We start from the raw sequence: 57,129 nt of genomic DNA, 5'->3' as shown, positions 1-57,129 counted from the left end.
CAGCGCCTGGGGCGGCTGGCCACCGTCGACCCGCAGGGGCAGCCGCAGGCCAACCCGGTCGGCTTCTTCCCCCAGGACGACGGCACCATCCTGATCGGCGGCTACGCCATGGGCCGCACCAAGAAGTGGCGCAACCTCCAGGAGAACCCGAAGGTCGCCCTGGTCGTCGACGACATCGTGAGCCTGCGCCCGTGGAAGGTACGAGGCGTCGACATCCGGGGCGAGGCCGAACTCCTCACCGGCCCCCACGAGTTGGGCCCGCATTTCAGCGAGGAGCTGATCCGGATCCACCCGCGACGGATCCACAGCTGGGGCCTGGAGGACTAGAGGGCTTGAGCCGGAGGGGCCGACGGAGGCCGGAGGACACCTTCCAGCGTCAACAGCTGCACCTTCCGTTCGAGGCCGCCCGCATACCCGGTCAGCGAACCGTCCGCTCCGATCACGCGGTGGCACGGCCGGACGATCAGCAGCGGATTGGCGCCGATCGCGCCGCCCACGGCCCGCACGGCGGCCCGTGAGGCGCCGATCCGCGCGGCGATCTCCCCGTAGGTGGTGGTCGCCCCGTAGGGAACGCTGTCGAGGGCCGCCCACACCCGCTCCCTGAACTCGCTCCCGGCGGTGCTGAACTCCAGCCGGAATTCCTTCAGTTCACCGGCGAAGTAGGCCGCCAACTGCTCCTCGGCAGCACGGAAGGGTGCGGCCTCGTGCCGCCAACCCGCCTGTACCTCAAGCCCGTTCTTCTGTCCGGGCACGGACACCGAGGTCAGAGCACCGGCCGGGTCGGCGGTGAGGAGAAGGGGCCCGACAGGACTGTCGAAGCGGCTCCAGAGAACACTCATCGTTGTCAGTCCAACTCTCCTGCGCGCAGGTGTTGCAGGGCGTACGAGCGCCAGGGGCGCCAGCTGTCGGGAACGTCCGGCCCGGGCGGGGCGACGTCGGGATCGCCGAGCGCCCGGGTGCGGATCACCGCGACCGTGCCGGCGTCCATGCCGGGCACGGCGAGCAGCGCGGCCTCGGCCTCGTCGCGGTCGGCGCCCGGATCCAGGCGTACGGCGCCGTCGGCGAGGGCTGCGGTGAGCGCGCCCAGGGTGCCGTCCGGTTCGGCCTCCGCAAGGACGCCGGGCTCGGGAAACAGTCGGGTGAGGCTGCCACACGGTGCGTCGAGCGCCTTCCCGTACCGCCGTACGAGCCGCTCGGCCTCTGCCCGCCCCACCAGCGCGCGCACGGCCAGTTCCTCGGGATCGGCGGCCCCCGGCGACCGCAGCCCCGGTCGGGCGGCGACCAGCGGCGCGAGCCGCTCGTCATCGGCGAGCCGCTCGTCCACGGCGTACGGATCGGCGTCGAGGTCGAAGAGCCGCCGCAGCCGCCCCACGGCGGTGGTCAGATCACGGGGGTCGGTGAGATGCAGCCGGGCGTCCAGCCAGCCACCGGGATGGGCACCGGACGCGGACCTGGCCACCCCCGGCCGCTCGCCGACGGAGACGATGCCGGTACCGTGCGGAAGCCGCAGGGTCCGCCGGTACGTCCGCCGCCCACGCTCCCCGCTGACCTCCTCGACACCGTCCACGGCCTCGTCCGCCAGCTGATCGAAGACGGCACCGGCCTGGTACGGCCCTCGATGGGCGAGCCGCAGCGGAATCCCCGCGGTCGGGGCGGCAGCACGCCGGCCGGCCCTCGGAGCGGCCTCGCGCAGCTCGCTCGGCGTCGACGCGTACACGTCCCGGATCGTGTCGTTGAACTGCCGGACACTGGCGAACCCCGACGCAAATGCGATCTCCGTGATCGGCAGCTCCGTCGTCTGCACCAGGACCCGCGCGGTGTGCGCCCGCTGCGCCCGGGCGAGGGCGACGGGCCCGGCACCGAGCTCACCGGTGAGCTGCCGCTGAACCTGCCGTGCGCTGTACCCGAGCCGCGCGGCCAGCCCGGTGACCCCCTCCCGGTCGACGACCCCGTCCCCGATGAGCCGCATGGCCCGCCCCACCACATCCGCCCGTACATTCCACTCGGCCGACCCCGGCACGGCATCCGGCCGACACCGCCGGCAGGCCCGGAACCCCGAGCCCTGCGCGGCGGCGGCCGTGGCAAAGAACCGAACGTTGCGCCGCTTCGGCGTCACCGCCGGGCAACTGGGCCGGCAATAGATCCCGGTAGTCTCGACAGCGAAGAAAAACTCCCCGTCGAACCGGCCATCCCGACTCCGCACAGCTTCGTACCTGCTGTCTTCGTCCATCACGCCCTCCAGTCTCCGCCGGACGAGACTGCCGGGCTAGCGGAAATCGGACGTGGAGCTGAACTACCGCCCAGCGCTGTCAGCACCGGCCGACACTCTCAGCCCGCCCGGCGAGCACACACAAGGCCACATCAGCCCATCTCAGCCCGTCCGGCGTTTGAGGACGAGGCCGTTCAGGCCGAAGCGGGGGCCTGGGGGCGGCAGCCCCCGGACGGCACCCCCACCCCCGGCACCTAGCGCCGCCCCCGCTTCAGCTCCATCGCCGCCCGCCCGGCGGAGCCCCTCCGCTTCCACTCCCGCCGAAGCTCCGCACGGACCCGCGCATCGGTCTTCGCCACGATCCACTGATTCTCCCGCATCAGCTTGCGATAGCTCTCCAGCCGCCGATGCGACAACTCACCGCTCTCGACAGCATCCCGCACCGCACACCCCGGCTCCGCATCATGCGCGCAGTCATGGAAGCGGCACCGCTCGGCCAGTTCCTCGATCTCGGAGAAGACCTGCCCGACCCCGCTCTCGGCGTCCCAGAGGCCGACGCCCCTGAGCCCTGGTGTGTCGATGAGGACACCCCCGCCGGGCAGTGCGAGCAGGTTGCGGGTGGTCGTCGTATGACGTCCCTTGCCATCGACGTCCCGAGCGGCCTGCACCTCCATCACCTCGTCGCCGAGCAGGGCGTTGGCGAGGGTCGACTTGCCCGCACCGGACTGCCCGAGCAGCACGGACGTACCGCCGGAGACAAGACCGACGAGAACGTCGAGCCCGTCCCCCTCCACGGCACTGACCGTCAGCACGGTCACGCCCGGCGCCGACAGTTCGACGTCCTGGACGAGATGCGCCCGCGTCACCGCGTCCGGCACCAGGTCGGCCTTGGTGAGCACGACCAGCGGCTGCGCGCCCGACTCCCAGGCCAGGGCCAGAAAGCGTTCGATGCGCCCGAGGTCGAGTTCGACTGCAAGGGACACGGCGACGATCGCGTGGTCGACGTTGGCGGCGAGGATCTGCCCCTCGGACCGCTTGGAGGAGGTGGAGCGCACGAAGGCGGTACGGCGCGGCAGATACGTCCGTACGTAGCGCGGGTTGCCGCCGGGTTCGACGGCGACCCAGTCGCCGGTGCACACGACCCGCATCGGGTCGTGCGGGGTGACGAACGCGGTGTCGGCCCGCAGGACGCCGTCGGCGGTGACCACGTCGCACTGGCCGCGGTCGACCCGGATCACACGTCCGGGCAGGAGCCCCTCGGGCTCGTAGGGGGCGAACTCGTCCGCCCAAGCGTCGTCCCAGCCGTAGGGAGCGAGCGCGGAGAAAGCAGGGGAAGCTGAGCTGGAAGTCAAGGGTGACCCTTCACAAGGGTGGCCCCGGCGAAAGGAGTTGAGGTCAGCCGACGGCCACGGAGGTGGACTTGATGATCTGGATGCGGGCAGCGCTCGTCGCAAAGACAGCCATCGGTCAACACCTCCCGGTTCCGCACTCGTTCGGCAGCGGCGGCCACCGGCCACCGCTCAATGCCCGCTCACCATAGAGCCATACGTCCGCCGGGCGCCACGGAATATTCCGGAAGCCTCTCGACAGCCCCCGACCCGACTCAAAGGCCCTGCCCCGCAAAGGGCCCGGGCACCTCCCCCGACCCCCGCCTGATCAGTTCCGTCGGCATGACGACGGTGCGGGGCGGTGAGGTGTCCCCGTGGATGCGGGCGAACAGCACGTGCGCGGCCGTGGTGGCGAGCGCGACGGGGTCCTGGGCGATGACGGTGACGGGCGGGGTCAGCCGCTCGGCCAGCGGGAAGTCGTCGAAGGCGACGAAGGCGATCCCGGGCGGCAGGACCGTCAGCGCGCCGAGGGCGAGGTTCTCGTTGTCGGCGAGCAGGGCGGTGGGCGGCTCGGCGGCGGCAAGGAGGGCCGTGACGGCCTCGGCGGCGGACGGCGCCGAGCGCAGACCGTGGCGGATGAGCCCGGGGTCGGAGGCGATACCCGCGGCCCGCAGTGCCGCCCGGTAGCCCCGGTGGCGCTCGCCGTTGGTCCAGATGTCCTGCCGGCCACCGAGGTAGCCGATGCGGCGGTGGCCGTGCGCGATCAGGTGCCGTACGGCCTCCTCGACCGCGGCGCGGTTGTCCACCACCACGGTGTCCGCCTCCAAGCCCGGTGCGGCCCGGTCCACGCACACGATCTTGGTGCCCTGCGCCTGGGCCGGGCGCAGGAAACGGTGGCTGCCCGCGGCCGGCGTGAGGATGAGGCCGTCGACGCGGCGGGCGGTGAAGGCGGCGACGACCTCGCGCTCCCGGCGCGGGTCGGCGCGGCTGGAGCCGATCAGCACGACGCTGCCGCGCCGGCGGGCGACGTCCTCGGCGGCGGAGGCGACGGCGGCCATGAACGGGTCGGCCACGTTGTCGACCAACAGGCCTATCGTCCGGCTCGGTTGGTCCGCTCGGCGCAGCTGACGCGCCAACTCGTCGCGCTGGTAGCCCAGTTTACGGACGGCGGCCTCGACTCTCGCGGCGGTCCGCGGTGCCACGCTCCCCTCTCCGTTGACCACCCGGGACACCGTCATCGCGCTGACGCCCGCCTCGGCGGCGACGTCCTTCATCGTGGGGCGGCCGGCCACGCCGCAGTCCTCCTCGGCAGTCGGGCGGGCGGCTTCGGGCTGCTGTGCAACCTCTTGAGAACGGGTCACACACGACCCTTGACGCCCACCCATGGGGCTCCCAGAATCGACGAACTGTTAACGACACCAACGCGAAGGCACAACATGGCCTCTGCAAGGGAACCACTTCTCGCGGCACACGGTGTGGTCAAGCGTTTCGGTCACGTCCAGGCGCTGCAGGGCGCCGACTTCACGGCGTACGCGGGCGAGGTCGTCGCCCTGATCGGCGACAACGGCGCAGGCAAGTCGACTCTGGTGAACGTCCTGTCGGGAGTGCTCGCACCCGACGAGGGCGAGGTGCGGGTGGCGGGGCAGGCGGTGCGGTTCGGCGGGCCGATGGACGCCCAACGGCACGGACTTGAGACCGTCTACCAGGATCTGTCGCTGGCACCGGATCTGGATGCGGCGGCCAATCTGTATCTGGGCAGGGAGGTTGTGCGCGGCGGACTGCTCGGCCGCCTGGGAGTGCTCGACCGGCCCGCGATGCGACGGGAGGCGGTCAAGGCGTTCGCCGAGCTGGGCGTCGAACTGAAAGATGTGACGGCTCCCGTGACAACGTTGTCCGGCGGTCAGCGACAGTCGGTGGCCGTGGCGCGTGCGGTCGCGTTCGCGAACAAGGTCATCTTCATGGACGAGCCGACGGCCGCGCTGGGTGTCGTGCAGCGCGCCCGGGTCCTGGAGACCGTGCGCAGGGTCGCCGACCGGGGCATCTGCGTCGTGCTGATCAGTCACAACATGCCCGAGGTGCTGTCGGTCTCGGACCGGGTGGAGGTGCTGCGGCTCGGGCGACGGGTCGCCTCGTTCACCGCGGCGGACACGACGATCGAGGAGCTCGTCGGGGCCATGACGGGGTCGCTGGACGAACCCGCCCAGCAGAACGGGTCCTTGAGGAAAGCGGAGGACGGGCGATGACCGCCGACAGCAAGGAAGTCCGGCCGACCGCGGCGCAGAAGCAGGACCCGCCCGCGTCGGAGGGTGCGCACCGGACCGTACCCGACTGGCTGCGGCGGGCGGCCGGCATCAGCGAACTGTGGACCTTCGTGATCCTGGTGGTGCTGGTCGCGTTCTTCACCATCGCCGCGCCGGGCAAGTTCTTCACCCAGTACGACCTCACGCAGATCGCCGTGAACGCGGCCATCTATCTGGTGCTGGGCGTCGGCATGACGTTCGTGATCATCACGGCGGGGATCGATCTGTCGATCGGTTCGGTGCTGGTGCTGGCCGCGGTGGCGGCGGGCGAGTACAACATCCACCACGGCGGGCCGGACGCCGGCTGGGGCACGGTCGCGGTCTGTGTGGTCATCGCCCTTGCGGTGGGCGCCGGTTGGGGTGTGCTGCAGGGCGCGGTGGTGGCGACCGGAAAGGTGCCCCCGCTGATCGTGACGCTCGGCGGTCTGGGGGCGGCACTGGGGATCGCCGAACTCGCCACCGGGGGCCAGGACCCGGCCGGTGCGGCGGCCACGCATCTGCAGAACAGCCTCGGCTTCGGCAAGGTGCTCGGCATTCCGTGGCTGGTGGTCCTGGCCGCCGTGGTCACGGCCGTGTTCGGCCTGGTGCTGGGCGCGACGAGGTTCGGCACGCACACCCTGGCGATCGGCTCCAATCCGACTGCCGTACGACGCGCGGGAGTCGGGGTGGGACGGCACCTGGTGAAGGTGTACGGCCTGATGGGGCTGCTGGCCGGGCTCGGGGCGGTGATGTGGCTGGCCTCGTACGGCACCACGTCGATCGCCGGGCACTCCACCGACAACCTGAAGGTGATCACCGCCGTGGTGCTCGGCGGCACCAGCCTCTTCGGCGGGCGGGGCTCGGTGCTGGGCACCGTGATCGGTGTGTTCATCCCCGCCGTGCTCACCACCGGACTGATCGTCATCGGCGTTCAGCAGTACTGGCAGGACGTCGCGGTGGGCGTCGTGCTCGTCGCGGCCGTCTACGTCGACCAGATGCGCAGGAAGACCCGAGAGCAAGCTTAAGGAGATGTCTCGATGTTGAGCATTCGCAGCAGGCGCAGCGCACTGGTCGCCGCGGGCACCGTACTGGCCCTCACCGGGGCCGCCGCGTGCAGTTCGTCCGACAGCGGGTCGGGGTCGTCGGGCGGGGCCGCGCACAAGAAGGTGCGGCTGATCACCGGCGTGAAGAGCGACCCCTTCTACATCACCATGACCTGCGCGGCCAAGACGGAGGCGAAGGCGAAGGGGATGGACTTCGGCGCGGACGGTTCCGCGCAGTGGGACGTGTCGGTGCAGCGCCCGCTCCTGGACTCGGTGGCGGCATCCCGGCCGGACGGGCTGTTGATCTCGCCGGTGGACACCAGCGCGCTCACGCCGTCGCTGAAGCAGATCCAGTCGGCCGGCACCAAGGTCGCGCTGGTCGACACCACGGTCACCGACGACTCGATCGGCATCACCCGTATCTCGTCCGACAACGAGAAGGGCGGCCGGGTCGCCGCCGACGCGCTCGCCAAGCTGATGGGCGAGAAGGGCTCGGCCATCGTGATCAGCGTCAAGCCGGGCGTCTCGACAACTGACGCCCGGATCAAGGGCTTCACGGAGGAGATGAAGAAGTACCCCAAGATCAAGATGCTGCCCACGCTCTACGACAACGACCTTCCGGCGACCGCCGCCTCCCAGATCCAGTCGACGCTGGCGGCCCACCCCGACCTGGGCGGTGTCTTCGCGGGCAACACCAACACCGGCCAGGGCATCGCCACCGGTCTCAAGCAGGCCGGCAAGGAGGGCGTGGTGAAGGTCGCCGCCTTCGACGCCGAACCCGACGAGGTCGCCTCGCTCAAGGCGGGCACGCTCCAGGTCCTCGTCGCCCAGGACCCGGCGGCGATCGGCAGGGAGGCCGTCGACCAGCTGGCGGCCGCCTTCGACGGCAAGAGCGTCCAGAAGTCGATCGGCACCAACATGGTCGCCATCACCAAGGCGAACATGAACGACCCTTCGGTCAGCAAGTACTTCTACAAGTCGGGCTGCTGACCGGGGGCGCCGAACGACCGGGTGACTCGGTCGAGTTCACCCGGTCGCGGCGCCTGTCACGGGCCGTACGAGGTCAGCTCTTCGCGCAGGCCAGTCCGTTGAGCGTGAAGTCGTACGGCGAGGAGTTCTTGCCCTGCCAGGATCCGAGGAAGCCGAAGGTGATCCTGCCGTCGGCGGGGACCGCCTTGTTGTAGTCGGCTGCGGTCGCCGTGACCCGGGAGCCGTTCTGGGCGACGCTCGCGTCCCACATCTGGCCGACCTTCTGGCCGTCGCGGTAGGACCAGGCGACGCGCCAGGTGTCGAGGGCGTCGACGGTGGTGACGGTGACGGTGGCCTGGAAGCCGTCCGTCCACTGGTTGTCGAGGTGGTAGGCCGCCTTGCAGGTGGCGGACGCGCTCTTGCCGGGATCCGGGGCGCTGCTCTGCGTGGTGGCGGAGGTGCCCTGGGGTTCCGGGTCGGAGTGCTTGCCCCCGCCGGGTTTCGTCGGGGTGGTGGCGGAGGGGGTCGGGGAGGCACTCTTCGGCGTCGGGGTGGCGGACGGGAGGGACGGGCGCGGGGCCGCCACCGGGCTGCTGTCGGTCGGTGAGTCGCCGCTCGCGGCTTCGTTCTCGCTGCCGCCGAACGGCATCATCGACGTGGCCAGCGCCAGCAGCGACACCATGACGGCGGCCACGAGCAGCCCGCCGCGGATGACGCGTGCGCGGTCGGTGACGGTCCTCGGTTCGCCGCTCTGCCCGTCTGCCGCCTCCGGTCGCCCGACACCGAGGCGCACCTCGGCGGCCCGGCGGCGGCGCTCCAGGTAGGCGAGGCCGCCCCAGCCGATCACACCGCCGGCCAGGGCCGCGGGCAGCCCGCCGCCCTGCGGACGCAGACAGGCGGCGGCCTCCGCGCAGTCCACGCACGTGGCGAGGTGCCGCGAGAGGTCCGGCGGGATGTCGGCGGCGGGCGACCTGGTGATCGCGTCGAGGAGGCGCGCATAGCTGCGGCACTGCGCGTCCATCGGCGTGTCGAGATGGTTGCGATGGCAGCGGTCCCTGAACAGGCCACGCACCTGGTCGAGTTCGTCGCCCACGAGGGCCGGGTCGAGGCCGAGCCGGCGGGCCACCACGGACCGCGGCAACGACTCCACCTCGGCCAGCCACAGCAGCGCCGCATCCGCCTCCTGCAGGTCGCGCAGACCGCGCAGGGCGATCGGGCGGCGCAACGGTGGACCGGTGTAGCGGGCGCCCTTGTCCGAGTTGAGCCACAGGCGCAGGTCGGGGTCGAGGTCGTCGCCCTGCCCGTCGGCCTCCCAGGCCGCCGCCGTGGTGCGTACGGCGGTCAGCAGCAGGGGGATCACGGGGAGCCGGGGCGAGCGGCGGCCGTTGCTCCGGGCGGCTCCGGTCTCGGTGGCACGGACCTCGCGCATACCGAGCGCGAACGCCTCCGTGGCCAGCTGCGTGGCCGCGGTGGCGCCGGCCGTGCACAGATCGGCGTAGGAAAGCACCGCGTCCCAGCACTCGGAGAACAGCGCGGCCTCGGCGGCGTCCTTCGGGGTCGGCAGGTCGGGCATGAGTCTCCTGCATCCACAAGCGAGGTCAACTCACCATTTTCGGCGGAGGAGTTGGGGGGAACCTCGCGGCAGGGCAGGAGCCTTTCACGTTTTCAACACAACTGACAAGCGCTCTGTTCAGTTGTCCTGGCAGAACCCTGACAGACCCCTGCGAACCGACCGGGAGGCACAACTCCAGTCTCTTGTACGGACGGGGACCGTGTTTGGCTCACTGCCCCCGGCCGTCACTCACACCTCTGCCGTGTCCTGCGCCGGAAGGCTGTCCATGAACGAGCTGACGGAGAAGACCGCGCGACCGGGTCCGGGCGGACCGTATCCGGGGGGCGAGGAAAGCCCGAAGTCGTCCATCGTCTGGCGATAGGCCTGCAGCAGCCGGATGTGGTACTCCAGCGGCGCGCCCTGCGGGTTGGCCTTGCCGAGCGGGGTGGTGGGCTCGGGGCACCAGGTGGTGAAGCGGGGCGTGATGCCGTGCGACATGAAGAAGCGCAGGCCCTCGGTGGTCGAGGCGATCGCCTCGTCGACCGTCTTGAACCCGAAGGGCTCCGCCATCTCCACGCCCGCAACGAAGTTGGGGATCACGTTGCGCGCACCGAAGACGTCCGCCGAGTCCAGGATCCGCTTGTGCCACTCGTCCCGGCCGACGTAACGCTCCTTGCCCGGGCAGTACATCTTGAACAGATACTCGTCCCACACCTCGTAGTTGGGGTGGTAGATCTGCACGCCGTAGTCCTTGAACCGCTGCACGTCGTCCTTGGGCAGCGCCTGGGCGACGACCTTGCCGATCCAGCGGCCCGGGAAGTGCTCCTCGATGGCCTTGGCGTACATGCCGTAGAAGTCGGCCTCGTCACGGCCCTGGAGCCTGGAGGTGATGGCGCCGCCGGTGAGGGTGTAGGCGGTGGACGCCTTCGCCGTGTCGTAACGGTTGATGATCTCCAGGGCTTCCAGGACCTCGTCGACGTCCTTGACTCCCGTGTACGGCCGCCCGGCCGCCTTGTGCTGGCGCCAGTTGTGGTTGATGTCGCAGTACTGGCACTCCTCCTTGGCGCCGAAGTACTGGCAGACCCGGAAGACGGTCAGGTAGATCAGATAGCCCCACTGGATGGTCGGGGCGACCTCCATGACCGATTTCCCGTTGGAGAGGGTGTGCCGGTAGTACTCCGGCATCGGCGGCACACCGACATCCGCGATGCGCTTGCCGTCGAGGTACAGCCCGAGCACCCCCTCGTCGTCGGCGGCGACGCGGTAGGGCGAGGTCGGGTTCACGCGTACGGAGACGACGGTGCGCCGCAGGTCGTACGGGCCGCCGGTGAGGATGATCTCCTCCGGGGGACGCCTGAGCGCGGCCTCGCCCAGCTCCGGCAGAGTGCCGTGGTCGAAGGAGAAGATGAAGTACGACTTCGGCTTGACCTCGCCGGACTCGTTGTCGCTGAGCGCGGACGGATCGAAGGCCACGCCTCCACGCAGCAGGTCCTCTTTGAAGACGGCTTCCCGCGGTACGTGCGGGAACCGCTCCATCAGATCCTCGACCAGTGCGGTACGGCTGCCCATCCCGACTCTCCTTCCGGCTCAGGCGTTCGGCTCCTCACGGTATGCCCCCGCGTGCGGATCAGCCGTGCCGGGTCCCCCCGCGGCGCGCGATGTGTCCTGGTACGGAGGTGCCCGGCGGCAGCAGCGGGTCGGGCACGGGGGTGCCCCAGGCCGAGGTCAGCGGCAGGGTTCCGGCCCACAGGCCCAGCTCGGCGTCGGGTCCGTCGCCGTCGTCGGGCGGGCCGGTGCGGATCTTGACCGAGGCCTCTTCGAGGGACAGGGCGAGCAGGGTGGTGGCGGCGAGTTCCTTGCGGTTCGGCAGACGGGCGTACGACCACTGGCCGGGCGCCGCGTGCTCGGTGAGCCGGCGCAGGCCCTCCAGCTTCTCCTCGGGGTCGGTGACCTTGCGGGCCTCGCCGTGGATCATCGCGCTGCGGTAGTTGACGCCGTGCTCGAAGACCGAGCGGGCCAGGACGAGGCCGTCGAAGTGCGTGACGGTGACGCAGACCGGGGTGCCGCCCGCCAGGCTGCGGCTGGCCACGGAACCGTGCAGATAGAGCTGCCGTTCGTCACGCCCGTAGACGGTCGGCACGACCAGCGGACGCCCCGCGACCACCACACCCAGGTGACAGACGAACCCGGCGTCGAGGATCGCGTCCAGGTCCGTACGGTCCAGGCTGCCCTGCTCGCGCAGGCGGCGGTGGCGGGTGAGGTCGGTCTCGGGGAGCGGTTCGAGCGTCACACGAATGGACGCTACCGATATCGCAGCTACTGCGCGACAGATTTACGGAAAGCCTCGCCCAATGCGCCGACTTCGACGAAATCCGCAGCTCACGCTTGTCTCTCCAGGGCCTCTGGATCAACCGGATGGGCCGGCTCTCCGCCCGCCACCAGACGTGCGGCCTCCTCGGCGACCGTCATGCCGAGGCGGGACAGCTCGTTGCCCTGGGAGCCCGCGAGGTGGGGGGTCACGAAGGCGCCCGGGAGGTCGTAGAGGGGAGAGTCGGCGGGGAGGGGCTCGGGGTCGGTGACGTCGAGGACGGCGTTCAGACGGCCGGTGCGCACCTCGTCGACCAGGGCCTCGTGGTCGACCAGGCCGCCGCGCGCGGTGTTGATCAGGGTCGCCCCGTCGGGCATGAGGGCGAGTTCCCGGTGACCGATCAGGTGGTGGGTCCGAGGGGTTTCGGGCGCGTGGATCGTGACGATGTCCGACGTACGCAGAAGGTCGTCCAACGGCAGTAGTCGTACGCCGAGTTCGGCTGCTCGCGGCTCGGCGACATATGGGTCGGCGAGGCTCACGCGCAGGTCGAAGGGTGACAGCAACTCGATGACGCGGCGGCCGATGCGGGAGGCGCCGATCACGCCGACACGGCGGCCATGGTTGCCGATGCCGGGGACGACGCCCCAGCCGGGGTGGGCCCGTGTCGTGCGCAGGCGTTCCCGAGCGCCGAGGAGGTCCTTCCCGGCGAGCAGGATCATCGCGAGCGTGTACTCCGCGACCGGCAGCGCGTTGGCCGCGGCGGCCGAGGAGACCGCGATGCCGCGCCGCCAGACCTCGGGCGTGGTGAAGCCCTTGACCGAGCCGGCCGAGTGCAGGATCGCGCGCAGTTTCGGAGCCGCGTCGAGGACGGCCGCGTCCAGGCGGGGGCAGCCCCAGCCGGTGACCAGGATCTCGGTGCGCGCGAGCACCTCACGGACGCGCGGTTCGGTGAAGTCCTCGGCGATCAGGTCCGGATCGATGTCCACCGCCTCGCGCAGTCGCGCGAGGACGCTCGGAGGGAAGACGAGCGGCAGGTTCTCGGCGGTCATGGCGAACAGAGCCTGGGGACGCTCGGGCAAGGGGGTGGCCCTCCGGCTTCGGCGAGGAAGTTGTAGAAAACGCTCTCCACGGTAGGTCGCGGCAGATGAGAGGGTCAATGCACACGCACTCGCCGGAGGGACGACAGGGAATGACGGAGACGGTCACCAACTGGGCAGGCAACATCACCTATGCGGCGAAGGAGTTGCACCGCCCCCACTCGCTCGACGCGCTCAGGACCCTCGTGGCCGACAGCTCGAAGGTCCGCGTCCTGGGCAGCGGCCACTCCTTCAACGAGATCGCCGAGCCGGGCCCCGAGGGCACCCTGCTCTCGATCGCCGGACTGCCGCCGGTGATCGACGTGGACACCACGGCCCGCACGGTACGGGTCTCGGGCGGCGTCCGGTACGCGGAACTCGCCCGCGTGGTGCACACGCACGGGCTCGCGCTGCCCAACATGGCGTCCCTGCCGCACATCTCCGTGGCCGGTTCGGTGGCGACCGGCACGCACGGCTCGGGGGTGGCCAACGGATCGCTGGCGGCACCGGTGCGCGAGGTGGAACTGGTCACGGCCGACGGGGACACGGTGCGGATCGGGCGGGGCGACGCGCGGTTCGACGGGGCCGTCACCTCCCTGGGCGCGCTCGGCGTCGTGGTCGCCCTCACCCTCGACCTGGAGCCGGCCTTCGAGGTCGAGCAGCACGTGTTCACCGAACTCCCCCTCGCGGGGCTGGACCTGGAGGCGTACGAGACGATCGCGGCGGCGGCGTACAGCGTGAGCCTGTTCACCGACTGGCGGGAGCCCGGGTTCCGGCAGGTGTGGCTCAAGCGGCGCACCGACCAGCCGCTCCCGGACTTCCCGTGGGCCGCGCCCGCGACCGAGAAGCTGCACCCCGTGCCAGGAATGCCGGCCGTGAACTGCACGGAACAGTTCGGGGTGCCGGGGCCGTGGCACGAGCGGCTGCCGCACTTCCGGGCTGAGTTCACGCCGAGCAGCGGGGCCGAGCTGCAGTCGGAGTATCTGCTGCCCCGAGAGCACGCCGTCGACGTCCTGCACGCCCTCGACGGGATCCGGGCGACAGTGGCCCCCGTGCTGCAGACCTGCGAGATACGCACGGTCGCCGCCGACCAGCAGTGGCTGAGCCCGGCGTACGGGCGGGACACCGTGGCGGTGCACTTCACCTGGGTCGAGGACACGCAGGCCGTGCTGCCGGTGGTGCGGCGGGTGGAGGAGGCGCTGGACCCGTTCGACGCCCGCCCGCACTGGGGCAAGGTCTTCACCACGCCCGCGCCGGTCCTGCGCGGCCGGTACCCCCGACTCGCAGACTTCCGGGTGCTTGCGCGGGCCCTGGACCCGGACGGAAAATTCGCCAACCCCTTCGTGCGGACTGTACTGGGCGACTGATATCCGGAGGGCTTTATAAACCCCCTTTCCTAACCCCTTGTCGAAAGTCCCCCGCAGGCCATAGCCTTGCGCCGCGCCGGTGCCGACGTGCCCGGTGCCCTTGGCCTGAAAGCACCGGGGGGCGACCGACCAGTGAAGCGCACATCACGTGACATCCGCACCGCGAACCGCTACGAGGTGCTGCGCCAGATCATCGCCGCGTCTCCCACCTCCCGGCAGGAGCTGGCGGCCGCCACCGGTCTGAGCCTCGCCACGGTCGCCACGCTCGTCGGCGAACTCCTCGATCTGCGGATGATCACCGAGGTCGGGTTCGAGGACTCGGCGGGCGGCCGCCCCCGGGGGCTCGTGGCGGTCAACGCGTCGGGGGGCGCGTTGATCGGCGTCGACATCGCGGAGACGTACGTCCATGTCGAGCTGTTCGACCTGGCGCTGAACGTGCTGGCCCGCGCCGAGGAGGACGTCCGCCCCGGCGAGAGCCTCCCCGCGCAGATGGTCGGCCATGTCGCGGCCGCCGTCGGCTCGGTGGTCGCGCAGGCCGGCATCGAGGGCGCGCGGGTGCTGGGCGTGGGCGTGAGCGTGCCGGGGCAGGTCGACCGCGCCACCGGCATCGCCGAGTACGCGCCCAACTGGGACTGGCACGACGTGCCGCTGCTCGACCTGCTCACCGAGCACATCGCCTACCCCCTCTACCTGGACAACCCGCTGCGCGCCGTCGCCGTCGCCGAGCTGTGGTTCGGGGCCGCCCGCGGGCGCGGGGACGCCGTCGTGGTCACCCTCGGGACCGGCGTGGGCGCCGGGCTCGTCCTGGGCGGCGGGCTGCACCGCGGGATCAGCAACAGCGCCGGCGAGTGGGGTCACAACACGATCGTCCTCGACGGCCGGCTGTGCCACTGCGGGAACCACGGCTGCGTGGAGACGTATGTCGGAGCGCCCGGAATCATGCTGAATCTGCGGGAGTTGAGCCCCCGCAGCCCGCTGCTGCACCCGGAGGACCAGACGGCCACCATCGCCGCGCTGGCCCAGGGGATGCGGGAGCAGGACCCGGTGGCGGTCAAGGTGGTCCGGGACACCGCCCGTTACCTCGGCGCCGGCATCGCCGACCTGGTCAACCTGTTCAACCCCGAGGTGGTCGTGCTCAGCAGCTGGGTCGCGGCCGCCCTCGGCGAGCCCCTGGTCGCGGAGGTGCGCGAGGCCGTCGCCCGGCACGCGCTGCCGCGGCCGATGGCCGCCACCGAGATCGTCCTCTCCCCGATCCCCACCGACCCGGCGTGCCTGGGTGCGGCGACGTTCGCGCTGGAAGGCGCGCTGCAGTCCGTCGGGCAGAGGAATGCGAAACGCACCACCCCCACAAGGAGCCGTACCGCACCACCTTCATGACGACCGAAGGGATGCACGTGTCTCACCCCCACCCCCGCAGATCCGCCTTGCTGACGGCCGCAGCCGCATTCGCCGTCGCGGGTCCCCTGATATCCGCCCCGCCCTCCTCGGCCGCCACCCCCACGGCGGCCGAGGTCTCCCCGCACGCCGCCCAGACCATCGACGACATCGGTGCGTCGGGCGCCTGGTGGGTCAACGACCTGCAGCACTTCAAGCCCGAGGTGCAGGCCCGGATCGCAGGCCTGCTCTTCTCCCAGCAGGGCCTGGGCCTCTCCTCGTACCGCTACAACATCGGCGGTGGCGGCGTCGCGGTCACCACGCCGGCCCGCGCCGCCGAGGACTTCCTCAACCCCGACGGCTCGTACAACTGGAGCAATGACAAGGGCGGCCGTACGTTCCTCAAGTACGCCGCGAAGTACGGCGTCAAGGACCTCATCGGCTTCGTCAACAGCGCGCCCGCGCAGTGGACGACCAACGGCCAGAGCTGCGGCGGCCAGTTGAAGGCGGGCAGCGAGTCGGACTTCGCCAAGTACGTGGCGGACGTGACCGACCACTTCGCCGAGCAGGGCGTGAAGCTCGACTACATCAGCCCGTTCAACGAGCCGGACAACGACTTCGGGGACTGCGGCCAGGAAGGCATGAAGGTCACGCCCGACCAACGCGACGACATCGTGCGGGCGTTGGGTGCCGAGCAGCGGGCCCGGAAGCAGCAGACGTCGGTCATCGCCGACGAGTCCAGCAAGACGACCCAGTTCGTCGACGAGCTGCCGCAGTGGATCTCACAGCCGGGCACCGCGCAGTACGTGTCCGCGCTCGCGCACCACACGTACAACAACCCCGACGACGGCCGGCTGGGCAATGTCTACGAGACGTCGAGGACGGTCGGCAAGAAGTCCTGGGCCACGGAGATCTGCTGCTTCGGCAAGGGCAGCACGGGCTGGAACCAGGAGTACGACCCGACCATCGACAACGCCCTGCTGATGTCACGGATCATCTACAAGGACTTCGCGAGCTCGCACGACTCGGCGTTCCAGTGGTGGGTGGCCCTGGCCAGCGGCTACGGCACCTCTCCCACCGAGAGGAACGACACGGGCTGGAACGACGGCCTGATCTACTACGACCCCGACTACGCGACGAACGGCAACCAGAAGCTGTACTTCACCAAGCGGTACTACGCGCTCGGCCAGTACAGCAGGTTCGTCCGGCCGGGCTCGGTCGCGCACAACGTGACCGGGGCGCCGGACGGTGTCGAGGTGTCGTCGTACGACCGGGACGGCAAGTGGGTGGTCGTGGTCAACAACCACAACTCCACCGACACGCCGCTGAGTTTGCACTTCAACAGCAAGACGCCGGTGGCGGCCGCGCAGGCCGTCCGGACCTCGGCCACCGAGGACTGGGCGAACGTCGCCAGGCCGACGGTGAGCGGCGGCACGGCGTCCACGACCCTCGCGGCCCGCTCCGTCACGACGTACGTCTTCGACCAGAAGGGCCGCGGCAGCTCGGCGGTCACGGGTGCGCTGCAGGGCAAGCAGTCCGGCAAGTGCCTGACCGCGGGCACCTCCGGGGCCGCCATCAGCACATGCACGGGCGGGAGCGAGCAGTCGTGGTCGTACGACGGCAAGGGCGCCCTGAAGGGCGTGAACGGCTATCTCACGGCCGGGAGTTCGGGCCTGACGACGACCGCCGACTACACCGGTGACGCAGGCCAGCGCTGGCTGCTGAACGCCAACGGCCAGATCCTCAGTGAGGCGTCCGGCAAGTGCCTGGACGTCAGCGGGCAGGCGACCACCGACGGCAGCAAAGCGATCCTGTACAGCTGCAACGGCGGCACCAACGAAGTCTGGAACAAGGCCTAGTCCCCTGCACCGAGGGCCGCCGGCCACACCCTGACCCGGCGGCCCTCACCCCCCGCACCACCCCACGTTCGGGATTCCGAACCGGATTTAACGCTTCGAACAGACTTCGTCCAACCCCTTGCCGAAGCCTTAGCCGAAGGTTAACGTCCCGCACCGCAACGCAATTTGAGCCACCTGGCGCTGAAGCCGTGGAGCCGCAGCCTCAGCCGCAGCCGGAATCGAGACAAGGACGTCAGCATGTCGGCAATGAGCAACAGCAACTTCTCCCGCCGGTCGATCTTCCGGGCCGCCGCGGGCATGGCCGCCGCCGGCACGCTGGCCGCGTGCGGCAGCAACAACGGGCGAGGCGGAAGCGGTGGGGGGTCGGGCACTCAGCTCACCCAGTACTTCCACGCCTACGGTGAGGCCGGCACGGAACAGGCCCTCAAGCGGTACGCGGCGGCCTACAAGAAGGCCAACGTCAACACCAACTGGATCACGGGCAACAACTTCGAGTCCGCGCTCTTTGCGGCGCTGCTCACCTCGAAGGCGCCCGACGTCTTCGAGTTCCACCCGCAGCTGCAGCTCGTCAAGAGCGGCCAGGTGGCGGACCTGAGCGACATCATCGACCCGGTCAAGAACGACTTCAACCAGAACGACATCAAGTCCCACACGGTCGACGGGAAGATCTACGGGATACGGATGATCGACGACCCGCAGTTCTTCTACTACCGCAAGTCGATGCTGGAGAAGGCGAAGGTCGACGTCCCGACCACGCTCGACGAGCTGATCGAGGCCGCCGCCAAGCTCACCACCAGCAAGGTCAAGGGTGTCTTCCTCGGCAACGACTTCACCCCGATCCAGAACGTGATCATCTGGTCGGCCGGCGCCGACACCATCAACGAGAAGAACGAGATCGCCTACCACACGGACGGCGTCGCCGAGGGCCTCAAGAAGCTTCGCACGCTGTTCACCAGCGGCAACGTGCTCCTCGACGCCCCGACCGACTTCTGGGACCCGTCCTCGCTCAACCAGGGCCTGTGCGCCATCCAGTGGGGTGGCATGTGGTCCATGCCGGCCATGCAGAAGGCGCTCGGCGACGACCTCGGCATCTTCCCGTTCCCGAAGATCGGCAGCGCAGGCAAGCAGTCCGTCTACAACGGCGGCTGGTCGATCTTCGTCAACGCCAAGGGCAAGAACGTCGACGCGGCCAAGGAATACGTCAAGTGGCTGTGGCTCGACCAGAAGCAGTACCAGGAGGACTGGGCCACCTCGTACGGCTTCCACATCCCGCCACGCACCTCGATCGCCAACACGGCCACCAAGCTCAAGTCGGGTCTGCCGGCCGAGGGCGTGAAGCTCTTCACCGACTACGGCCACTTCGACAACATCGCCTACGACCAGACCATGCAAACCGCGTTCGCCGAGGTGATCGCGTCCTCCGTCCGGAAGAACGGCGACCCGGAGAAGGCGCTCGACACCTGCGACAAGAAGGTCAACGTCGAGCTCAAGAAGCTGTTCGGATAGGCCGCCGGGAAGACCACGACATGTCGACCACCACCACACGCGGGGTCGCCCAGCCCGCCCCGGCCAAGGCCTCCCCGGCCCGGCCGCGGCGGGGCCTGCGGGGCAACGCCACCCTGAACTTCTGGCTCTTCACCGGGCCCTTCCTGATCGGCCTGGCGATCTTCGTCTTCGTGCCGATCGTCTGGAGCGTCTGGCTCAGCTTCTTCGACGCCCGCTACACGGTCACGCCGAGCCATTTCATCGGTTTCGACAACTACAAGCAGATCCTGACCAACAGCGAATTCCCCGGCTCGCTGGTGACGTTCACCGTGTTCGCCGCGTTCATCGTGCCGACCACCTGGGCACTGTCACTGGGCCTTGCGCTGCTGGTCAACCGGCTGCGGTTCATGCGGGCGTTCTTCCGCTCGGTGTTCTTCCTGCCGACCGCCGTCTCGTACGTGGCCGCCGCCCTGATCTGGAAGATGTCCATCTTCAGCGGCGTCCGGTTCGGACTCGCGAACACGGTCATCGGCTGGTTCGGCGCCGACACGATCGCATGGATGTCCAACCCCACTCCGCCCTGGTACTGGCTGGTCATCGTGACCCTGCGCCTGTGGATCCAGTCGGGCTTCTACATGATCCTGTTCCTGGCGGCGCTCCAGAACATCCCGGCCGAGCTGTACGAGGCCGCCGCCATCGACGGGGCGAAGAAGGGCTGGCAGACCTTCCGGTACATCACACTGCCGCAGCTTCGGGCCACCTCGACCGCGGTCATCCTGCTGCTGCTCATCGCCGCGTACCAGGCGTTCGACGAGTTCTTCAACATCATCGGGCAGAAGGCGACGTGGGCGCAGACACCGCTCATGGTGCTCTACAAATCGGCCCTCGGCACCAGCCAGGACTACGGCGCCGGCAGCGCGGGCGCGGTCATCCTGTCGCTGCTCATCTGCCTCGTCACCCTGATCCAGGGCAAGTTCATGGGCTTCGGAAGGGGGGATGAGTCCAAGTGACCACCACCGCACCTCAGGTCGGCAAGCAGCGCAAGAAGGGCCGGGGCGTCTTCGGCAACACGGGGCTGTACATCGCCGTCGGCGTCGCCGCTCTGCTCTTCCTGATCCCCTTCTACCTGATCGTCCGCAACTCCCTCTCCACCGACCTGGAGATCACGGGCGAGAACTGGAAGGTGCTGCCCTCCTTCCAGTGGGGCAACATCTCCGAACTGTTCGACGACCCCACGGTCGACTTCAGCCGCTCCATGATCAACTCGCTGGTCGTCGCCGTCCTGACCACGTTCGGCACCCTGCTGGTCTGCTCCCTGGCCGGCTACGGCCTGGCCCGCATCCCGTACAAGCACGCCAACAAGGTCTTCTACGCCGTCCTGGCGACCCTGATGGTCCCGACAGCTGTCACCTTCGTGCCGAGCTTCGTGCTGGTCTCGTCACTCGGCTGGGTGGACACCTACCGAGGTCTGATCATCCCGGGCCTGTTCAGTGGTTTCACCTGCTTCCTTTTCCGGCAGTACTTCCTGGGATTCCCCAAGGAGCTGGAGGAGGCAGCGCGCGTGGACGGGCTCGGCTACTGGGGCGCGTACTGGCGGATCGTCGTACCCAACTCGCTGAACTTCTTCGCGGCGATCGCCACGATCACGTTCATCAGCGCCTGGAACTCGTTCCTGTGGCCGCTGGTCATCGGCCAGGACCCGAGCTCCTGGACCGTCCAGATCGCGCTCTCGTCCTTCATGACCAACCAGACCGTCAACTTCCATCTGATCTTCATGGCCACCGCCATCTCCATCCTGCCCCTGATCTTCGTCTTCCTCTTCCTCCAGCGCTGGCTGGTCCAGGGAATCGCACAGACCGGCATCAAGGGCTGACGCCCTCCACTCACGACCGGGAGACCGATGTCTTTCCGCACCACCACGGCCACCGACTATGTAGAGGACGTCTCACCGGGCAGCGGGGCCCTCCCGCCCCGCGCCCGGTACGCGTCCTCCGACGCCAAGTCTCTTTCTCTGAACGGGAGTTGGCGCCTGCGCGTCTCACCGACCGCCGACGCCGAGGACGACTCCTTCGCGGAGGAGGGGTACGACGCCGGAGGCTGGGCCGAGGTCACGGTTCCCGGCCACTGGGTCCTCCAGGGCGACGGCGCCTTCGGCCTGCCCATCTACACCAACCACCTCTACCCCTTCCCGGTCGACCCGCCGCACGTACCGACGGAGAACCCGACCGGCGACCACCTGCGCGTCTTCGACCTGCCCGAGGACTGGCCGGCCGACGGCGGGGCCGTGATCCGCTTCGACGGTGTCGAGTCCTGCGCCCGCGTCTGGCTGAACGGCACGGACATCGGCGAGTTCAAGGGCTCCCGGCTGCCGCACGAGTTCGCGGTCGGGCACCTGCTGAAGCCGAGCGGCAACGTGCTCGCCGTACGCGTGCACCAGTGGTCCGCGGGCTCGTACCTGGAGGACCAGGACCAGTGGTGGCTGCCCGGCATCTTCCGTGACGTGACGCTGCTGCACCGCCCGGCGGGCAGCGCCCTCGACTTCTTCGTGCACGCCTCCTACGACCACCTCACGGGCGAGGGCACCCTGCGCGTCGACTCCGACGTCGACGGGCGGGTGACCGTGCCCGCACTGGACATCGATGTGGCGACCGGTGAGCCGGTGACGGTCCCGGTCGAGGCGTGGACGGCCGAGACGCCGAAGCTGTACGACGGCGAGCTGGTCACCGAGGGCGAGCGCGTCCCGCTGCGCATCGGCTTCCGGACGGTCGAGCTGGCCGACGGCCTCATCAAGGTCAACGGCAAGGCGGTCCTCTTCAAGGGCGTCAACCGCCACGAGTGGCACCCCGAGAAGGGCCGTGCGCTCGACCTGGAGACCATGCGCGAGGACGTGCTGCTGATGAAGCGGCACAACCTCAACGCCGTCCGCACCTCCCACTACCCGCCGCACCCGGCCTTCCTGGACCTGTGCGACGAGTACGGCCTGTGGGTCATCGACGAGTGCGACCTGGAGACCCACGGCTTCACGGAGCAGGCCTGGCGGGACAACCCGGTCGACGACGGCCGCTGGACGCCGGCCCTCCTGGACCGCGCGGCCCGCATGGTCGAGCGGGACAAGAACCACCCGTCGGTCGTCATCTGGTCGCTCGGCAACGAGGCCGGCACCGGACGCGGCCTCACCGCCATGGCCGAGTGGATCCACGGCCGGGACGCCTCCCGCCTCGTGCACTACGAGGGCGACTGGAACTCCCGTGACACGGACATGTACTCGCGGATGTACGCCAATCACGCCGAGGTCGAGCAGATCGGCAAGGAGCTGGACGGCGGCACGCACAAGCGGCGCCAACTCCCCTTCATCCTCTGCGAGTACGGCCACGCCATGGGCAACGGCCCGGGCGGCATCGCCGACTACCAGGAGCTGTTCGAGAAGTACGAGCGGCTCCAGGGCGGCTTCATCTGGGAGTGGATCGACCACGGCGTCAGGCACCCGGAGCTGGGCTACGCCTACGGCGGCGACTTCGGCGAGGAGCTGCACGACGGCAACTTCGTCTGCGACGGCCTGATCTTCCCCGACCGGCAGCCCTCCCCGGGCCTGCTGGAGTTCAAGAAGGTCATCGAGCCCGTCTCCATCGAGGGCGCCGACACCGCCGTACGGATCACGAACAAGCAGGACTTCGCCGACCTGTCCGCGTTCGCCTTCGAGTGGTCCTACCAAGTGGACGGCGAGACGGTCGAGTCGGGCTCCTTGTCGCTGCCCGCGCTCGCCCCGGGCGAGTCCGCGGACGTCAAGCTGCCCGAGCCGGCCGCCGACCATGGTGGCGGCGAGACGCAGTGGACGGTACGGGCGCTGCTGGCCGCCGACACCGACTGGGGGCCCAAGGGCCACGAGGTGGCCTGGGGGCAGGTCCCGGTCACCGCACGGACGTTGCCGTCCGTGGCCGCGACCGACGGTCCGGTCGCCGGCGACGGTGTGATCACACTCGGACCCGCTTCCTTCGACGCCCGCACCGGTGCGCTGAAGACGATCGGCGGCGTCGAGGTGAGCGGCCTGCGCCTGGACGTGTGGCGGGCGACCACCGACAACGACGAGGGCGCCGAGTGGCAGACCGACACCCGCTGGGCCACCCTGTGGCGCAAGTACGGCCTGCACCGCATGCGGCACCGGCTCGACGGCGTGGAGATCGGCGACGACGCGCTGACCGTGCGGACCCGGGTCGCCCCGGCCGCCTGGGAGTTCGGCCTCGCCGCGGTGTACCGCTGGACCTCGGACGGCAGCCGCCTCAGGCTGACCGTGTCCGTGGGCCCGGAGGGTGAGTGGCCGGTGCCGCTGCCGCGCCTCGGCGTGCGCTTCGGGCTCACCCGGGCCGACACCGTGAAGTGGTACGGCGGCGGACCCGGCGAGGGCTACCCGGACACCAAGGCGGCCTCCAGGGTGGGTCGTTGGGAGTCCACCGTGGACGGACTGCAGACCCCGTACCTCCGCCCGCAGGAGAACGGCGCCCGCGCCGACGTCCGCTGGGCCGAGCTCGGCGGGCTGCGCATCGACGGCGACCCGGAGTTCTTCCTCACCGCCCGCCGCTGGACCACCGAGCAGTTGGACGCGGCCACCCACCGCACCGACCTCACACCGGGCGAGACGGTGTGGGTGAACCTCGACCACGGCCTGCACGGCATCGGCACCGGGTCCTGCGGCCCGGGCGTGCTGCCGCAGTACCAGCTGCATGCCGAGCCGGCCGAGTTCTCCTTCGTCTTCTCGGAGATCAGTTGACGGACACGGACATACGGTCCACCGCGGCCGGCCGGCTCTTCAGTCGGCCGGCCGCGGTCGCGTCCTGCCTCGGTTTCGTCCTCATCGGCATCCTCCAGGCGCTGTACGGCCCCGCGGTGCCGGGCCTGCGCGCGGAGTTCGGCCTGTCCCCGTCCGGTGCCGGGCTCGGTCTGAGCCTGCACTTCGCGGGCGGCGTCGCGGGCGTTCTGGCCTTCAATGCGATCCACTCCCGGATCAGCAACAGGGCGCTGCTGGCGGCGAGTTACGGGCTGATGGCGCTGGGCGGCGCGGGCTTCGCACTGGCCCCCGACTGGCCCCTGGCCCTCGCCGCCGCCTTCCTCGGCGGCCTCGGCTTCGGCGGTATCGACTACGGCCTCAACCAGCTGTTCGCGGTCGGCTTCGGCGACCGCTCCACGGCCATGCTGAACGTGCTCAACGCGCACTTCGGCATCGGTGCGGTGCTCGGCCCGGCGGTGGTGGCATGGCTGGGTCCGGACGCCTACGCGTACGCCTTCGGGGCGTGTGCGGTGCTGGCGGCCGTACTGGTCCCGCTGGGCTCAAGTGGCGTGCGGACACACCCTGTTGAGCCGCCCGAGAAGCAGCAGCAACCCGGATCGCCGGGCGGCCGCCTCCCCGGCATTCTCGTGGGCTTCCTCGCCCTCTACATCCTGAACGTCGGCGTGGAGGCGGGCGTCGGCGGCTGGGAGCCCACGCATCTGGAGACCGTCGGCTACAGCGCGACCGTGGCCGCCTCGGCGACCTCCGTGTACTGGCTGATGATGACGGCGGGCCGTTTCCTCGTCGTGCCGGTCACCCTGAAGTACTCCCCCGAGCGGATCCTGACGATCTGCGCGGCCGGCATGACCGTGTGTCTGCTGCTGGCACGTGTAAAAGGAGTGGCGCCGGTGGCCTACGCCGGTGTTGGGTTGTTCATCGCGCCGGTCTTCCCGACCGGACTGCCCTGGCTGAACAGGGCGCTTCCCCAGGCGAGGCGCGCAGGTGCCTGGGTCATCGCCGCGTCGATGACCGGTGGAGTGGCGGCTCCCCCGCTGCTGGGAGCGGGCATCGAGGCCTGGGGCATCCACGCCGTCCCCTGGCTGCTCACCGCACTCTCCGCCGCATCGCTCGCGGCGACCGTCTGGCTGATCCAACTCACCCGGAGGTCCATCGAGTGATCGGCAGTATCGAGGTCCGCTCCCTCTCCCGTTCCTTCCACACCACCGTGCGCCGTCCGGGTTTCGCCGGCACGCTCAGATCTCTCGTCAACCCGGAGCGGGCCGTCAAGCACGCCGTCTCCGACATCAGCTTCGACGTGGCACCGGGCGAACTCCTCGCCCTGCTGGGCCCGAACGGCGCCGGCAAGTCCACCACCATCAAGATGCTCACCGGCATCCTCACCCCCACCTCCGGCGAGGCCCGGGTCGCGGGCGTGGTGCCGTACCAGGAGCGGGAGCGCAACGCCCGCAACATCGGCGCCGTGTTCGGGCAGCGCACCCAGCTGTGGTGGGACCTGCCGGTGAAGGAGTCCTTCGCGATCCTGCGGGACATCTACGACGTGTCGAAGGACGAACATGCCGCCCGGCTGCGGGAGTTCGACGGCATCCTCGAACTGTCCGCCTTCTGGGACACCCGCGTACGCCACCTCTCCCTCGGCCAGCGCGTGCGCTGCGACCTGGCCGCCGCGCTGCTGCACGACCCGCCGGTCGTCTTCCTCGACGAGCCGACCATCGGCATGGACGTGGTGGTCAAGGAGCAGGTCCGCGAGTTCCTGCGCCACCAGGTCGAGGAGCGCGGCCGTACGGTACTGCTGACGACGCACGACATGACGGAGGTCGAGCGGCTCGCCGAGCGGGTCGTGCTGATCAATCACGGGCGGCTCGTCCTCGACGGCTCTCTCGACGAGATCCGCCGCAAGTTCGGCTCGACCTGGCAGGTGCGGGCGACGCTCGCCGACGGGCACACCGACGTCGTACCGCCCCCGGGCATCGCACTGCTGCGGCAGGACGGCCCGCAGGTGGTGTTCGGCCCGGACGGGCCCGAGGCCCCCACGGTCCACCAGGCGCTCAAGGCGGTCATCGAGCGGTACGAGGTGACGGGCATCGCCATCGACGAGGCGGACCTGGAGGACGTGATGCGGGTCGCGTACGCGCATGCGGCGCCCGCGGCAGAAGGGGTCTGACATGGCCGTTCTGCACGCGTGGCGGGCCGCCCGCGTCACCCCGCTCGGCGAGCTGCACGCCCCGCCCCGAATGACGGCCGTCCTGGTCCGGCTGACCGTCCAGGTGGTCCTGGTCGCGTCCCTGTGGGGCGGCCTGTACGCGCACGCCGGCGCCACCGCCGGCATGACCCGCGAGCAGGCCATCACCTACGCCGTGCTGGCCGTACTCGCCTCCCGGCTGCGGGAGCTGGACCAGTACGCGGGCCGGGACACAGTCCTGCAGCACATGCACTTCGGCACCATCGTCTACTGGTATCTGCGTCCGCTGCCGCCCGCCCGCTACCACGCGCTGCGCGCGCTCGGCGAGCAGGTCTACGGGGCCGCGTGGGCGCTCGCCGGATATGCGGTGTGTCTCGCGGCCGGGGTGATCGAGCCGCCCGGGTCGGCGGCCGTGGCCGGGGTGTTCGTGGTCAGCCTGCTGCTCGGCCAGTTGGTCCTCTACTTCGTGATGCTGCTCCTGGACCAGCTGTGCTTCTGGACCATCCGCAACTCCTCCGCGATGCTCATCCTGCTCTTCGCGCAGAACCTGCTGTCCGGGGTGTACGCGCCGCTGTGGTTCTTCCCCGGCTGGTTCCGCACCATGAGCACCTTCCTGCCCTTCCAGGCGACGCTCAGCGTGCCCCTGTCGCTGTACGTGGGCCGGATCCAACTGGCCGACGCGGGCGGGCAGTTGGCGATCCAGGCCGTCTGGGTCGTCCTGCTCTTCTTCCTCACCCGGTTCCTGTGGCGGCGGGCCGCCCACCGGGTCATCTCCCAGGGAGGCTGATGCCTATGAATGCCGTCCGGATCGCCTGGCGCATCACCCGCCTGAACATTCGCGCCCAGATGGAGTACCGCATCGAGTTCCTGCTGAACATCGCGATCGGCGCGATCTGGCAGGTGTCGGTGATCGTGTTCGCGACCGTGCTGCTGACCCGGTTCACCGGGATGGGCGGCTGGGACAGCTCGGAGGTGCTGCTGATCCCGGCGACACGGATGCTGGCACACGGGTTGTTCGTGCTGTGCCTGGGCCGCGTGCACCAGCTGGGCCGGTTCATCCAGGAAGGGAAGATCGACATCTATCTGCTGCGGCCGTTGCCGGTCCACCGGCAGGTGCAGCTGGAGTTCTTCCCCACCAACGCCTTCGGTGACCTGACGGTCGCCGTCGGCCTGACGGTCGGCGCCCTGTCCCGCAGCCACCTCGACTGGACGGCGGGACGGATCACGTATCTCATCGCCTGTGTGCTGGGCGCCATGCTGCTGGAGGCCGCCCTGTTCACGGCGGTTGCGTGCGCCGCGCTCCGCTTCCCGGCCGCCGACTACTGGGGCCGCTGGCTGGAGGAGCTGCTCGGCACCTTCGGCAGCTACCCGCTGAACGTGCTGCCCAAGGCGGTGGGCGGCTTCCTCACCTTCGGCCTCCCGCTCGCATTCGTCGCCTATTTCCCGGCCGCGGTACTCACGGGGCACGGCCACGACACGGGCGTCCCGTACTGGCTGGCGGCGGCCTCCCCGCTGCTGGGAGTGCTCGCGTACCTCGTCGCGCGGCTCCTGTGGCGCTGGAGCCTCAACCACTACACGGGGGTGAACGGATGACGGCCATCGCGACGTCATCCGCCGACTTACGAGCCCGCCTCGCGGTACGTCTCGTGTTCGTCGTCCTCGGTGGTACGCAAGGCGGCTGGATGGCCCGGATCCCGGCGATCCGGGACCAGGTCGGCGTGGACACGGCCTGCTGGGGGCTGCTGAGCAGTTCCTCGGCGGCCGGTGACCTGGTCGCGATCGTCCTGATCACCGTCCTGATCGGGCGGGTGAGCACGCGGCTGCTCGCCCTGGCGGCCGCGTCCGTCGTCCTGGTGAACGCGCCCGTGCTGGCCGGGGCTTCATCCGTGCCGGCCGTGGTGCTGGGCCTGACGGTGTGGGGAGTCGGGGCGACCTTCCTGGCGACGCCGGTCAACGCGCTCGCGGTCGCGGTCGAGCGCGCCCACGGCCGCCCCTTGATGTCCGGCTTCCACGCCTGCTACAGCGTGGGCGTACTGGCGGGCGGCACGCTGGGCACGCTCGCCGCGGCCGCGGACATCGCACCGGGCGTCCAGATGGCGGGCAGCAGTGGTGTCCTCGGAGCGCTGCTCCTGCTGCTGGGCGCCCGGCTGCCACAGGACGCGGCGGTGCAGAAGGAACAACGTCAGCCGCTTCGGAACCGGTTCACTCCCCAGCTGGTCCTGCTCGCCGGTATCGCCTTCCTCGGCTCCTTCGTCGAGGGGGCCGCATCCCAGTGGAGTTCCGTGTACACGGCCGACTACCTGGACGAGGGGGCGGCGCTGGGCGCGGCGACGTACACGTCCTTCTCGGTCGCGATCCTCGCGGGACGACTCCTGGGCGACCGTTTCACGGCCCGGCTGGGTCGGCGGGGCTTCCTGCGCGTCTCGTTGCTGACGGTGGCCGCGGGCGGGACGGTGGCGGTCGTACACCCCGGCGTGTGGCTCGCCGTCAGCGGCTTCGTCCTCGTCGGCCTGGGCATCGCGTGCGTGCTCCCGGCGGCGATCGCCCTGGCCGGCCGGCAACCGGACGTCCCGGCCGGCGAGGGCGTGTCGGTGATCACCATCGGCCAGTGGCCCGGCTTTCTGCTGGCGGGCCCGGCCGTCGGCCTGCTGGCGGGGGCCGCCGGCCTGCGGGGGGCGCTGGCGGCGCTGATCGTGTCGGGTGTCTGCGCGGCCGTGCTCGTGAGGTGGGTGGCGATGCCCGGCGACGCCTGAGCCGCCGCATCCGCATGCCGATACGACGGTCAGCCGCTGCGCCCCGACCGCCGTATCGGCGTGAACAGGGCGGCGACCGCGACCAGTACGCAGCAGCCGCCCGCCACCACCCCCACCGCGGCCGTGCCCTGCCGTTCCGCCGACCAGGTGAGGACGGCCGCACCGATCGGGGCCGCGGAGTAGTGGAGGGTCCAGAACGCGGAGGTGACACGGCCGAGCAGGGGCTCGGGGGTGAGCTCCTGACGCAGGGACATGGAGCAGGTGCCCGCGACGGCGATGCAGGCCAGGAAGGCCGCGCCCAGGGCAGCCACCACGCGTACGTCCGGCGCCCGGCCCAGGCCGGCGAAGGCCAGGCCGCACACCGCGACCGCGCCCGTCCAGGTCCGCCCGAAGCCGAGCCGGCGGCGGATCCGGGCGACCAGCAGAGAACCGGTGATGGTGCCGAGCGCGCCGCAGGCCATGACGGTGCCGACCGTGCCGTCGTCGTGGCCGAGGTCGTGCTTGAGGTGGTAGATGACCAGGTCGGTCAGGCCGAGGGTGAGGAAGCTGAAGACGAAGAGCAGGGCGGTGAGGGAGCGCAGGACGGGGTGGCCGTAGAGGAAGGACACCCCCGTGCGCAGGTCCCGCCAGAGGCCGGTGCGCTCGGCCGGGCGGTCGTCGACGGGGCGGGCGCGGAAGCGTACGAGGAACATGCAGGCCGCCGACACCCCGAAGCTCGCCGCGTCCACGCCGACGGCGGCGGCCGGCCCGGTCCAGGCGGCCACGAGTCCCGCGCCCAGCGGTCCCAGCACCCCGGCTGCGGCGGCCGTGGCGTTCAGGCGGCCGTTGGCCTCCGTCAGCCGGTCGCCGCCGACCAGGCTCCGGACGACGGTGACGTAGCCGACGGCGAAGAACGTGCCGACGGCCTCGCACAGCGGCAGGACCGCGTACAGCAGCCACAACTGGGGCCCGAACAGCCATACGACGGGGATCAGTCCGTACAGCACCATCCGTACGAGGTCGCAGGCGATGAGGAGTCTGCGGCGGTCGGCACGGTCCACCACGACCCCGGCGAACACCGCCGCGAGCACGGCGGCGGCCGAGCCCACCGCCGTCAGCAGACCCATGCGGGCGACCGACCCGGTGGCCCGGAGGACCAGCAGGGGCAGCGCGATCAGGGCGAAGGAGTCGCCGAGGACGGACAGGGTCTGGGCGGTCCAGAAGATGCCGAAGTCCCGCTGCTGCCAGAGGGGTTGAACGGCTGGGGGTGCGGTGTCCGATGTGCTGCTTCCGGGCTCGCGGCTGTCGGAGGCTCCCGAACGCCTGAGCCACGCTCGGCCGACGTTCACGCGGTGACCAGGTCGTCCCAGTGGTCGGCGAGCGCGGGAATGGGCTGCGGGACGGGGCCGAGGCCTCCGTCGTACGGCGCCTCGAGCTCGTCGACCGCGTGCTTGACGGCCCGTTCGGAGACGGCCGGCGGCAGGGGAGGAAGCGTGTAGCGGACGCCCGGGCCGTCGCAGGTGTGGGGGGTGGTGTCGGCATGGTGCGCCACGGGTGTGTAGCTGGTCCAGCCGAGGCTGTTGAGGCGGTGGATCTGGTCGGCCCAGTGCTGGGCGTCACGCATGTCACCGCAGCGCAGATGGAGCAGATACAGGCACAGGGCGGCGGTGACATTGCCGGAGCCTGCGGTGTAGCGCCACCAGAACTGGGCGCCCTCCTCCTGGTCGGCGAGGTACAGCAGACAGGCGAAGGTGAGAGCGCCGTCGGGGTCGCGGTCGGTGTCGAAGGCGGTGATGCGGCGAGCGGCACCGTGGTCGTGGACGGTGCCGCGGCACAGCAGGCGCAGATCGTGCGCCGCCTGTTCGTGCAGGGCGGCCGGGAGCGGGTTGGCCCCGGCGGTGTGGCCGCAGTGCGCGGCGGTGTTGAGGAACCGCATCCAGCGCAGCTCGTGCAGGTCGCGGGCAAGGTCGTGCCGGGCGGCTTCCAGGTCGGCGTAGCTGTACTCGCCCCGGAAGACGCAGGAACGGCGCAGGGCCTCCTCGATGCTGCGCGGGGTGCGGTTCACGGGTGGGTCACTCCTTCTCGTCGTCGGCGGTGTCCGCAGCGGTGCCGGGGGTGTTCTCGGTCCGGTACCCCATGGCGGTCGCGAGCCGGTGGATCGCGGTGCGCCGGGTGGACCGGACGGTGGCCTCACGGATGCCCATGATCAGCGCCGTGTCCTTGGTGTCGAACTCGAGCACGTCACGCAGCAGGATCACGTCGAACTGGCGCTCGCTCAGCCGTGACATCTGCCGGAACAGGCCGAGCCCCTCCTCGAGTTCGGCGATCTCCTCTCCGTACTCGGCCTGGAAGGCGCTGCGGAAGGCACCGAGCAGGGGCGCGCTGGCCGCGCGGATGGCCCGCCCGAAGGCAAGGGTCTCGGTCGTGGCGGGGCTGCGGCCCTGGGCGGTGAGTTCGCCGTGGACGCGCTGCTTGAACAGCGCCCAGGCGTAGGCGCCGGGATTCTCCATGGCCTCCAGGCGGGGCCAGATCGTGGCCAGGTACAGGAAGGTGCGGTTGACCAACCGACGGGCTGCGAGGGCGTTGCCGCCGAGGTGGATGCGGCTGTACTCGAAGCACGCGCGGTCGTAGCGGGCGTGGAAGTCCCAGAACTCGGGCGGCATGACGAAGTCGGAACTGCGCGTCGTGCGTCCTGCGGGATCGGGTTGCGGGCTGGTCATCGGTGGCCTCCTTCGGTCCAGGAGGCCGGGGCGGGGGTTGTCGGAGCGGGGGGAGGCTGCTGTTCGCTCAGGGCGAGGGCCCCGACGCGGACTCCGGCGCCGAGCAGACGCCGCACTAAGAACCACACGTCGGGCGCGTACGAGCGCGCCACGGCGGCGAAGGCCAGCACGAGGCTGACTACGTCGTAGTTCACAGTGACTGTTTTCCTTCTCTTTCAGACAGTGCCGTTACCGCCCGGTCCCCCGCACTGGACGGGCCTGGCACCTAGAGCCTCGTTGCTCTGGGAAACAGATAAGCGGACGCGACCCGGAAAACGTGCAGTCCTTCGAACAGATCTTTCTAACGGAGGGTAGCTTTCCGCTGACTGTTGGGCAGGGGCGAATTCACAGGCGCGCACCGCCATGGCACGCCAGCCCTCGCGCCTCATGCGCCACCCCTGCCGAACTGCGCATCCACCGAAAGCGAAGAACTTCGAACGCCGTTTGCGCGAACGTGACTTGGTACGTCCCCCAACTGATGTGCCGTAGCTCACATTCACATATGCGGGGCGGCACTCGCCGCACAGGATGGGGCCATGTACACGCCCTTCGACAACCCCACACCCCGTCAGGTCAAGCCCGGCGAGTACCCCGCGCTGGACGAGGCCCTCGCCCTGGTCAACCGGGACGTTGCCGCGACCCTGCCGGATCAGGGGCCGCTCCGGCTGATGGCCCTGCCGCACTGGGAAGAGGGCGCACCGGAGAACGTGTACGTCACCCTTCCCAACGGGGAGTGGTGGGGCAACGAGCTCTGGTCAGGCTCCCCCGACTCCCCCCGCGAGGAACCCCCCACCGCCCTCGCCGCCCTCGCCGCCGTCGCGGAGGCGGCGCAGGACACCGTCACCGAGTGCCTGTGGCAGGCCTGGCCGGTGTGCACCGTGCACGACCTCGGGATGCATCTGGGCGAGGCGGAGGGGCGGCCCGTGTGGCGCTGCGCCGGAGCCGGCCGGGACCCACAGCACGTACGGGCGTCGGTCGGAGAGCTCGACACCGTCCACAGCGGGCGGTGATCACGCCAACTCCTCGCGGAACCCCTGGCGCCACGACGGGTACCGCGGTTCCCAGCCCAGTTCCCGCCTCGCCTTGGCGTTGGAGAAGCCGCGGCCCTCGGTCATCATCCCGACCAGCATCTCGCCGGCCAGCAGCCGCGCCAGCCACGCCGGGAGCCGCCGCGGCGGTTTGGCACCGGCACACTGCGCGAGATACGGCAGCCACTCATGGACCGGCGCCGGCTCGTCGTCGACGATGTTGAAGACACCCCTGGCCTTCTGCTCCACGGCCAGGACGGTCGCGCTCGCCGCGTCGTCGAGATGCACCCACGAGGTGTAGCCGGTGCCGCCCCCGACGAGCGGGAACATCCGCTTGCGCACCATGCCGACCTGGTCGTCGTTGGCGCCCGGCCCGTAGAACGCGCCGTAGCGCAGGGCCGCGCCGCCGGCCCCGACCACGGCGTTCTCGAGGTGGCTGATCGCCTTGGTCCCCTCCACCACCTGCAGCGGCTCCTCCTCGGTCTTGATCCAGCCGCCCTCGCGGTTCCCGTTGAAGCTGGCGTGGCTCTGCGCGACGACGTGGGAGACGCCGGTGGCCTCGGCAGCGGCCAGCAGATGGTCGATCCCCTCGGTGCGGAGCCGGTTGGTGGTGGCGAAGAACCGCTCGGCCTTCCTCATGTCGGGCCTGCCGGCGTGCCCCTCGGAAAGGCCCGTCATCTGGTGCACGATCACGTCCGGCCGGGCCCCGGCCACCGTCTGGCCGACCGACACCGCGTCGAGCCCGTCCATCACGACCCCTTCGGCGCCAAGCTGCCTCAGCAGGTCCAGCTTGGCCGGACTCGTCGTCGTGGCCGTCACCTGATGCCCCCGGGCCACCAACTGCCCCACCAGCCGCCGCCCGAGGACCCCGCTCCCGCCTGCCACGAACACCCGCATGACCATCACCTTCCTGATCCCGAAGCCTGTCTTCAGCCTGTCTTCGAGACCTGGGACGAGACAGCCCGCCCGCCTGTGACACGGGAGGTAAATTCGGTCGCCAAGAACTAGCTGGGCATACTAGCTTTCTTCCTAGGGACCCTAGGGAGGAGTTCCGGGAATCATCAGACTTCGGAGGTCATCCATGGTCAGAGCCGGCCTGACCCCCGCCCGCATCGTCGCGGCGGCAGCCGACCTCGCCGACGAGGTCGGGTTCGAGAACGTCACCCTGTCCGCCCTGGCCCGCCACTTCGGCGTGAAGGACGCGAGCCTCTACTCGCACGTCAGGAACCTCGACGACCTCCGCACGCGCCTCGCACTGTTCGCGGGCGCCGAGTTGATCGACCGAATCGCCGTCGCGGTCGCGGGACGTGCCGGCAAGGACGCGCTGGCCGCATTCGCCGGCGCCTACCGGCAGTACGCGCTGGAGCGGCCCGGGCGGTACGCCGCCACTCAGATCCGTATGGACCAGGCCCTGATCGCCGCCTCCCCCGACTTCCGCCGCACCGCCGAGATCACCTACGGCATGCTCCGCGCCTACGGCCTCGAGGAGCCCGATCTCACCGATGCCGTACGCCTGTTGCGCAGCACCTTCCACGGCTACTGCGCTCTGGAGGCCACCGGCGGCTTCGGCGCCGCACGCGATGTGCAGAAGTCCTGGGACAAGGCCGTCGACGCCCTGCACATCACGCTCGAACACTGGCCACGGGAAGGAACGCACACCGATGACTGACCTCCATTACGACGTACGGGGCAGCGGGCCCCTCCTGCTGATCGTCCCCGGCGGCGCCGGGCACCCCATGGGGTTCGGCCCGCTGACGGACGCGCTCGCCCACCGGTTCACGGTCGTGACGTACGACCCGCTCGGCCTCGCGCACGGACGGCTCGGAGAGCCGGTGGCCGATCAGCGGGTCGAGGAGTGGAGCGACGGGGCGTCCCGGGTGCTCGAAAAGGTGCTTCCCGAGGGCGAGTCGGCGTATGTCCTGGGAACCAGCTCCGGTGGAATCGCGGTGCTCGACCTGCTGGCCAGGCATCCGCAGCGGCTGCGGCACGTCGTCGCACACGAGCCGCCGTGCGTGAGGGTGCTGCCCGACGGGGCACGGCAGCAGGCCATGTTCCGGGAGGTGTACGACACTTATCGCGCCGCCGGGCTGCAGGCGGCCGCCGTCCGGCTGGGAGCCGGGCTGGCCGGGCAGGAGCCGGAGGAGAGCCCGTCGGGTCAACCCCTGCCCGCTGACGAGGAGTTGAGCAATCCCATGGCCCTCTTCCTCGTCCATGTCCTACGGCAGTTCTCCTCCTACGCGCCCGACACGAAGGCCCTGGCCGCCTCCTCCGACCGCCTCACCCTCGCCGCGGGCTCCGACTCCCGCGGTCAACTCCTCCACCGCACCGCCCGGTTCCTCTCCGAGCACAGCGGCAGCCGCTTCGTCGAGTTCCCCGGCGGGCATGTCGGGGTGGCCGAGCATCCTCTCGCGTTCGCCGAGCTGCTCGGCGAGACGCTGCTCGGAGGTGGCGGCACACCTGTCCCGCTGACCACTTAGACTGGAAGCTTCGGGAGAGGGAGCGTGCCTTGTCTCAACAGCAGCTGGGACGCGGTCCCTTGAGATCGGACGGCACCGCACCGGAACCCGGCGGGCCGAGCGAGGCCGCACGGTTCGTCGGCTGGCTGGGGAGCCTCGGCTGCGCTGCCGCCGGGTATGCCGTGTTCCAGTTCCTGTTCGGGGTGCTGCCCGGCTCCCTCGGCGGGGAGGCCGCCAAATACCTGGTCTCAGGGGTCAGCGGGATCGGCACCGGCGTGGCCGCCTGGCTCGCGGCGGCACTGCTCCGGGCCCGGGCCGCGGCAGGACCCTCCCGGCCCGCCGTCACAGCCCCCGTCGCCGCGGAGCCCTCCGGGCCGGGCCCGCTCCCCCAGGTCTTCGGCGCCGCGTACGGAACGCTCGTCGACAAGGTGTGCATGGTCGACGACCCGGCCCGCGGCCGGCTCACCGGCTGGTCGCACTCCCTCGGCGAGAGCAGCCCACCCCGCCCCACCTCCGTCGGCACCGCGTACGGCCTGCACATCATGCTCGACTTCGGCGTGCCCGACGGACGGCTGCGCACCGGGGATCTCGTGGACACGCTGTGGCGGCTGCGGCTGCCCCACGGGGGCTGGTCCGCACGGTCGCAGGGCTCGGAGGCACGGCCCGAGGTCACGGCGCTGGTGCTGGGTGCGCTGGCCCGGGCGGGGGCGTCCGGCGAGCGGCTGGCGGAGGAGGTGGGCCGCTGCACGGCCGGCTTCACCCGCGAACTCGACCGCGCCGGGCGGGAGTCGACCCACGTCGTGACGACCGTGCTGCGCGGACTGCTGCGCGCCGCGCCCGGTTCCGCCGTCCTGCCCGTGCTGCGCGAGGCCCTGGCCGACGGCGCGATCAGCGATCCGCGCCGTGAACATCTGCGCTGCTGGAGCTACCGTCTCGACCCGCCGTACGGCATGCCCTCCGCACTGCACACGGCGCAGGCGGTGGTGGCCCTCGACCGGGCCGCCCGGGTGCTGGACGAACCCGAGGGCGCGGGCGCCCGCTCCGCCCGCGAGGACGGCGTCCGCTGGCTGCTGGCCTGCACCGGCGCGGGCCACACCCGCTGCCCGGACCTGCGGAACCTGCGCGAGGAGGTGCGCCGCCCCCGCTCCGACGACCCCGAGCGCCACGAGGTGCTGAACGTACGGCACTTCACCGCCTCCTGGGTGCTGCGCGCCCTGATGACGCCGGGCGCCCGCGAGGTCGCGGCGCAGGACGGGCTGGAGGAGGCGTGGCGGGAGCGGCTGGACGGTGCGGCGGCGGCCGTGTGGGCAGGCCAGACGGACGGCATCTGGTCCTGGGGCCGCACCGACAGCAGTGAGCTGCGCCATCCCATGTGGATGACCTATCAGGGTCTTTCGGCGCTGCGGGCACATGCCGTATGGATGTATCGACCGGAAGAATGAACCGGAAGCAGTGACCCGAGAGCAGTCAACCCGGAGGTATGTGTGCATGGGCGGTCGGCAGGTTCTGGCGGCGCGACGACTGCTGGCCGGGACGCTGGACGGTGAACTGCCCGAGCACGAACGGGTCGCCGCCGCCCGCTGGGTCGTCGCCGAACTCGGCTCACCCGAGCGGCTGTTGGAGCTGATCGCCGAGCTGGCCTCCGGCGAGGGCGATCCGGAAGGGTGCGCCCGGCTCTCGTACCGGCACGTCCTCGGCTTCGACAAGCTGCTGCTGATCGACGGCGGACCGAAGCACATGCTGCGCGCCCACCTGTGGCACCCCGGCGCCGGCGCGATCGGCAAGGAGGACATCCACAACCACCGTTCCCCGCTCGCCTCTTACGTCGTGCGCGGGCGGCTCGCCATGGAGTTGTACGACGTCGAGGGCGGCGGCAGGGGCGGGATCCCGGCCGCCCGGTACGAGGAGTCGCTGAAGGAGGGTTCGGCGGACTGGCTGCTGGAGCCGGCCGGTCCGGCGCGGCTGCGGCTGACGCATGTGGGGCAGTACGCGGCGGGCAGCGCATACGCCCTGCCGGCGCACACCCTGCACCGCGCCTGGTGCGACACGGACGTACCCACGGTGACGCTGTTCCTGGAGACGGGGAGCGGACGGCGGCAGCACACCGATGTGTTCACCGCGGCGGGCCCGCATCCGGGCGCCGTACCGAAGGTGTCGCTGGAGACGGACGACTATCTGGCAGCGCTGGACGGACTCGCCGAGCTGCTCAGGAGCTCATGAGTTCATGAAGGCCTGGTCGACGATGTCGAGGTTGTACTCGTCGATCTCGACCGTGGTCAGCTCGGAGCGCGCGAGCCAGGCATAGGACTGGTCGGCCCGAGGCAGGGTGATCTGCTCGCTCAACGGCCTGACGAGGAAGTTCTCCTGCCAGTTCTTGATCTCGTGACCTCGGTACTCGCTGACGAAGGACGACTCGCCGACCTTGCGGACGACCTCCCCGAGGAGCCCCGTCTCCTCCTTCAGCTCCCGCAGCGCGCCGTCCCGGGCGCTCTCGTCCGGATCGAGTTTGCCGCAGGGGACGCCCCACACCCGGGGCAGGAACTTCTCCGTCTCACTGCGGCGGACCAGGAGCACCCGGCCCTCGTCGTCCATGACGACGGCAGCCGCCAGTCGCTTGTCGCCGGGGATGTCCATGTCCATGGTTCCTCGGTCCCTCGCCGGAGATGAGTCCAAAGGGTCTGATACCCACGAAAGTCTCCACTCTACCAAGGACTCACCGCCGAGCGCTGTGAGCCGGGTCATGAGAGGTCGCCGAGCGAGTCGGCGTAGTACGTCGATCCCTTGAGGTGCAGGGCGAGTTCGCGAAAGCTCCAGCCCTTGCCGGGTGAGTGGTCGAGCTGGTCGTCGGTGAGGGCGTCGAGGCGGTTCGCCCAGATGCGGGCGAGGCGGGTGAGGCGGCTGCGGGCCTCGTCGAGGTCCTCCGCGGTGAAGGGGGCGAGGTCCGCTTCGGTCGTCACGGCGGACGCGTGCCAGTGATCCGGCTCCGGCTCCTCGCCCGCCAACCGGGCCTCCAGCTCGGCGAGGTGGTCGACGAGATGGTCGGCGACTCGGCGGATCGCCTTGTGCGGGGTGTGGACGCGGTCGTCGACGTGGGCGGGCTTGCCGTCCCAGTTCGTCCAGGTGGCGGCCAGTTCGAGGACGTGGTCGACCATGCCGGTGACGGCCCGTGCGGGTGTTTCCTGCGGGGTTTCGCTCATACCGGCAGGTTAGGAGCGCATCGTTTCGGTGCCCGCCGAAGTGTGCGGTTCCGAAGACGGTCCGGACGGGCGGAAGACGGTCTGGACGCGTGAACGGGTGAAAACGGGCTGCTCCATGAGGGGTGTTGCGCGCGGCTGTCGCCCACCGTACGCACGCCGCTCCCGATCATCTCGGCGTCGGCGCTCGGCCGACTCTGAGACGAGGAGGGCCCGATGTCGGATCGGATGGTTTCCCGGAGGCGGTCGGTCCGGCGGCGCGCCAAGTGGGCTGCGGTCTGTGTGGGGTTCGCCCTGACGCTGGCCGTGGGGCAGCAGGGCGAGGCGTCCGCGTCCGGCAACTCCGCGCCTCCGGAGCCACCGCGGAACATCCTCTCCCTCCCGCTGGCGGCCGCCGGGGGGCTCCTCAACCCCGAGGCGTCGCCGTCCGGGGCCAACGACTGGAACTGCAAGCCGACGCGTGAGCATCCGCGCCCGGTCGTCCTCCTCCACGGAACCTGGGCGAACGCCTATCTCAACTGGGGCATGATGGCCCCGTACCTGAAGCAGCTGGGCTACTGCGTCTTCGCCGTCAATTACGGCGGCACACCGGGCAATCCGATCAAGGCCACCGCGCACATCCCGGTGTCCGCGCAGCAGATCGCGGTCTACGTCGACCGCGTGCTCAAGGCCACCGGCGCCCACCAGGTCGACCTCGTCGGCCACTCCCAGGGCGGCGGGCTGACACCCCGCTGGTACCTGCGGTTCGACGGCGGCACCAACGTCGCGCACCCCAAGCAGAACAAGGTGCACAGCCTCATCGGGCTGGCCCCGTCCAACCACGGCACCACCGCCATGGGTCTCGGCACGCTGACAACGAAGCTGGGTCTCAACAAGCCGGTGTCGCTGGTGCTGGGCGAGGCCTACGAGGACCAGATGGTCGGCTCCCAGGTGAACACCACGCTGGACCGGGGCGGGGACACTCAGCCAGGGGTCTCCTACACCGTCATCTCCACCAGGTTCGACGAGGTCGTCACCCCCTACACACACCAGTTCCTGACCCCGGGACCGGGCGCGACCGTCAAGAACATCCTGATCCAGAACGTCTGCCCCCAGGACCTCTCCGAGCACGTCTCGATCGCGTACGACGCCAACGCCGCCCAGCTCGTGCGCAACGCCCTCGATCCCGCCCACGCCCAGCCCGTCAGCTGCGGTCTGTCCCTGCCCGTGCTCGGCGGCTGACCCCGACGACGACCTCCGTGCCCGCCGCCCCGGAAAACCGGGGCGGCAACCCTTTCGCCGGCCCGCGGCGACACGGGGACATGACTTCAGCAAGACGTGCGACAACGCACCGCCGGGTCCGGGCCGCCCGTAAGCCCGTCGCCGCCGGACTCGCCGCGACCGCCGCGCTCGTCGGTGCCACGCGCCGGTCACACCGTCGTATGCGACGGCACTCAACGGCGCGTCCCCGACCTCGAAGACGCTGAGGATCGCCCGGCTGACTCCCTGACGGACGCAGGTCCGTGAGGGCGAAGAACGGGTGTCCGCCGAAGTGGTCCGGGCAGGTGAGGCTGTCCGGCCACCACTGCCACACACCCATGGGCAGACAGGCCGGCACGTTGTCGCAGGGCTTGGCGAGGACGAGGCAGGACACGGCCTTGCTCCCGGCCTGGCACTGGACGACGTCCGGCGGCAACCGGCGGGCCCGGGCGGCGCGCGGGGTTCAGCCCTGCGCGCCGCCACCCGTCGTGAGCTCGTCCCTCCCCCTCGTCACGGGGTCTCACCCTGCGGGGCGGGACTCCTCCACGACGATCTCGGCTCCGGGGCCGCCGAGCGACACCCGCACCTCGGGCCCCTCGCTCCACCGCACCGTCAACTCCCCCGCTCCGTCGGCCCGTACGCTCACCATCTCTTCCAGCGGCACGGGACCCTCCACACCGGTGAGCCTCACCAGCGCGACGAACAGGCTGTCCTCCTCGCCGCAGACCCCGGTGAGCTCGTCGGAGAGTCCGACGGCGGGCGACAGTTCGGCCCGCAGCCCCTCTGCCGCCGCCCATCCGGTCACCCGCACCGCCGTCCCCGGCTCGGCACCGGTCACGAGATGAGCCCGCACCTCCAGGGCCCCGCGCGCCAGCACGACACTCGTCACCCGCGCGCCCCCGCCCGCCGTGTGCCGGGACGCCACCCACCCGTCGCCCACGCCCAGCGGCTCGATGTCCGTGCGGCTCGGATCGTCGCCGACGATCACGCTGTTGTCGTACGCCGAAGCGGGCTCCGTGACCGTCGAGTAGGCGAGGCGCGTGTAGTACGGGTCGTAGCGGACGTCCTCGCTGCCGTGGTTGTGGAGGCGGACGACGCCGTCCGAACTCGTGGACTGCAGGAGCCAGTTGGGGGCCGCGATCGGGGTGAGAGCGTCGGAGCGCTCCGCCGGGCCCGGCTCCTCCGGTGCCGTCCACACCGGGTGGTCCGGCGGCAGGAGCAGGCCGAGGAAGCCCTTGCTCGCCCAGTACGGGGAGGCGGGGCCCGAATAGCCTTGCAGGACCGCCGGGTCGGGGCCGTGCCAGCCGAGGGTGAGCAGACCGCGGGAGTCCGTCGCCCCCCGCTCCAGGAAGTACTTCAGGGTCCCCGACGCCAGCCGCCGCGTCTCCCCCGGCGGCAGCGGCGTGTGTCCCGTCAGCGCGCCCAGCCACAGCGGGACCGTCGTCGCGAAGCGGTAGGTGAGCGAGCGGCCCTGGTGCATCGGGGCGCCGTCGCCGCCGAACAGACGGGCGTAGTCCTCGAGATGACGCGAGAGCCTGCTGCCGTACAGGTCGAGCAGTGCCGGGTCGTGCGCCAGCCAGGCGTGCAGCACCGGGTACAGGTGCATCGCCCAGCCGTTGTAGTAGTCGAACTTGCGGCCGTCGCCGTCGGTGTACCAGCCGTCGCCGACGTACCACGCCTCGATGCGCTCCAGGCCGCGGTCGACCGCCTTGCGGGACGCCTCTGTCTCGTAGCCGATCTCGTCGAGGAATCCGCCCACCGTCACCGGGAACAACTCCCAGTTGCAGGGCCAGGCTTCGGCGGTCAGCGCGTCCCCGAGCCAGGCGACCGCCCGCTGTCGTACGCCGTCGTCAAGGCGGTCCCACAGCAACGGGCGGGTCAGCCGCAGCGCGAGCGCGATCGATGCCGCCTCGACCAGGGGCTGGCTGCGGCTCTCGATCCGCGGCCAGACGCCCGCGACACCGGCCGCGAGCCCGTCTGCGTAGCGCTGCAGCGCGGTCTCGTCGCGGCGGAAGGCCGCGGCGAGCAGCGTACGGGCGTAGCCCTCCAGGCCGTCGGAGAGCCGGCCGGACCAGCTCGTCCGGTCGCCGGGGAGGTGGTAGAGCGCGCCGCCCTCCGCGGCGTACGGCTCGACCGCGGCGAGCAGGGCGTCCGCGGCCGCCTCCCAGTGGGCGCGGGTGTAGCCGGTGTGGGGACTGACGGTGCGGTCCTCGGCGGGCAGGTGCATCGGTTCTCTTTCAGGCGCTGCGGCGACGGACGAAGGGCGGGACCTGGGGCGCCCCGGTTCCGGTCGAGACGCCCCAGGAGTTCATCCCACCCGCACCAGACCCTCCGGTACCAGATGCTCGGCGACAAGTGCGTCGCGGACAAGTCCTGCGTACACCGTGGCGCCGTGGACGGAGGTGTGGGTGTTGTCCTTCTTCTCGTTGTAGAGATAGATCGCCTTGGAGCCCTCGACGCCCAGGGACTCCACCAGCGCCTTCGTCTTGGCCGTCAGGTCGATCAACGGCACCTTCCCGGCCGCGGCGACCGAGCGGATGACAGCAGGATGGTCCACTCCGAGGCTGTTGACCAGCAGTGCGGTGTTGTTGTTCAGAGTGCCGTCCGCGTTGAACCAGCGCCGCACGACGGGAGTCACGAGCACCGGTTCGCCGCCCTTCTCCCGTACACCTGCCACCAGTGTCTCCAAGTTGGCCCGGTACGTCGCCTCGTCGGTCGTCTCGTCGTCCTCGGCAGCGGTGGCCCGGAGACTGCGGAGATCGCGCACGAAGCCCTCATCAGGGAGTGGGGCCGTCTGTCGGCGTGGGTGGAGGAAGACGCCGTATTCCAGGCCGCTTTGCGGGAGGTGGCCCATACCTGGACCGGGACAGCCTGGTTCATCGAGGGCGACATCGCCGATTGCTTCGGCAGTCTGGACCACCAGGCCCTTCTGACGATTCTCGGCGAGAAGATCCGTGACCAGCGGTTTCTGCGGCTGGTACGGAACATGCTGACAGCCGGATATCTGGAGGACTGGAGGTGGGGAGCCACGCTCTCCGGGGCACCGCAGGGCGGAGTGGCCTCCCCGATTCTGTCCAACATTTACCTGCACAAGTTGGACGAGTTCGTAGAGACAGTACTGATTCCGGAGTACACCCGAGGGGAACGTCGGGCCCGTAACCCGGCGTATTTGGAGTTACAGAGTCTGCTGCGGACAGTCCGTCAACACGGCGACCGGCCTTTGGCTCGTGCCGTGCGTCGACGGATGACCAGTCTGCCGAGTGCGGACCCGAATGATCCGCACTACCGGAGGCTTCGTTACACCCGCTACGCGGACGATCATCTCCTTGGTTTCACCGGACCAAGAGTCGAGGCCGAGCAGATCAAGCAACGCCTGGCAGCATTCCTGCATGATGAACTCAGGCTGGAACTCTCCCGGGAGAAGACGCTGATCACTCATGCCCGTACCGGGGCAGCGAGGTTCCTCGGCTATGAGATCACGGTCCAGCACAACGACACGAAGAAGACCGGCCGTTACCGACGCGTCAACGGACAGATCGCCCTTCGTGTCCCCCGGGACGTGATCAAAGCCAAATGCGTGCCCTATCTCGCCCGTGGAAAGCCCGCGAAGCGAAAGGACCTCGTCAACAGCACCGATCACGCGATCGTTGCCACGTTCGGGGCCTTTTACCGGGGCATCGTCCAGTACTACCTGCTCGCCGGGGATGTCTCCCGGCTGCACCGTCTGCGCTGGGTCATGGAGACATCCATGCTCAAGACCCTCGCAGCAAAGCACCGCTCGACCGTGCCGAAGATGGCCGCCAAGCACAAGACCAGGATCGACACGGAACAAGGGCCCCGAGTCTGTTTCGAGGCCCATATCGAGCGGACGAACAGGAAGCCGCTGGTGGCACGGTTCGGAGGAATCCCCCTTTATCGCCAGCGGTCGGCGAAGATCGTGGACCGCCGGCCCGTCTGGGTGGACTATCCGCACAAAGAGCTGGTCACACGGCTCTTGGCGGACACCTGCGAGATCTGCGGGAGCACTGGTGATGTCACGGTGCATCACATCCGCGCCCTTGCCAACCTCGCTCATGCCAGATGGCCGCCGTCCGACTGGGCGCGCGTCATGCTCGACCGGCGCCGCAAAACGGTCGTGGCCTGCGACACCTGCCACGACCGCATCCACGAGGCACAAACGGCCAGATCATTCACGCCGTGATCACTGGAGAGCCGGATGATAGCGAAAGCGTCAAGTCCGGTTCGGCGGGAGGCCGCGAGGAAAAGGATCTGCCACGGCAGACACCTCGCCGCGCGGCCAACTCAACGTCATGGTTGTCCGGCTACCGCAGACTCAGCCCCCGCTACGAGCGCCATTCCCGCAACTACCTGGCCTTTCTCGGGCTTGCCGCCGCGCTCTGCTGCTACAAGCGACTCCTCCGCCTCACCACGTAGGACACGGTCTTAGGCGATCTCCACGTTGTTGGCTGTCGCCCACGTCTCGACCCGCTGGCACCGCTTCGTCGTCAGCTGCGGTTGCACAGCCGGTCAGAAGGTCGCGCGTGCGGGCGGTTTCGTGGGCTCGGGCGCGTCGTCCATGGTGCGGTTGGCGTTCAGTCCGATGGCGACTGTGAAGGAGATCCCGCAGCCGATCAGCATGTACATAGCGACGAGGTACCAGCCGCCGTCGGCCCACAGCACGAGGACGCCGGCGATGAGCGGAGTGAAGCCCCCGCCGATGGCGCTGGCGAGTTGATAGCCGACGCCTGCACCGCTGTAGCGGTATTCGGCGCCGAACATGTCGGTGAACAAGGACTGCTGGACCGAGACGGCCATGTCGTGCGCACCGTTGACCAGCAGAATCGAGGCCACCAGGATCAGGACCATGGAGCCGGACTGCAGTGCCACGAAGAAGGGGAGGGAGCCCAGAACACCCAGCCCGGCGCCCCACGCGTATATGGTGCCGCGGCCGTAGCGGTCGGCGAGGTAGGCGAAGACGGGAATGGTGACGATGGCCGCTGCGCCCACCACGAGGTTGACGGTGAGCATGCTGTCGCGGTTCAGACCGAATTCCGCGGTGCCATAGCTCACGCCGAACGTGGTCACACCGTAGAAGGTGAAGAGTTCGACGAACCGCAGGCCGATGATGGCGAGGAATCCGCCGGGGTTGGCCTTGATGGCCGCGAGCAGTGGCAGCCGCAGAGGTTGGTCTTTGGATCGGGCGGCGATCCGCTCGGTGAAGACGGTGGATTCCTCGACCGAGATACGCACGATCAGCCCGACGATGACGAGGGCCGCGCTGAAGACGAACGGGACGCGCCAGCCCCATTGCTGGAAGTCCGCTTCGGGCAGGCGTCCGGAAACGATTTTGATGGCCGCGGTAGCCAGCAGAAGCCCAACCGAGGCACCGACCTGGACGCCGCTGCCGTAGAGGCTGCGCCACTTTCGAGGAGCGCTCTCGACCGCCATCAGAGCTGCGCCGCCCCACTCACCGCCGACGGCGAAGCCCTGGACGGCACGTAGAGCGACGAGCAGGACCGGGGCCCAGATGCCCACTTCACCGTAGGTGGGCAGGAGACCGATCAGGGTGGAGGCGAGCCCCATGATCACGATGGTGAGGACGAGCATCTTCTTGCGGCCCACCCGGTCGCCGAAGTGGCCGAAGACAATGCCGCCCAAGGGTCTGAAGAGGAATCCGACACCGAAGGTGGCCCATGCGGCGAGGGTTCCGACGGTGGGACTCACTTCGGGGAAGAAGAGATCGTTGAACAGGAGCCCGGCCACGATGCCGTAAAGGAAGAAGTCGTACCAGTCGACGACCGCCCCCATCAAGCCGGCGACAGCCGCGCGCTTTGCATGAGGTGATGTCCGGCTCATTTCAACGTCCAGGTGTTGATGAGGAGGGGACGGCCGAAGGCCGTCTGTGGGGTTGATGATGGGAATACTCGGGCAGCGCGCTGCCCGGTCTGGGGAACACGAAATGCCCCGAGCACAGGCCGTGAGTGCGTGAGGGATCGTTTGGGCGCTCCGTGAGCGTCCAGCGGTCCGATGAGCCCACTTGGTGACAGGCGACCAGACAACCACGGGCAATGGTCCGTGTGGCGGACCCGCAGATCCGCTGCGCAGAAGTTACGCCTCTCCAGGGATGCCAGCAAGGGGAGTCGTCGAATTGATCCCCACCGGTTCGTTCGCCACGTCTGCCGCGACGATGCCCGAGGTGGCAACTGTGATCACGGGCCTGCGAGTGGCGTCCCGCGGCGAGGAGTGGTCGACGAGTCCGGGTGTTCGGGTGACGGCTTCACACTGTGCGTTCACCCAACTCCCAGGTGATGCGGCCGAACGCTGGTCGCCGACTGCAGTCTCCGCGCTGGTGCGCGTCGCCGCGCGGATCGCGCTGGTGGACACCCCGAGGTCCGGGGCGCCCGTGTGAAGCGCGTTGGACGGACAGAAGCTGCGCCGGCCTCGACCGCGACGGTCTGCAAGGCGTGCCCGTCCCCGCGCTGCTCGCCACGACCGAACAGCGATGCAGGGGCCGTGCCGCCGGCTGTCGACAGGGCTTGAAACACAACTCGGACGAGGGTTGTGCAAAACGTTTTGGATCCTTAGCGTCCGGTTTGACGGAAGGATTCCAGGATGCGGCGACTGATCGTGACGTCCTGCTCGGTGCTTGTGGTGCCCGAGCAGGGCCCGTGCCGGGTGGAAGCGGACCAGGACATCGTGGTCGAGGACGGGGTGATCGTGTGGCTGGGTCCCGCGGGTACCCGGCCGGAGGCCGCCGGGGTCGCGAGCTTCTCCGGAGCTGAGACGGTCGACGGGACCGGGCTGTTGGCCATGCCAGGGTTGGTGAACTCCCATACGCACAGCGCGATGGTGTTGATGCGGGGTGCCGCCGAGGACGTCAGCGTCGAGGCGTGGTTCAACGAGCGGGTGTGGCCGATGGAGGTCAACCTGACGCCTGCCGACATCGGCCTCGGTGCCGAACTCGCCTGTGCGGAGATGCTGCTCAGCGGGGTGACCGCGTTCGCCGACCACTACTTCCACGCCGAACGGATCGCCGAGACCGTGGTACGGACCGGGATCCGCGCCGACATCGCGCCCACATACTTCAGCAGCCGTGGCGGCAGGGCGCTGGAGGAGAGCATCGAGACCGCCGGGGCGCTGCACGGCGCGGGCGGCGGGCGGGTCACCGCGTCGCTCGGGCCGCACGCGCCGTACACCGTGGACGACGAGGACCTGGCTCGGATCGCGGAGCGGGCCCGTGCCATGGGTGTACGGATCCACATCCACGCCGCCGAGCACCTGGAGCAGACGGAATCGAGTCTCGCGCGGCGCGGCATCACCCCCATCGGGGTGCTGGAGCGGACCGGCGTTCTGGACGCCGGGGCGCTGATCGCCCACGGATGCGGGATCACGGAACCGGATCTCGAGGTGCTGTCGCGGTACCGCGACCGGACGGCGGTGGCGTGCTGCCCGAAGGTGTACCTGAAGCACGCCCTGCACCCGCTCACCCCGGTACGGGGCCTGCTCGGAGCCGGGGTGACCGTCGCGGCGGGGACGGACGGAGCCGCCGGACACAACACACTCGACGTGTGGGAGGCCATGCGGCTGGTGGCACTGACCCAGAAGCAGGCGGAGCGGGACGCCACCTGGATGACGGTCTCCGACACCATTCGGCTGGCCACGCGCGGCGGGGCACTGGCGCTGGGGCTGGGCGACCGGATCGGTGCCCTGGAACCCGGCCGCCGGGCAGACATCGTGCTGGTCGATCTGTCCGGCCTCCACTGCCGGCCGCTGCACGACCCGGTGGCGGCTCTGGTCTACAGCACCCGGGCGAGTGATGTGCGCACGGTGGTCGTGGACGGGCGGGTCGTGGTGCGCGACGGGCGCCTGCTGACCGTGGACGTGCCTGGGCTGCTGGCCGAGATCGAGGCACGGGTGCCCGCGCTGCTGGACACCTCGCACGGCAGGGCGGTTCAGCGCTATGACCCCTGACACAGACGCCGACGAGGGCAGACGCCGGGTGCGGCGACCCGCGTCGATCAAGGACGTCGCGGCCGCTGCCCGGGTGAGCCCGACCACGGTCTCGCACGTGCTGAGCGGCAACCGGCCGGTCGCCCAGGAGACCGCGGACCGGGTGCGCGCGGTGGTCGCCAGGCTGGGCTTCGTGCCGGCCTCGACCGCCCGCAACCTGCAGGCGGGTTCCACGAACGTCATCGGCCTACTCGTTCCCGACATCACCAACCAGTTCTTCGCGGAGCTGGCCAAGGGCGTCGAGGACGCCGCCCACGACCTGGGTTACGGGGTCATCCTGTGCAACACCGAGTTCGACCCCGAGCGCGAGGACCGCTACCTGGAGCTGCTGCGGGGCCGGTTCATCGACGGGATGGTCTACGCGTCGGGCTCACCACCCTCCCGCGACCGGCTGGCATCGCTGCTCGGCCGCTTCCCCATAGCCCTGGCCGACGAAGTGGTCCCTGGGCTGCTGGAACAGACGATCCTCGTCACCGCCGACCACCGCGCGGGCGGCCGGCTGGTCGGGCAGCACCTGCGGGAGCTGGGGCACCGCCGGGCACTGGCGGTGAGCGGCCCGGGAGACTTGGTCAGCAGCGCGGAGCGGATCGCGGGATTCCGGGAGGCGTTCGGCGACGAGGGCGTCACCGAGGTCGAGGGCGCCTTCGTCGAGCGGTCCGGTTACGACATGGTGGCCGCGGCCCTCGACGGGGGCGGCCCGCGCCGCTTCACCGCGGTGTTCGCGGCCAACGACCTCATGGCGCTCGGCGCGGTCGCCGCCCTGGAGGACGCGGGGCTGAGCGTCCCGCACGACGTGTCGGTGGCGGGCTTCGACGACATCATGCTCGCCGCCCGCGTCCACCCCCCGCTCACCACCGTCCATCAGCCCGCGTATGACATCGGCCGCACGGCCGCCGCCCAGTTGCTGCAGTACGTCCACCGGGGCGAGGTACCCCCCGCCTCCCGTCACATCCTCCCGGTCCGGCTGAAAGCCCGCGCCAGCACGGCCGCCCTGCGCTGACACCGCCCGGAACCCAGAAATCCCGTAACCCATAACCCGAACTGAAAGGCACGGCGCAGCGATGACGCATGTCCTCGTCGTGGGTGAGTCCTGGTTCACCCATTCCATCCACCACAAGGGGTTCGACTCCTTCCACACCTCCGAGTACGTCGAGGGGGCGGGCGCCTTCCTGGGCGCGCTGCGCGATCGCGGCCACGAGGTGACGTACATACCGGCGCACGAGATACCCCATCGGCTGCCCTCCTCGGCCGAGGGATTCGCCGCGTACGACGTGGTGGTGATCAGCGACGTCGGGGCCAACAGCTTCCAGCTCCCGCCGGAGACCTTCGCCCGCTCCGTTCCCGCGCCGGATCGCACCGAACTGCTGCGGGCGTACGTCGAGGGCGGCGGCGGCCTGCTGATGGTGGGCGGCTACCTCACCTTCACCGGCATCGACGCCAAGGCCCGCTGGGGGCGCACCCCGCTGGCCGCCGCACTGCCGGTCGCGCTGCACGACCGCGACGACCGGGTGGAGCTGCCCGCCGGTGCCTCGCCCCGAGTCGTCGCCCGGCACCGGGTGGTCGACGGGCTGGGCGCGACCTGGCCGTCTCTGCTGGGTCTCAACGAGGTGCGGGTACGGGACGGGGCCGAGCTGCTCGCCGAATGCGGCGGTCACCCGCTGCTGGTGGTCGGTGGGTACGGCGCCGGGCGGTCGGCGGCCTTCACCTCCGACCTCGCGCCGCACTGGGCGCCGCCGGACTTCCTCGCGTGGGAGGGATACCCGGAACTCTGGGATCGACTGGTCCGCTGGCTGGCGGCAGCCGACACTGCTGCGGCAACCGACCCGGCGGGGGAGGAAGGCTGATGGTCACTCCACACATTTCCGCCGCACCCGGCGACTTCGCCCCGGATGTGCTGATGCCCGGCGACCCACGCCGGGCCCGACGGATCGCTGAAACTTTCCTGCAAGACGCTCGCCTGGTCACCGAAGTACGCGGCATCGAGGGCTGGACAGGCACCCACCGGGGCAGACCGCTGTCCGTCCTGGCCTCCGGTATGGGCATGCCGTCCGTGACCATCTATGCCACCGAGCTCTTCCGCTTCTACGGAGTGCGCAGCATCGTCCGCGTCGGCACGGCCGGCGGGATACCGCAGGCGGTGGGGCTGCGCGACGTGGTGGTGGCCACCGCCGCCCACACGGACTCGGCGATGAGCGGCCGCCGCATCGAGGGTGTGCATCTGAGCCACGCCGCATCGTTCGACCTGGCGAAAGCCGCCGTGGATGCAGCGGCAGGGGCCGCCGGGACGGCCGTGCACGTCGGTCCGGTCTTCACGAGTGACCATTTCTACCTCGCCCGCCCCGGTCTGTTCGACCAGTTGGAGGCGCACGGCACGCTGGCCGTCGAGATGGAGGCCGCCGGTCTGTACGCCACCGCCGCCGCAGAGGGCGGCCGGGCCCTGGCCGTGCTGACGGTCAGCGACCACATACGCCGGGCGGAGGCTCTCACGCCGGCCGAGCGCGAGGCCGATTTCGAGCGTGCCGTCACCGTCGCCGCCACCGCACTGGAAACAAGCTCCTAACACAGAGGCGTACGAAGAGGTATGGCCAAAACGTTTTGCATTGCATAGCTTTCGGCCAACGCGAAGGAGAAAAGAACGATGAACAAGATCAAAGCCCTCGGAGCCATAACAGCGCTCTCCGCACTGCTCGCCGGATGCGGATCATCGACCGGATCTTCGACTTCTTCCGGCTCTTCGGCCGGAAAACTGAGAATCAAGTTCGTGGTCAACGGAAACCTCGGTGATCGTTCGTTCTTCGACTCCGCCTATGCGGGTCTGAAGAAGACGGAGAAGGACCTCGGCTACAGCCTCAAGGTCGTCGAGCTGGGCGGCGACCGCACGAAGTGGCAGTCCGGCTTCGAGGACGCGGCCTCGGGCGACGACTACGACGTGCTCGCGGCGGGCACCGTGGACACCGCTGCCTTCATCTCCAAGCTGGCGCCCGAATACCCGAAGAAGAAGTTCTGGCTTTTCGACTCCACCGTCGACTACACGGGCAAGAGCGGCTGTTCCAACAAGTGCGCCAATGTGTACTCCGTCACCTTCAAGCAGAACGAGGCCGCCTATCTTGCAGGATTCCTCGCCGACAAACTGGTCGCCGCCCATTCCCTCCCCGGCGCCTCCGGCAGCAAGAAGGTGGGCCTGATGGGCGGGGTGAAGATCCCCGTGATCGAGGACTTCGTCGTGGGATTCAAGGCCGGATTCAAGGCGGCCGGCGGAAATCCGTCGTCCGGTGTCCTGGTGCAGTACGTGGGCGGCGACAACCCCTTCGGCGACCCCGCAAAGGGCAAGGAGATCGCCTCGTCCATGTACTCGCAGGGGGCCGCCCTGGTGTGGCCGGTGGCGGGCTCCTCCGGCCTCGGCGTGTTCGAGTCTGCCGTCACCGCCAAGCGCTACACCTTCGGCGTCGACTCCGACCAATACAAGACCCTAAATGACCCCGCCCAGCAGCAGACCGTGGTCACCTCCATCCTCAAGAACGCCGGCAACGCCCTCTACCTGGCGGCCAAGGAGAACAAGGCCGGCACCCTGGCCTACGGCAAGTCCTCCGCGGTCGGCCTCGCCGAGGACGGCGTGGGCTACGTCGACAACGCCAACTTCGACAAGCTCGTGCCCACCGCCGTACGCGCCGAGCTCAAGGCACAGGCGGCGAAGATCGCGTCCGGCGCGGTCCAGGTCCCGTCCGCCTTCTGACCTGCGGCCCTGGTACGGAAGGAGCCCCCGTGGACCAGCACCCCCCGCCCCGCCCCGCCCTCGCCCTGGAAGTCACCGGCCTGGGAAAGACGTACCCCAACGGCACCCGCGCCGTCAGAGACGTCGACCTCGAGGTACCCGGCGGCGAGATCCGGGCGATCGTCGGACAGAACGGCGCCGGCAAGTCGACCCTGATGAAGCTGCTGTACGGCCTGGAGCAGCCGTCCGCCGGACAGATCCGTGTCCACGGCGAGGCGGTCAGGCTCTCCGGACCCCAGGACGCCATCGCCCTCGGGGTGGGCATGGTCCACCAGAACCTCATGCTGGTGCCGTCCTTCACCATCGCCGAGAACGTCGTCCTCGGCGTGGAACCCGGCCCGGCCGCCCGGGTCGACCGATCCGCAGCCGTCGAGCGCACCGCCGCGCTGGCAAAGGAGGCGGGCCTGGCCGTCGACCCCGGGGCCAGGGTCAGCGACGTCTCCGTGGGGATGCGGCAGCGAGCAGAGATCCTCAAGGCACTGCACCGCGGCGCCCGCATCCTCATCCTGGACGAGCCCACCGCCGTCCTCACCCCACAGGAGACCACCGACCTCTTCGAAGCCGTACGCGGACTCCGCGACCAGGGCATGACCGTGCTCTTCATCTCACACAAGCTCAAAGAGGTGCGGGAGATCAGCGACCGCGTCACCGTAATGCGTGCCGGGTCCGTGGTCGGCACCGTACGCACCGAGGACGCGTCCCCCGCGCAGCTGGCGTCCATGATGGTCGGGCGGGAGATGTCCCTGGACGTCCCGAGGCCCCCCGCGCACCCCGGTGCGACCGTGCTCAAGGTGCGGAACCTGGCTTCCGGGGCGGACGCGGGACAGCCCCTGCACGGTGTCTCCCTCGACATCGCCGCCGGGGAGATCGTCGGCCTGGCGGGCATCGAAGGAAACGGCCAGACCGAACTGGTGGAGCTCCTCGCCGGGCTGCGCCGCCCGGCCGCCGGCTCCGTCACCGTCGACGGCACCGATGTCACCCACCTGGATGCGGCGTCGCACCGCGCGGCCGGTATCGCCCACGTCCCGGAGGACCGGCTGTCCAACGGGGCGGCCCTGGACCAGTCCATCGCCGACAACCTGATCGTCGACCGCTTCTCCAGTCCCCCGCTCGCCCGGCGCGGCGCGCTGCACATCCGCCGCATACGGGAGCTGGCCGAGGACCTGATCCGCCGTTACGCGATCCGGGCCCCGCACCCCGCCGTACCGGCCGGAGCGCTGTCCGGCGGCAATCTGCAGAAGGTTGTCGTCGCCCGCGAACTGTCCTCCGAGCCGCGCCTGTTGCTGGCCGCCCAGCTCACCCGGGGCGTCGACATCGGCGCCATGCACTTCATGTACGAGCGGCTCGTCGAAGCCCGCGACGCGGGCGCGGCAATCCTTCTGGTCTCCGCGGACCTCGGCGAACTGCTCGCGCTCTCCGATCGGCTTCTGGTGATCAAGGACGGCCGGCTGGTCGGTCGCTTCGACGATCCGGCCGGACTCACGGAGGAAGAGACCGGGCTGTACATGCTCGGCGTCGAACAGCACTCACAACAGCGGATCACGGCAGGTGCACGATGACGACCACCGTCGAGCTGGAAGGCCGCCGCGAGTTCCTCGCCGCCAGGCGCCAGTCCACCGCCGTCGAGCTGACGATGACCGTGCTCACTGTCGCCGTCGCCGTCCTCATCGCCTTCCTGGTGATCCTGGCGACCGGCAAGGACGCCCCGGGCGCCCTGAACGCGCTCCTCACCGGCCCCCTGGACCGCACCCCGCGCATCGGCCGCTGGCTCGCCGACGCCACGACGCTCTCGCTACTCGGCCTGTCCGTCGCCATCCCCTTCCGGGCCCGGCAGATCAGCCTCGGCGCGGAGGGCCAGGTGTACGCGGGTGCCCTGGCGGGCGCCCTGGTGGCGATCAACGTCCCCCTGCCCCCGCTCGCCGCCATGGTCGTACCGCTGTGCGCAGCCGCTCTGGCGGGCGGCGCGCTGGGCGCGGTGCCCGGGGTGATGAAGGCCCGCCTCGGGGCCAGCGAGATCGTCGCCACGCTCATGCTCAACGCCATCGTCGTACGGGTCTTCGACTGGCTGCTCACCGACCACCTCAAGGCCCCCGCCAGCGCCGCCGTGCAGTCGGCTCCCATCCGGCCCGACTCGGCGCTCCCGCTGCTCTCGGACTTCTTCGGCGTCCCCCTGGACCAGGCCAACATCGGACTGTTCGGCATGCTCGCGGTGACCGCCGCCGTGTGGTTCCTGCTCGCAAGGACGCCCCTGGGCTACCGCATCCGCATGACCGGCTCCAACCCCGAATTCGCACGGTACGGCGGCATCGACGTGCCCCGCACCATCGAGTGGAGCTTCGTCATCGGCGGCGCGCTGGCCGGACTGGCCGGCGCTCATCTCGCCCTCGGCGTGTACGGCGGGCTCCAGCCCGACATGGCCGGCGGCCTCGCCTTCGAGGGCATCGTGGTCGCCCTGCTGGCCCGCAACAACCCGGTCGCCGTGGTCGCCGCCGCGCTCCTCTACTCGTACCTGCGCGTCGGCGGTGACGTGATGGAGCAGCAGACGGACGTCGGTTCCGAGGCCGTGACCATCATCCAGGCGGTCATCGTGCTGCTGGTGACGGCCCGGACGCTGCCAGAACTCGTCAAGCGCCAGCTCGCCAGAAGGCTTGCCCGAAGGGAGGCCCGCTGATGGGCCCCGTCCTCGACGTCGTGCTCAGCGCCGGCTTCCTCGCCGCGATCCTGCGGGTGTCGACCCCCTATGTCCTCGCCGCCCTCGGCGGACTGCTCGCCGAACGGGCCGGCGTGCCGAACATCGCCCTGGAGGGCTCGATGCTGGCCGCCGCGTGCACCGGGGCCCTGGTCGCCGGATACAGCGGCTCGGTAGCGGCCGGGGCCGTCTGCGGGATCGCCACCGGCGCGCTGCTCACCCTGCTGCTGGGCGTACTCCACCTGTACCTGGGCGCCGACGCGATCATCGCGGGCATCGGCCTCAACCTGCTGGCGTCCGGCGTGACCGCGTACGCCGTGTACGCGCTGCTCGGCGACAAGGGCGGCACCAGCCGGTTGCACAGCGGAGCCCTCCCCGAAGTCCGCCTTCCGCTGATCGAGGACATCCCGGGCCTCGGCACGGTGGTGAGCGGGCAGAACCTGATGACCTGGATCGCCCTCGCCGCCGCCCCGGCGGTCGCCTGGCTGCTGCACCGCACCCGGTTCGGCTTCCACCTCCGCGCCGTCGGCGAGTTCCAGGACGCGGCCCGCTCGGTCGGCATCCCCGTCCGCCGCGTCCAGTTCGCCACCCTGGCACTCAGCGGTGCGCTGGCCGGCGCCGCCGGGGTCTTCCTCAGCATGGGCGCCGTGTCCTTCTTCGTCACCGGCATGACGGCCGGCCGCGGCTACATCGCCCTGGCCGCCGTCTTCCTCGGCGCGCTGCGTCCCTGGGGCGTCTTCCTGGCCGCGCTCGGCTTCGGCGCGGCCGAGGCCCTGGCCGTCCAGCTCGGCAACCTGAGCATCCCCTCGCAGCTGGTCTCCGCCATCCCGTACGCCCTCACCCTGCTCGCCCTGGCGTTCTTCGCCTGGCGCCGCCGTCGCCCGGCCCGCCCGGCTTCCCCGGTCTCCGGCGTGGCCGCGGATCCGGCGACCAGCTGAACCTCGCCCCCTGTTTCTTCGCCGTCCCTCCCTTGTTCCCTCCCGCATGCCCTGTCCCGCATGCCCTGCCAAGGAGCCTCCATGAGCATCCGTGCCACCCGCGCCCGGATCATCGCTTCCGCCGTCGCTCTCGCGTCCGTGACGGCCGTCTCCGGCGCCTCACCGGCTGCCGGGCACGACAGCGCCGTACAACTGGACTTCATCGGCGAGCAAGAACTGCCGAACGCCATGGCGTTCCAGGGCACCACCGTCGGCGGGCTCTCCGCCATCAGCTACGACATCCGGACGGGCTTGTACTACCTGATCAGCGACGACCGGTCGCAGACCGGCCCCGCCCGCTTCTACAGCGCCCGTGTCACCTTCGGCGGCGGCCACCTCACCGGCGCCGAACTCATAGGCACCCACTCATGGTTGCGGCCGGACGGCACCACCTACCCGCCCACTTCCACCCCCGCCGGGCAGACCGCCACGGTGGCCCCGGATCCGGAGGGGATCGCCGTCGACCCGTCCGACGGCAGTCTGGTCTGGACGAGCGAGGGCGAGCGCATCGTGCCGTCCGACGGCCCCGCGGTCCTCGGCGACCCCTGGATCCGGCGTGCCACCACCACCGGCGAGTACAGCGGACAGCTCCCGCTGCCCCCACAGCTGCACATGAACTCCCAGGCCGTCGGCCCCCGCCGGAACCAGACCCTGGAAGGCGTCACCTTCACCCCCGACGGCCGCCAACTCGTCACCGCCATGGAGGACCCCCTCTACCAGGACGGCGACGACCCCACCCCCGCCCACGGCGCCCTCACCCGCATCACCGTCCACGACGCACGCACCGGTCTGCCCAGGGCGCAGTACGCGTACCCCCTGGAGCCGATGTTCGCCACGCCTCCCGCAGGCAGCACGGACACCAACGGCGTCAGCGACCTGGTCGCCCTCGGCGACGACCGCTTCCTGGTCCTCGAACGCGCCTCCGTCTTCAGCACCAACACCTGGAAGGCCCGCCTCTACCTGGTCGACCTCCACGGCGCCACCAACGTCCTCGGCCGCGACTCCCTGGCCGACGGCCCCGTCAGGCCCGTCCACAAGACACTCGTGTCGGACCTGTCCGACATTCCCGGGCTGCCCAGGGTGGACAACGTCGAAGGCATCACCCTCGGCCCGCGCCTGCCCGACGGCCGTCGCACGGTCGTGCTCGTCTCGGACGACAACTTCGCTTCACGGCAGGTGACCCAGTTCATCGCCTTCGCCGCCGACGGCATCTGAGGTCCGGTCGGCGGGTGGACCGGAGATTGATCGCTCAGCGTGCGCGCCGTTCCGGTCCTGCCAGGCCCCGCCGCGACGCGACCCACATGGAGCCCGGCGCAGAGCAGGTACTGCGAGCCTGCCGACAGCTGCACGGCCGTCCGGGCCGCACGGCGGCGGTGGATCTCACTGTCCGCCCTGCCGTGGAACCCGACTGCCCCGCCTGCCGGTCCGTGGTGGAACCGCTCGCCCGGGTCGCCGACGTCGTCAAGGCCGCGGCGAGGACCTGGGCGGGCTGTGGCCGGAGCAGGGCCCGGGCAGGTCCGCCCGCGCACTGCCGGCGCCAGGTGGTACTGGAAGCAAACGCCGGCCTCGCCCACTCGATCGGGGCCGGGGATGGCCGTTGCCCCGGGTCAGTGGGCCTGGCTGAGGGGGTGGTCGAAGCCCTGGGCCGAGATGAGGGCGGCAGCTTCGGCGAGGTCGGTGGCGAAGTGCTCGACGGCCTCGTACGGGAAACGGTGGCTGGGCCCGCTCAGGGAGAGGGAGGCGACGGCCTTGCCGGTGCGGCCGACGATGGGTACCGCCACGGCGGTCAGGCCCTCGTCGAACTCGCTGCTGCTGACGGCGTAGCCGCGCTCTGCCGCCTCCGCCGCCCAGGCCCGCAGGCGTTCGACGTGGGCCTCGCCGTGGGGCGAGGCGAGAGCGACTCGGCGAAGGAGCGCGTCGGAGGCGTCGCGCAGAAGGATCTTGGAGGAGGCGCCGGCCCACAGTGGCTGCTCGTCGCCGACATCGACGACGTGGCGCAGTGGGCGGGGGCTCTCTTCGTGGGCGACGCAGATCCGGTGGAGGTCCCGGGCGACGAAGAGGTTGACGGTCTCCCCGAGCCGGTCGGCGAGGTCGCGCATGACCTTGCGGGTCTCCTGCGGCACCTCCCATTGACTGCGGGCGAGGTAGGCCCAGCGCCACAGGCTGGGACCAGCGGCGTATCCGGAGGGGTGGGACCGCAGCAGGCCGGTCTCCTCCAGCGTCTGCATCAGGCGCAGCACGGTGGTCTTCGCCAGCCCGGTGCCCTCGGTGATTTCGCGCAGGGTGATGACGGGACGCTCCTCGCTGAGGAGGTTGAGGATGTCGAACGCCCGTCGCACGCTGCGCACGCCGGTGCCGTGCTGCTCGACTTCCGTTTGCGGCTCTCCGTCGCTCACCTGCTACCTCCCCGTCGTGACGGCCATGCCCTGTCCGCCGCGCTTGTCCGTCTGTGGCACCTCGAC

49 protein-coding genes and 5 pseudogenes (1 of these 54 only partly in view) are annotated in these 57,129 nt (G+C 70.2%); 34 read left to right on the top strand and 20 right to left on the bottom strand.

The genetic code is table 11. The annotated features are described in order from the left end of the window. Positions 1-327, top strand: the 3' portion of a protein-coding gene (locus tag IH68_RS0128175) for a PPOX class F420-dependent oxidoreductase (protein ID WP_030940371.1). It extends 42 nt beyond the left edge of the window; 327 of the gene's 369 nt are visible here — the last part of the coding sequence; the start codon falls outside the window, past its left edge; its stop codon occupies positions 325-327. Here the strand turns inward: IH68_RS0128175 and IH68_RS0128170 are convergent. The 4 genes from IH68_RS0128170 to IH68_RS0128155 all read right to left on the bottom strand — a co-directional run bounded on the left by IH68_RS0128170 (position 324) and on the right by IH68_RS0128155 (position 4,898). Further along, positions 324-839, bottom strand: coding sequence for a methylated-DNA--[protein]-cysteine S-methyltransferase (locus tag IH68_RS0128170; protein ID WP_030940369.1), 516 nt, complete (start codon positions 837-839; stop codon positions 324-326). The genes IH68_RS0128175 and IH68_RS0128170 overlap by 4 nt on opposite strands. A 5-nt stretch (positions 840-844) precedes the next feature. Then, positions 845-2,230 carry a DNA-3-methyladenine glycosylase 2 family protein gene (locus tag IH68_RS0128165; RefSeq protein ID WP_030940368.1) on the bottom strand — a complete coding sequence of 462 codons (1,386 nt, stop codon included), beginning with the start codon at positions 2,228-2,230 and terminating at the stop codon, positions 845-847. Between the two features lie 233 nt (positions 2,231-2,463). Beyond that, the gene (gene rsgA / locus IH68_RS0128160; RefSeq protein ID WP_030940366.1) at positions 2,464-3,561 is read right to left on the bottom strand and encodes a ribosome small subunit-dependent GTPase A; all 1,098 of its coding nucleotides are present in this window, start codon (positions 3,559-3,561) and stop codon (positions 2,464-2,466) included. A 251-nt stretch (positions 3,562-3,812) separates the two neighbouring features. Beyond that, the gene (locus IH68_RS0128155) at positions 3,813-4,898 is read right to left on the bottom strand and encodes a LacI family DNA-binding transcriptional regulator (RefSeq protein ID WP_030940364.1); all 1,086 of its coding nucleotides are present in this window, start codon (positions 4,896-4,898) and stop codon (positions 3,813-3,815) included. Positions 4,899-4,973: 75 nt separating this feature from the next. On the opposite strand from IH68_RS0128155, the gene IH68_RS0128150 reads away from it, so the two are divergent. Genes IH68_RS0128150 through IH68_RS0128140 form a run of 3 tightly spaced genes read left to right on the top strand, consistent with a single transcriptional unit; the run spans position 4,974 to position 7,849 of the window. Continuing rightward, positions 4,974-5,780: an ATP-binding cassette domain-containing protein gene (locus tag IH68_RS0128150; RefSeq protein ID WP_037885269.1), complete on the top strand. Its 807-nt coding sequence runs from the start codon at positions 4,974-4,976 to the stop codon at positions 5,778-5,780. Continuing rightward, on the top strand, positions 5,777-6,841 hold the full coding sequence (locus tag IH68_RS0128145) for an ABC transporter permease (RefSeq protein ID WP_030940361.1): 1,065 nt from the start codon (positions 5,777-5,779) through the stop codon (positions 6,839-6,841). Before IH68_RS0128150 ends, IH68_RS0128145 begins: the two co-directional genes overlap by 4 nt. A 12-nt stretch (positions 6,842-6,853) precedes the next feature. Then, positions 6,854-7,849: an ABC transporter substrate-binding protein gene (locus IH68_RS0128140; protein WP_030940359.1), complete on the top strand. Its 996-nt coding sequence runs from the start codon at positions 6,854-6,856 to the stop codon at positions 7,847-7,849. Positions 7,850-7,922: 73 nt separating this feature from the next. Here IH68_RS0128140 and IH68_RS0128135 read toward each other — a convergent pair whose 3' ends face one another. From IH68_RS0128135 to IH68_RS0128120, 4 genes are all read right to left on the bottom strand, one after another. After that, on the bottom strand, positions 7,923-9,401 hold the full coding sequence (locus tag IH68_RS0128135; RefSeq protein ID WP_030940357.1) for a cellulose-binding domain-containing protein: 1,479 nt from the start codon (positions 9,399-9,401) through the stop codon (positions 7,923-7,925). Between the two features lie 228 nt (positions 9,402-9,629). Continuing rightward, the gene (locus tag IH68_RS0128130) at positions 9,630-10,949 is read right to left on the bottom strand and encodes a radical SAM protein (protein WP_030940356.1); all 1,320 of its coding nucleotides are present in this window, start codon (positions 10,947-10,949) and stop codon (positions 9,630-9,632) included. A gap of 58 nt (positions 10,950-11,007) precedes the next feature. Beyond that, positions 11,008-11,670, bottom strand: a complete 663-nt coding sequence (locus IH68_RS0128125; protein WP_030940354.1) for a pyridoxamine 5'-phosphate oxidase family protein — start codon at positions 11,668-11,670, stop codon at positions 11,008-11,010. 89 nt (positions 11,671-11,759) lie between these two features. Next, entirely contained in the window at positions 11,760-12,767 is a 1,008-nt protein-coding gene (locus tag IH68_RS0128120; protein ID WP_030940353.1) for a hydroxyacid dehydrogenase, read from the bottom strand. Positions 12,768-12,877: 110 nt separating this feature from the next. Here IH68_RS0128120 and IH68_RS0128115 point away from each other — a divergent pair, with 110 nt between their 5' ends. The 12 genes from IH68_RS0128115 to IH68_RS50245 all read left to right on the top strand — a co-directional run bounded on the left by IH68_RS0128115 (position 12,878) and on the right by IH68_RS50245 (position 28,564). Then, complete coding sequence (locus IH68_RS0128115) at positions 12,878-14,131, top strand: D-arabinono-1,4-lactone oxidase (RefSeq protein ID WP_030940351.1); 1,254 nt, start codon at positions 12,878-12,880, stop codon at positions 14,129-14,131. 132 nt (positions 14,132-14,263) lie between these two features. Then, on the top strand, positions 14,264-15,508 hold the full coding sequence (locus tag IH68_RS0128110) for an ROK family transcriptional regulator (protein WP_030940350.1): 1,245 nt from the start codon (positions 14,264-14,266) through the stop codon (positions 15,506-15,508). Positions 15,509-15,519: 11 nt separating this feature from the next. Further along, positions 15,520-17,364 carry a glycoside hydrolase gene (locus tag IH68_RS0128105; RefSeq protein ID WP_030940348.1) on the top strand — a complete coding sequence of 615 codons (1,845 nt, stop codon included), beginning with the start codon at positions 15,520-15,522 and terminating at the stop codon, positions 17,362-17,364. A 237-nt stretch (positions 17,365-17,601) separates the two neighbouring features. After that, complete coding sequence (locus IH68_RS0128100) at positions 17,602-18,870, top strand: ABC transporter substrate-binding protein (protein ID WP_030940345.1); 1,269 nt, start codon at positions 17,602-17,604, stop codon at positions 18,868-18,870. Positions 18,871-18,890: 20 nt separating this feature from the next. Then, positions 18,891-19,859, top strand: coding sequence for a carbohydrate ABC transporter permease (locus IH68_RS0128095; protein ID WP_030940344.1), 969 nt, complete (start codon positions 18,891-18,893; stop codon positions 19,857-19,859). Next, positions 19,856-20,722 (top strand): carbohydrate ABC transporter permease, encoded by an 867-nt coding sequence (locus IH68_RS0128090; protein WP_030940341.1) that lies wholly within the window; start codon positions 19,856-19,858, stop codon positions 20,720-20,722. The genes IH68_RS0128095 and IH68_RS0128090 overlap by 4 nt, the downstream gene beginning before the upstream one ends. A 27-nt stretch (positions 20,723-20,749) precedes the next feature. Then, the gene (locus IH68_RS0128085) at positions 20,750-23,614 is read left to right on the top strand and encodes a glycoside hydrolase family 2 TIM barrel-domain containing protein (protein ID WP_030940338.1); all 2,865 of its coding nucleotides are present in this window, start codon (positions 20,750-20,752) and stop codon (positions 23,612-23,614) included. Then, a complete protein-coding gene (locus IH68_RS0128080; protein WP_078912631.1) occupies positions 23,611-24,789 on the top strand; it encodes an MFS transporter in 1,179 nt (392 codons plus the stop codon). Before IH68_RS0128085 ends, IH68_RS0128080 begins: the two co-directional genes overlap by 4 nt. Next, entirely contained in the window at positions 24,786-25,793 is a 1,008-nt protein-coding gene (locus tag IH68_RS0128075; protein WP_030940335.1) for an ABC transporter ATP-binding protein, read from the top strand. The genes IH68_RS0128080 and IH68_RS0128075 overlap by 4 nt, the downstream gene beginning before the upstream one ends. Before the next feature lies 1 nt (position 25,794). Beyond that, positions 25,795-26,598, top strand: a complete 804-nt coding sequence (locus IH68_RS0128070; protein WP_030940334.1) for an ABC transporter permease — start codon at positions 25,795-25,797, stop codon at positions 26,596-26,598. Between the two features lie 5 nt (positions 26,599-26,603). Then, positions 26,604-27,404 (top strand): ABC transporter permease, encoded by an 801-nt coding sequence (locus IH68_RS0128065; RefSeq protein ID WP_030940333.1) that lies wholly within the window; start codon positions 26,604-26,606, stop codon positions 27,402-27,404. Then, positions 27,401-28,564, top strand: a complete 1,164-nt coding sequence (locus tag IH68_RS50245; RefSeq protein ID WP_051833764.1) for an MFS transporter — start codon at positions 27,401-27,403, stop codon at positions 28,562-28,564. Before IH68_RS0128065 ends, IH68_RS50245 begins: the two co-directional genes overlap by 4 nt. A gap of 29 nt (positions 28,565-28,593) precedes the next feature. On the opposite strand, the gene IH68_RS0128055 is transcribed toward IH68_RS50245, so the two are convergent. From IH68_RS0128055 to IH68_RS0128040, 4 genes are read right to left on the bottom strand one after another with little or no spacing between them, the layout of a single operon-like run. Beyond that, positions 28,594-29,892 (bottom strand): MFS transporter, encoded by a 1,299-nt coding sequence (locus tag IH68_RS0128055; RefSeq protein WP_030940331.1) that lies wholly within the window; start codon positions 29,890-29,892, stop codon positions 28,594-28,596. Continuing rightward, positions 29,889-30,608 (bottom strand): hypothetical protein, encoded by a 720-nt coding sequence (locus IH68_RS0128050; protein ID WP_030940330.1) that lies wholly within the window; start codon positions 30,606-30,608, stop codon positions 29,889-29,891. The genes IH68_RS0128055 and IH68_RS0128050 overlap by 4 nt, the downstream gene beginning before the upstream one ends. Positions 30,609-30,615: 7 nt before the next feature. After that, positions 30,616-31,263, bottom strand: coding sequence for a sigma-70 family RNA polymerase sigma factor (locus tag IH68_RS51895; RefSeq protein ID WP_051833763.1), 648 nt, complete (start codon positions 31,261-31,263; stop codon positions 30,616-30,618). Next, positions 31,260-31,457, bottom strand: coding sequence for a hypothetical protein (locus IH68_RS0128040; protein WP_030940327.1), 198 nt, complete (start codon positions 31,455-31,457; stop codon positions 31,260-31,262). The genes IH68_RS51895 and IH68_RS0128040 overlap by 4 nt, the downstream gene beginning before the upstream one ends. Positions 31,458-31,838: 381 nt before the next feature. Here IH68_RS0128040 and IH68_RS0128035 point away from each other — a divergent pair, with 381 nt between their 5' ends. Continuing rightward, the gene (locus tag IH68_RS0128035; RefSeq protein WP_030940316.1) at positions 31,839-32,312 is read left to right on the top strand and encodes a hypothetical protein; all 474 of its coding nucleotides are present in this window, start codon (positions 31,839-31,841) and stop codon (positions 32,310-32,312) included. Here IH68_RS0128035 and IH68_RS0128030 read toward each other — a convergent pair whose 3' ends face one another. Beyond that, positions 32,313-33,227: an NAD-dependent epimerase/dehydratase family protein gene (locus IH68_RS0128030; RefSeq protein WP_030940314.1), complete on the bottom strand. Its 915-nt coding sequence runs from the start codon at positions 33,225-33,227 to the stop codon at positions 32,313-32,315. It abuts the gene before it with no gap. A gap of 184 nt (positions 33,228-33,411) precedes the next feature. Between IH68_RS0128030 and IH68_RS0128025 the strand changes: the two genes are divergently transcribed. The 4 genes from IH68_RS0128025 to IH68_RS0128010 are packed head-to-tail and all read left to right on the top strand — an operon-like array spanning position 33,412 to position 37,006. Further along, complete coding sequence (locus IH68_RS0128025) at positions 33,412-33,999, top strand: TetR/AcrR family transcriptional regulator (protein WP_030940312.1); 588 nt, start codon at positions 33,412-33,414, stop codon at positions 33,997-33,999. After that, positions 33,992-34,807 (top strand): alpha/beta hydrolase, encoded by an 816-nt coding sequence (locus IH68_RS0128020; RefSeq protein ID WP_030940310.1) that lies wholly within the window; start codon positions 33,992-33,994, stop codon positions 34,805-34,807. Before IH68_RS0128025 ends, IH68_RS0128020 begins: the two co-directional genes overlap by 8 nt. Before the next feature lie 29 nt (positions 34,808-34,836). Continuing rightward, complete coding sequence (locus tag IH68_RS0128015) at positions 34,837-36,228, top strand: hypothetical protein (protein WP_030940308.1); 1,392 nt, start codon at positions 34,837-34,839, stop codon at positions 36,226-36,228. Between the two features lie 46 nt (positions 36,229-36,274). After that, positions 36,275-37,006 (top strand): hypothetical protein, encoded by a 732-nt coding sequence (locus tag IH68_RS0128010; RefSeq protein WP_030940305.1) that lies wholly within the window; start codon positions 36,275-36,277, stop codon positions 37,004-37,006. Here the strand turns inward: IH68_RS0128010 and IH68_RS0128005 are convergent. Together IH68_RS0128005 and IH68_RS0128000 are read right to left on the bottom strand one after the other, a co-directional pair. Further along, the gene (locus tag IH68_RS0128005; protein WP_199931937.1) at positions 37,001-37,420 is read right to left on the bottom strand and encodes an NUDIX hydrolase; all 420 of its coding nucleotides are present in this window, start codon (positions 37,418-37,420) and stop codon (positions 37,001-37,003) included. The genes IH68_RS0128010 and IH68_RS0128005 overlap by 6 nt on opposite strands. A 104-nt stretch (positions 37,421-37,524) precedes the next feature. Beyond that, positions 37,525-37,983, bottom strand: coding sequence for a hypothetical protein (locus IH68_RS0128000; RefSeq protein WP_030940302.1), 459 nt, complete (start codon positions 37,981-37,983; stop codon positions 37,525-37,527). A gap of 213 nt (positions 37,984-38,196) precedes the next feature. On the opposite strand from IH68_RS0128000, the gene IH68_RS0127995 reads away from it, so the two are divergent. Then, positions 38,197-39,201: an esterase/lipase family protein gene (locus tag IH68_RS0127995; RefSeq protein WP_030940300.1), complete on the top strand. Its 1,005-nt coding sequence runs from the start codon at positions 38,197-38,199 to the stop codon at positions 39,199-39,201. Between the two features lie 538 nt (positions 39,202-39,739). Here the strand turns inward: IH68_RS0127995 and IH68_RS0127990 are convergent. Both IH68_RS0127990 and IH68_RS0127985 read right to left on the bottom strand, forming a co-directional pair. After that, a complete protein-coding gene (locus IH68_RS0127990; RefSeq protein ID WP_030940299.1) occupies positions 39,740-41,446 on the bottom strand; it encodes a DUF2264 domain-containing protein in 1,707 nt (568 codons plus the stop codon). An 81-nt stretch (positions 41,447-41,527) separates the two neighbouring features. Beyond that, positions 41,528-41,947 (bottom strand): annotated as a pseudogene (locus tag IH68_RS0127985) (carbohydrate esterase); the annotation flags it as partial. A 30-nt stretch (positions 41,948-41,977) separates the two neighbouring features. Between IH68_RS0127985 and IH68_RS59495 the strand changes: the two are divergent. From IH68_RS59495 to IH68_RS57300, 3 pseudogenes are all read left to right on the top strand, one after another. After that, positions 41,978-42,022 (top strand): annotated as a pseudogene (locus IH68_RS59495) (hypothetical protein); the annotation flags it as partial. Positions 42,023-42,052: 30 nt separating this feature from the next. Then, a pseudogene (locus IH68_RS0127980) lies at positions 42,053-43,420 on the top strand (reverse transcriptase domain-containing protein); the annotation flags it as partial. Positions 43,421-43,524: 104 nt separating this feature from the next. Further along, positions 43,525-43,653: pseudogene (locus tag IH68_RS57300) on the top strand (IS5/IS1182 family transposase); the annotation flags it as partial. Positions 43,654-43,665: 12 nt separating this feature from the next. On the opposite strand, the pseudogene IH68_RS59490 reads toward IH68_RS57300, so the two are convergent. Further along, a pseudogene (locus IH68_RS59490) lies at positions 43,666-43,734 on the bottom strand (transposase); the annotation flags it as partial. A gap of 12 nt (positions 43,735-43,746) precedes the next feature. Then, a complete protein-coding gene (gene shiA, locus IH68_RS0127975) occupies positions 43,747-45,075 on the bottom strand; it encodes a shikimate transporter (protein WP_030940295.1) in 1,329 nt (442 codons plus the stop codon). Positions 45,076-45,831: 756 nt separating this feature from the next. On the opposite strand from shiA, the gene IH68_RS0127970 reads away from it, so the two are divergent. From IH68_RS0127970 to IH68_RS0127930, 9 genes are all read left to right on the top strand, one after another. After that, entirely contained in the window at positions 45,832-47,190 is a 1,359-nt protein-coding gene (locus IH68_RS0127970; RefSeq protein ID WP_030940293.1) for an amidohydrolase family protein, read from the top strand. Then, the gene (locus IH68_RS0127965; protein ID WP_037885266.1) at positions 47,180-48,229 is read left to right on the top strand and encodes a LacI family DNA-binding transcriptional regulator; all 1,050 of its coding nucleotides are present in this window, start codon (positions 47,180-47,182) and stop codon (positions 48,227-48,229) included. The genes IH68_RS0127970 and IH68_RS0127965 overlap by 11 nt, the downstream gene beginning before the upstream one ends. 61 nt (positions 48,230-48,290) lie before the next feature. Further along, positions 48,291-49,073 carry a glutamine amidotransferase gene (locus IH68_RS0127960; protein ID WP_030940287.1) on the top strand — a complete coding sequence of 261 codons (783 nt, stop codon included), beginning with the start codon at positions 48,291-48,293 and terminating at the stop codon, positions 49,071-49,073. After that, on the top strand, positions 49,073-49,789 hold the full coding sequence (deoD, locus tag IH68_RS0127955; RefSeq protein ID WP_030940284.1) for a purine-nucleoside phosphorylase: 717 nt from the start codon (positions 49,073-49,075) through the stop codon (positions 49,787-49,789). The genes IH68_RS0127960 and deoD overlap by 1 nt, the downstream gene beginning before the upstream one ends. A gap of 78 nt (positions 49,790-49,867) precedes the next feature. Next, positions 49,868-50,962: a BMP family ABC transporter substrate-binding protein gene (locus IH68_RS0127950; protein WP_030940282.1), complete on the top strand. Its 1,095-nt coding sequence runs from the start codon at positions 49,868-49,870 to the stop codon at positions 50,960-50,962. 29 nt (positions 50,963-50,991) lie between these two features. After that, on the top strand, positions 50,992-52,560 hold the full coding sequence (locus IH68_RS0127945; protein ID WP_051833762.1) for an ABC transporter ATP-binding protein: 1,569 nt from the start codon (positions 50,992-50,994) through the stop codon (positions 52,558-52,560). After that, positions 52,557-53,672: an ABC transporter permease gene (locus IH68_RS0127940; protein ID WP_051833761.1), complete on the top strand. Its 1,116-nt coding sequence runs from the start codon at positions 52,557-52,559 to the stop codon at positions 53,670-53,672. Before IH68_RS0127945 ends, IH68_RS0127940 begins: the two co-directional genes overlap by 4 nt. Beyond that, entirely contained in the window at positions 53,672-54,628 is a 957-nt protein-coding gene (locus IH68_RS0127935) for an ABC transporter permease (protein WP_030940276.1), read from the top strand. The genes IH68_RS0127940 and IH68_RS0127935 overlap by 1 nt, the downstream gene beginning before the upstream one ends. Before the next feature lie 81 nt (positions 54,629-54,709). After that, positions 54,710-55,882: an esterase-like activity of phytase family protein gene (locus IH68_RS0127930; protein ID WP_030940274.1), complete on the top strand. Its 1,173-nt coding sequence runs from the start codon at positions 54,710-54,712 to the stop codon at positions 55,880-55,882. Between the two features lie 392 nt (positions 55,883-56,274). Here the strand turns inward: IH68_RS0127930 and IH68_RS0127925 are convergent, their stop codons facing one another. Beyond that, positions 56,275-57,063, bottom strand: a complete 789-nt coding sequence (locus IH68_RS0127925; protein WP_030940271.1) for an IclR family transcriptional regulator — start codon at positions 57,061-57,063, stop codon at positions 56,275-56,277. Positions 57,064-57,129: the final 66 nt, after the last annotated feature.

The sequence above is a fragment of the Streptomyces sp. NRRL S-646 genome, assembly GCF_000720765.1.
In the GTDB taxonomy this organism is placed as follows: Bacteria; Actinomycetota; Actinomycetes; order Streptomycetales; family Streptomycetaceae; genus Streptomyces.
The sequence above is the reverse complement of the archived record's forward strand: the minus strand, read 5'-3'. Positions and strand labels throughout refer to the sequence as shown.

Bases quoted from the DNA above. Each gene is read 5' to 3' on its own strand.
- IH68_RS0128135 (WP_030940357.1), bottom strand. From the start codon at position 9,401: ATGCCCGACCTGCCGACCCCGAAGGACGCCGCCGAGGCCGCGCTGTTC.
- IH68_RS0128025 (WP_030940312.1), top strand. From the start codon at position 33,412: ATGGTCAGAGCCGGCCTGACCCCCGCCCGCATCGTCGCGGCGGCAGCC.
- IH68_RS0128000 (WP_030940302.1), bottom strand. From the start codon at position 37,983: ATGAGCGAAACCCCGCAGGAAACACCCGCACGGGCCGTCACCGGCATG.
- IH68_RS0128070 (WP_030940334.1), top strand. From the start codon at position 25,795: ATGGCCGTTCTGCACGCGTGGCGGGCCGCCCGCGTCACCCCGCTCGGC.
- IH68_RS0128145 (WP_030940361.1), top strand. From the start codon at position 5,777: ATGACCGCCGACAGCAAGGAAGTCCGGCCGACCGCGGCGCAGAAGCAG.
- IH68_RS0127995 (WP_030940300.1), top strand. From the start codon at position 38,197: ATGTCGGATCGGATGGTTTCCCGGAGGCGGTCGGTCCGGCGGCGCGCC.
- IH68_RS0128030 (WP_030940314.1), bottom strand. From the start codon at position 33,227: ATGCGGGTGTTCGTGGCAGGCGGGAGCGGGGTCCTCGGGCGGCGGCTG.
- IH68_RS0128130 (WP_030940356.1), bottom strand. From the start codon at position 10,949: ATGGGCAGCCGTACCGCACTGGTCGAGGATCTGATGGAGCGGTTCCCG.
- IH68_RS0127930 (WP_030940274.1), top strand. From the start codon at position 54,710: ATGAGCATCCGTGCCACCCGCGCCCGGATCATCGCTTCCGCCGTCGCT.
- IH68_RS0128100 (WP_030940345.1), top strand. From the start codon at position 17,602: ATGTCGGCAATGAGCAACAGCAACTTCTCCCGCCGGTCGATCTTCCGG.
- IH68_RS0128005 (WP_199931937.1), bottom strand. From the start codon at position 37,420: ATGGACATCCCCGGCGACAAGCGACTGGCGGCTGCCGTCGTCATGGAC.
- IH68_RS0127935 (WP_030940276.1), top strand. From the start codon at position 53,672: ATGGGCCCCGTCCTCGACGTCGTGCTCAGCGCCGGCTTCCTCGCCGCG.
- shiA (WP_030940295.1), bottom strand. From the start codon at position 45,075: ATGAGCCGGACATCACCTCATGCAAAGCGCGCGGCTGTCGCCGGCTTG.
- IH68_RS0128170 (WP_030940369.1), bottom strand. From the start codon at position 839: ATGAGTGTTCTCTGGAGCCGCTTCGACAGTCCTGTCGGGCCCCTTCTC.
- IH68_RS0128065 (WP_030940333.1), top strand. From the start codon at position 26,604: ATGAATGCCGTCCGGATCGCCTGGCGCATCACCCGCCTGAACATTCGC.
- IH68_RS0128020 (WP_030940310.1), top strand. From the start codon at position 33,992: ATGACTGACCTCCATTACGACGTACGGGGCAGCGGGCCCCTCCTGCTG.
- IH68_RS51895 (WP_051833763.1), bottom strand. From the start codon at position 31,263: ATGACCAGCCCGCAACCCGATCCCGCAGGACGCACGACGCGCAGTTCC.
- IH68_RS0127940 (WP_051833761.1), top strand. From the start codon at position 52,557: ATGACGACCACCGTCGAGCTGGAAGGCCGCCGCGAGTTCCTCGCCGCC.
- IH68_RS0128095 (WP_030940344.1), top strand. From the start codon at position 18,891: ATGTCGACCACCACCACACGCGGGGTCGCCCAGCCCGCCCCGGCCAAG.
- IH68_RS0128115 (WP_030940351.1), top strand. From the start codon at position 12,878: ATGACGGAGACGGTCACCAACTGGGCAGGCAACATCACCTATGCGGCG.
- IH68_RS0127950 (WP_030940282.1), top strand. From the start codon at position 49,868: ATGAACAAGATCAAAGCCCTCGGAGCCATAACAGCGCTCTCCGCACTG.
- IH68_RS0128105 (WP_030940348.1), top strand. From the start codon at position 15,520: ATGCACGTGTCTCACCCCCACCCCCGCAGATCCGCCTTGCTGACGGCC.
- IH68_RS0127960 (WP_030940287.1), top strand. From the start codon at position 48,291: ATGACGCATGTCCTCGTCGTGGGTGAGTCCTGGTTCACCCATTCCATC.
- IH68_RS0128165 (WP_030940368.1), bottom strand. From the start codon at position 2,230: ATGGACGAAGACAGCAGGTACGAAGCTGTGCGGAGTCGGGATGGCCGG.
- IH68_RS0127970 (WP_030940293.1), top strand. From the start codon at position 45,832: ATGCGGCGACTGATCGTGACGTCCTGCTCGGTGCTTGTGGTGCCCGAG.
- IH68_RS50245 (WP_051833764.1), top strand. From the start codon at position 27,401: ATGACGGCCATCGCGACGTCATCCGCCGACTTACGAGCCCGCCTCGCG.
- IH68_RS0128150 (WP_037885269.1), top strand. From the start codon at position 4,974: ATGGCCTCTGCAAGGGAACCACTTCTCGCGGCACACGGTGTGGTCAAG.
- IH68_RS0128010 (WP_030940305.1), top strand. From the start codon at position 36,275: ATGGGCGGTCGGCAGGTTCTGGCGGCGCGACGACTGCTGGCCGGGACG.
- IH68_RS0127965 (WP_037885266.1), top strand. From the start codon at position 47,180: ATGACCCCTGACACAGACGCCGACGAGGGCAGACGCCGGGTGCGGCGA.
- IH68_RS0128035 (WP_030940316.1), top strand. From the start codon at position 31,839: ATGTACACGCCCTTCGACAACCCCACACCCCGTCAGGTCAAGCCCGGC.
- IH68_RS0127990 (WP_030940299.1), bottom strand. From the start codon at position 41,446: ATGCACCTGCCCGCCGAGGACCGCACCGTCAGTCCCCACACCGGCTAC.
- IH68_RS0128085 (WP_030940338.1), top strand. From the start codon at position 20,750: ATGTCTTTCCGCACCACCACGGCCACCGACTATGTAGAGGACGTCTCA.
- deoD (WP_030940284.1), top strand. From the start codon at position 49,073: ATGGTCACTCCACACATTTCCGCCGCACCCGGCGACTTCGCCCCGGAT.
- IH68_RS0128140 (WP_030940359.1), top strand. From the start codon at position 6,854: ATGTTGAGCATTCGCAGCAGGCGCAGCGCACTGGTCGCCGCGGGCACC.